The 44,134-nt window shown below is 38.0% G+C and carries 47 protein-coding genes and 1 other annotated feature; of the genes, 46 read left to right on the forward strand and 1 reads right to left on the reverse strand.

The annotated features are described in order from the left end of the window. The first annotated feature begins 125 nt into the window (after positions 1 to 125). The 39 genes from C406_RS0113425 (at position 126) to C406_RS20790 (ending at position 36,780) form a co-directional block, all read left to right on the forward strand. A complete protein-coding gene (locus tag C406_RS0113425) occupies positions 126 to 1,430 on the forward strand; it encodes a bifunctional folylpolyglutamate synthase/dihydrofolate synthase (protein ID WP_017381159.1) in 1,305 nt (434 codons plus the stop codon). Positions 1,431 to 1,496: 66 nt separating this feature from the next. Then, on the forward strand, positions 1,497 to 2,747 hold the full coding sequence (locus C406_RS0113430) for a bifunctional folylpolyglutamate synthase/dihydrofolate synthase (RefSeq protein ID WP_017381160.1): 1,251 nt from the start codon (positions 1,497 to 1,499) through the stop codon (positions 2,745 to 2,747). Positions 2,748 to 2,828: 81 nt separating this feature from the next. Then, positions 2,829 to 4,535, forward strand: a complete 1,707-nt coding sequence (locus tag C406_RS0113435; RefSeq protein ID WP_017381161.1) for a sensor domain-containing diguanylate cyclase — start codon at positions 2,829 to 2,831, stop codon at positions 4,533 to 4,535. Between the two features lie 148 nt (positions 4,536 to 4,683). Then, positions 4,684 to 5,973, forward strand: coding sequence for an O-antigen ligase family protein (locus C406_RS0113440; RefSeq protein ID WP_017381162.1), 1,290 nt, complete (start codon positions 4,684 to 4,686; stop codon positions 5,971 to 5,973). A 123-nt stretch (positions 5,974 to 6,096) separates the two neighbouring features. Beyond that, complete coding sequence (locus C406_RS0113445) at positions 6,097 to 6,627, forward strand: type IV pilus modification PilV family protein (RefSeq protein ID WP_017381163.1); 531 nt, start codon at positions 6,097 to 6,099, stop codon at positions 6,625 to 6,627. Positions 6,628 to 6,641: 14 nt separating this feature from the next. Then, complete coding sequence (locus C406_RS0113450) at positions 6,642 to 7,115, forward strand: type II secretion system protein (RefSeq protein ID WP_017381164.1); 474 nt, start codon at positions 6,642 to 6,644, stop codon at positions 7,113 to 7,115. 10 nt (positions 7,116 to 7,125) lie between these two features. Continuing rightward, positions 7,126 to 8,400 (forward strand): hypothetical protein, encoded by a 1,275-nt coding sequence (locus C406_RS0113455; RefSeq protein WP_017381165.1) that lies wholly within the window; start codon positions 7,126 to 7,128, stop codon positions 8,398 to 8,400. 181 nt (positions 8,401 to 8,581) lie between these two features. Next, positions 8,582 to 10,054, forward strand: a complete 1,473-nt coding sequence (locus C406_RS0113460; RefSeq protein WP_017381166.1) for a hypothetical protein — start codon at positions 8,582 to 8,584, stop codon at positions 10,052 to 10,054. Positions 10,055 to 10,064: 10 nt separating this feature from the next. Beyond that, the gene (locus tag C406_RS0113465) at positions 10,065 to 10,460 is read left to right on the forward strand and encodes a hypothetical protein (RefSeq protein WP_017381167.1); all 396 of its coding nucleotides are present in this window, start codon (positions 10,065 to 10,067) and stop codon (positions 10,458 to 10,460) included. Further along, on the forward strand, positions 10,461 to 11,870 hold the full coding sequence (locus C406_RS0113470; protein WP_017381168.1) for a VanW family protein: 1,410 nt from the start codon (positions 10,461 to 10,463) through the stop codon (positions 11,868 to 11,870). It abuts the gene before it with no gap. 17 nt (positions 11,871 to 11,887) lie between these two features. Further along, a complete protein-coding gene (locus C406_RS0113475; RefSeq protein ID WP_017381169.1) occupies positions 11,888 to 13,537 on the forward strand; it encodes a GspE/PulE family protein in 1,650 nt (549 codons plus the stop codon). An 8-nt stretch (positions 13,538 to 13,545) separates the two neighbouring features. Then, the gene (locus C406_RS0113480; protein ID WP_017381170.1) at positions 13,546 to 14,586 is read left to right on the forward strand and encodes a type IV pilus twitching motility protein PilT; all 1,041 of its coding nucleotides are present in this window, start codon (positions 13,546 to 13,548) and stop codon (positions 14,584 to 14,586) included. Beyond that, the gene (locus tag C406_RS0113485) at positions 14,586 to 15,797 is read left to right on the forward strand and encodes a type II secretion system F family protein (RefSeq protein WP_017381171.1); all 1,212 of its coding nucleotides are present in this window, start codon (positions 14,586 to 14,588) and stop codon (positions 15,795 to 15,797) included. The genes C406_RS0113480 and C406_RS0113485 overlap by 1 nt, the downstream gene beginning before the upstream one ends. A 404-nt stretch (positions 15,798 to 16,201) precedes the next feature. After that, the gene (locus C406_RS0113490) at positions 16,202 to 16,663 is read left to right on the forward strand and encodes a prepilin-type N-terminal cleavage/methylation domain-containing protein (protein ID WP_017381172.1); all 462 of its coding nucleotides are present in this window, start codon (positions 16,202 to 16,204) and stop codon (positions 16,661 to 16,663) included. Positions 16,664 to 16,813: 150 nt separating this feature from the next. Beyond that, complete coding sequence (pilM, locus tag C406_RS0113495; protein WP_017381173.1) at positions 16,814 to 17,761, forward strand: type IV pilus biogenesis protein PilM; 948 nt, start codon at positions 16,814 to 16,816, stop codon at positions 17,759 to 17,761. A 2-nt stretch (positions 17,762 to 17,763) separates the two neighbouring features. Next, complete coding sequence (locus C406_RS0113500; RefSeq protein WP_017381174.1) at positions 17,764 to 18,534, forward strand: hypothetical protein; 771 nt, start codon at positions 17,764 to 17,766, stop codon at positions 18,532 to 18,534. Next, positions 18,527 to 19,543 (forward strand): LysM peptidoglycan-binding domain-containing protein, encoded by a 1,017-nt coding sequence (locus C406_RS0113505; RefSeq protein WP_017381175.1) that lies wholly within the window; start codon positions 18,527 to 18,529, stop codon positions 19,541 to 19,543. The genes C406_RS0113500 and C406_RS0113505 overlap by 8 nt, the downstream gene beginning before the upstream one ends. A gap of 962 nt (positions 19,544 to 20,505) precedes the next feature. Continuing rightward, entirely contained in the window at positions 20,506 to 21,834 is a 1,329-nt protein-coding gene (ltrA, locus tag C406_RS0113515) for a group II intron reverse transcriptase/maturase (RefSeq protein WP_017381177.1), read from the forward strand. A 256-nt stretch (positions 21,835 to 22,090) separates the two neighbouring features. Further along, the gene (locus tag C406_RS0113520) at positions 22,091 to 22,846 is read left to right on the forward strand and encodes a prepilin peptidase (RefSeq protein ID WP_017381178.1); all 756 of its coding nucleotides are present in this window, start codon (positions 22,091 to 22,093) and stop codon (positions 22,844 to 22,846) included. A 55-nt stretch (positions 22,847 to 22,901) separates the two neighbouring features. Continuing rightward, complete coding sequence (locus tag C406_RS0113525) at positions 22,902 to 23,573, forward strand: hypothetical protein (protein WP_237740565.1); 672 nt, start codon at positions 22,902 to 22,904, stop codon at positions 23,571 to 23,573. Between the two features lie 86 nt (positions 23,574 to 23,659). Further along, the gene (locus C406_RS19625) at positions 23,660 to 24,280 is read left to right on the forward strand and encodes a Maf family protein (RefSeq protein ID WP_036654723.1); all 621 of its coding nucleotides are present in this window, start codon (positions 23,660 to 23,662) and stop codon (positions 24,278 to 24,280) included. Then, positions 24,270 to 24,968, forward strand: a complete 699-nt coding sequence (gene radC, locus C406_RS0113535) for a RadC family protein (protein WP_017381181.1) — start codon at positions 24,270 to 24,272, stop codon at positions 24,966 to 24,968. Before C406_RS19625 ends, radC begins: the two co-directional genes overlap by 11 nt. 102 nt (positions 24,969 to 25,070) lie before the next feature. After that, complete coding sequence (locus tag C406_RS0113540) at positions 25,071 to 26,087, forward strand: rod shape-determining protein (RefSeq protein WP_017381182.1); 1,017 nt, start codon at positions 25,071 to 25,073, stop codon at positions 26,085 to 26,087. A gap of 14 nt (positions 26,088 to 26,101) precedes the next feature. Continuing rightward, positions 26,102 to 27,004, forward strand: a complete 903-nt coding sequence (gene mreC / locus C406_RS0113545) for a rod shape-determining protein MreC (protein WP_017381183.1) — start codon at positions 26,102 to 26,104, stop codon at positions 27,002 to 27,004. After that, on the forward strand, positions 27,001 to 27,525 hold the full coding sequence (gene mreD, locus C406_RS0113550; protein ID WP_026045706.1) for a rod shape-determining protein MreD: 525 nt from the start codon (positions 27,001 to 27,003) through the stop codon (positions 27,523 to 27,525). Before mreC ends, mreD begins: the two co-directional genes overlap by 4 nt. 22 nt (positions 27,526 to 27,547) lie before the next feature. Further along, positions 27,548 to 28,219: a septum site-determining protein MinC gene (minC, locus tag C406_RS0113555; protein WP_017381185.1), complete on the forward strand. Its 672-nt coding sequence runs from the start codon at positions 27,548 to 27,550 to the stop codon at positions 28,217 to 28,219. 1 nt (position 28,220) lies between these two features. Continuing rightward, positions 28,221 to 29,018 carry a septum site-determining protein MinD gene (minD, locus tag C406_RS0113560; RefSeq protein ID WP_017381186.1) on the forward strand — a complete coding sequence of 266 codons (798 nt, stop codon included), beginning with the start codon at positions 28,221 to 28,223 and terminating at the stop codon, positions 29,016 to 29,018. Positions 29,019 to 29,148: 130 nt separating this feature from the next. After that, on the forward strand, positions 29,149 to 30,048 hold the full coding sequence (locus C406_RS0113565; RefSeq protein WP_237740566.1) for a nuclease-related domain-containing protein: 900 nt from the start codon (positions 29,149 to 29,151) through the stop codon (positions 30,046 to 30,048). A 365-nt stretch (positions 30,049 to 30,413) separates the two neighbouring features. Then, positions 30,414 to 30,977 (forward strand): hypothetical protein, encoded by a 564-nt coding sequence (locus C406_RS0113570; RefSeq protein ID WP_017381188.1) that lies wholly within the window; start codon positions 30,414 to 30,416, stop codon positions 30,975 to 30,977. After that, entirely contained in the window at positions 30,964 to 31,563 is a 600-nt protein-coding gene (locus C406_RS0113575; protein WP_017381189.1) for a site-2 protease family protein, read from the forward strand. Before C406_RS0113570 ends, C406_RS0113575 begins: the two co-directional genes overlap by 14 nt. Before the next feature lie 39 nt (positions 31,564 to 31,602). Further along, positions 31,603 to 31,680, forward strand: a sequence feature (ribosomal protein L21 leader region). 14 nt (positions 31,681 to 31,694) lie between these two features. Continuing rightward, positions 31,695 to 32,003, forward strand: a complete 309-nt coding sequence (gene rplU, locus C406_RS0113580) for a 50S ribosomal protein L21 (RefSeq protein WP_017381190.1) — start codon at positions 31,695 to 31,697, stop codon at positions 32,001 to 32,003. 12 nt (positions 32,004 to 32,015) lie between these two features. After that, entirely contained in the window at positions 32,016 to 32,354 is a 339-nt protein-coding gene (locus C406_RS0113585; RefSeq protein ID WP_017381191.1) for a ribosomal-processing cysteine protease Prp, read from the forward strand. 15 nt (positions 32,355 to 32,369) lie between these two features. Further along, complete coding sequence (rpmA, locus tag C406_RS0113590; protein WP_026045707.1) at positions 32,370 to 32,660, forward strand: 50S ribosomal protein L27; 291 nt, start codon at positions 32,370 to 32,372, stop codon at positions 32,658 to 32,660. Between the two features lie 223 nt (positions 32,661 to 32,883). Next, positions 32,884 to 33,414, forward strand: coding sequence for a Spo0B domain-containing protein (locus C406_RS0113595; protein ID WP_017381193.1), 531 nt, complete (start codon positions 32,884 to 32,886; stop codon positions 33,412 to 33,414). A 3-nt stretch (positions 33,415 to 33,417) separates the two neighbouring features. After that, a complete protein-coding gene (gene obgE / locus C406_RS0113600; RefSeq protein WP_017381194.1) occupies positions 33,418 to 34,707 on the forward strand; it encodes a GTPase ObgE in 1,290 nt (429 codons plus the stop codon). Positions 34,708 to 34,722: 15 nt separating this feature from the next. Beyond that, on the forward strand, positions 34,723 to 35,178 hold the full coding sequence (locus C406_RS0113605; RefSeq protein ID WP_017381195.1) for an ACT domain-containing protein: 456 nt from the start codon (positions 34,723 to 34,725) through the stop codon (positions 35,176 to 35,178). Positions 35,179 to 35,190: 12 nt separating this feature from the next. Further along, positions 35,191 to 36,063, forward strand: a complete 873-nt coding sequence (pheA, locus tag C406_RS0113610) for a prephenate dehydratase (RefSeq protein ID WP_017381196.1) — start codon at positions 35,191 to 35,193, stop codon at positions 36,061 to 36,063. Positions 36,064 to 36,217: 154 nt separating this feature from the next. Further along, positions 36,218 to 36,478, forward strand: a complete 261-nt coding sequence (locus tag C406_RS20785; protein WP_192812612.1) for a hypothetical protein — start codon at positions 36,218 to 36,220, stop codon at positions 36,476 to 36,478. 80 nt (positions 36,479 to 36,558) lie between these two features. Then, a complete protein-coding gene (locus C406_RS20790) occupies positions 36,559 to 36,780 on the forward strand; it encodes a hypothetical protein (RefSeq protein WP_237740567.1) in 222 nt (73 codons plus the stop codon). Between the two features lie 27 nt (positions 36,781 to 36,807). Here the strand turns inward: C406_RS20790 and C406_RS0113620 are convergent, their stop codons facing one another. Then, positions 36,808 to 37,386: a transcription repressor NadR gene (locus C406_RS0113620; protein WP_017381198.1), complete on the reverse strand. Its 579-nt coding sequence runs from the start codon at positions 37,384 to 37,386 to the stop codon at positions 36,808 to 36,810. 80 nt (positions 37,387 to 37,466) lie between these two features. On the opposite strand from C406_RS0113620, the gene safA reads away from it, so the two are divergent. The 7 genes from safA (at position 37,467) to yajC (ending at position 44,013) form a co-directional block, all read left to right on the forward strand. Then, positions 37,467 to 38,621, forward strand: coding sequence for a LysM peptidoglycan-binding domain-containing protein (gene safA, locus C406_RS0113625; RefSeq protein WP_017381199.1), 1,155 nt, complete (start codon positions 37,467 to 37,469; stop codon positions 38,619 to 38,621). Positions 38,622 to 38,624: 3 nt separating this feature from the next. Next, positions 38,625 to 39,467 (forward strand): phosphotransferase, encoded by an 843-nt coding sequence (locus C406_RS0113630; protein ID WP_017381200.1) that lies wholly within the window; start codon positions 38,625 to 38,627, stop codon positions 39,465 to 39,467. Positions 39,468 to 39,741: 274 nt separating this feature from the next. Then, positions 39,742 to 40,362, forward strand: a complete 621-nt coding sequence (gene ruvA / locus C406_RS0113635) for a Holliday junction branch migration protein RuvA (RefSeq protein ID WP_017381201.1) — start codon at positions 39,742 to 39,744, stop codon at positions 40,360 to 40,362. Positions 40,363 to 40,380: 18 nt separating this feature from the next. Continuing rightward, entirely contained in the window at positions 40,381 to 41,382 is a 1,002-nt protein-coding gene (gene ruvB, locus C406_RS0113640) for a Holliday junction branch migration DNA helicase RuvB (protein WP_017381202.1), read from the forward strand. A gap of 22 nt (positions 41,383 to 41,404) precedes the next feature. Further along, a complete protein-coding gene (gene queA, locus C406_RS0113645; RefSeq protein ID WP_017381203.1) occupies positions 41,405 to 42,463 on the forward strand; it encodes a tRNA preQ1(34) S-adenosylmethionine ribosyltransferase-isomerase QueA in 1,059 nt (352 codons plus the stop codon). Continuing rightward, the gene (gene tgt / locus C406_RS0113650) at positions 42,460 to 43,599 is read left to right on the forward strand and encodes a tRNA guanosine(34) transglycosylase Tgt (protein WP_017381204.1); all 1,140 of its coding nucleotides are present in this window, start codon (positions 42,460 to 42,462) and stop codon (positions 43,597 to 43,599) included. Before queA ends, tgt begins: the two co-directional genes overlap by 4 nt. A gap of 156 nt (positions 43,600 to 43,755) precedes the next feature. After that, on the forward strand, positions 43,756 to 44,013 hold the full coding sequence (gene yajC, locus C406_RS0113655) for a preprotein translocase subunit YajC (RefSeq protein ID WP_017381205.1): 258 nt from the start codon (positions 43,756 to 43,758) through the stop codon (positions 44,011 to 44,013). The last annotated feature ends 121 nt before the right edge of the window (positions 44,014 to 44,134 follow it).

Consider the following 44,134-nt stretch of genomic DNA (forward strand, 5'->3'; position numbering starts at 1 on the left):
GCGTCCGCTCGGAACGGAAATCAGCGTGCTTGTTCTATCGAGAAGGGGATTTTATTTCACCAACGTGATAGAATAAAGTGAATTCTCATAACCTCTGGGAATATTGAGTTTGAGGAGTGACCTATGTGTTTACATCAGTTGATAAAGTAATCGAATACATTTATTCAATGGATCAGAAAACAGAGCGAAATGGTCGCTTAAGTCGCATTACTGCTATCTTGGCAGCCCTAGGGAATCCACATAAAGGCTTCCGTTCTATTCACATTGCAGGGTCAAATGGAAAAGGGTCTACCTTAAACGCACTTAAAGAAATATTAATAGCTGAAGGCCTAGAAGTGGGAAGCTTCACTTCACCTCATCTTGAAAAAGTAAATGAACGCATCATGATGAATGATGTAATGATTACAGATGATCAATTTATCAAATATATGAACGACATCTATCCGCTTTTGCAAGAAGAACAAGTAGGAGATGGTTCAAACTTCTTTGAAATATTAACAGTCATTGCATTTATGTACTACAACGATATGAATGTGGACATTGCTTTGATCGAAACCGGCATTGGCGGGAAGTTTGATTCAACGAATGTTTTAACCCCTTTATTATCAATTTTGACGTCCATTTCACTTGAACATACGCAAATTTTGGGCGATACGATAGACGCAATTGCAGTAGAAAAATCAGGTATTATAAAGCCTTTTGTACCCGTAATTAGTGCTGTGAAAGAAAAACTAGCAGTGGATGTTATTGAGAATAAAGCTACTAGTGAAGAAGCTCCAATCTACCAATTATATAAAGACTTCTTGATTGAAAATGTCTCACAAGAAAGTAACTCACAAAATTTTTCTTATCAATTACAAGACCATAAGTTAACGAATCTGAACTTGAAAATGATGGGCCATCATCAAGTTGAAAATGCATCGCTTGCTATTACAGCAGCGTTGTTATTGAACAAGTACTATGGCTATAAGATTTCTGAAGCGAGTATTCGCCAAGGGTTGAGTATTTCAAGTTGGGCAGCTCGTTTTGAAGAAGTTTTACCGAATGTCATTATTGACGGTGCACATAACCCGGCAGGTATGGAAGTTCTCCTTCAAACGATGGAACAGCGTTACCCGACAAAAAACATTCACGTTGTCTTTACCGCACTTCAAGATAAAGACATTACATCAGTACTGCGCATGTTGGACGAAATTGCGACAACGATTACAGTGACAGAAATTCATATAAAAAATTCAGCTGCCGGCAAAGATGTTTTTGAAAAGACGAGTCATCCTCAAAAGGAATTAATCCTTAACTGGCAAGATGCACTTGAACAAACACTAACAAAAGCAGATGAGTCAAGTGTCATACTTGTAACGGGCTCTTTGTATTTCATGTCGCTCGTTCGTCCATACTTAAAACAAAAAGCACAAACGAAAGTATTTTAATATGTTGCCCTGCCTTACTCGTGAAGGTGGGGTTCTTTTTTCGTTTAATGTAAAGGAGAGCTACTAATGATTCCGAAGTTTAATGAATACAAAGAACGTTTTCAAATGGAAAGTAAAAGTACGATAGAACCGGGACTGGGTGCCATCACTCATGCATTAGAAAAGGTGGGGAACCCTCAGCGTAATCTAAAATTTATTCATGTGGCTGGGAGCAATGGCAAAGGATCTACGATAAGTATGATGAACAGCATGCTCCAAGCACATGGCGTGAAAACCGCTTGTTTTTATTCGCCTTGTTTTATGGATGTGCATGATCAAATTCAATTAAACGGAGAGTATATTTCACGTCAACAACTAGATTTTGTTTTTCTTCAAGCAAAGGAAGCAGGACTTAGCGGGTTGCTCACTGATTTCGAGTTGTTAACAGTCCTTGCATTTATGGCTTTTGACCAATTCCAACCACATATTGTATTGCTAGAAGCAGGAATGGGTGGAAGATTTGATAGTACCAATGTCATTACACCAGTCATTTCTGTTATTCCAAGCATCGCCCTTGAACATGAACAATTTCTAGGGAACACGATTGAACAAGTAGCTTCTCACAAAGCGGGGATTATTAAAGAAGGAATTCCAGTCGTCATTGGTCCGCTAGAGGAATCAGCTGAACAAGTTATCTTTAAGGAAACGTTGAAAAAAAATTCACCACTTTGGAAAATCAACCAAGATTTTTCGTTTGCTAATGGAATGTATAAAAATAATGATGGTCAACAAATCTCTCATCTAACTGTGCCACTTCCAGGACCTCACCAAGTAGACAATGCAGCACTTGCAATACGTACAGTTATCTATGTTGTAGAGAATCTCAATATCAACATAAATGAAGAATTACTTAGAAGAGGGTTAAAAGCAGCTTTTATTCCTGGTCGTTTTGAAAAAATTACAGATACCCTATATTTTGACGGGGCTCATAACCCAGCAAGTGCAAGAGCACTCGTTAATACTGTGAAAGAAGTTTTTCCAAATACACCTATCCATTTTTATGTTGGCATGATAAAAGGTAAAGATGCTAAAACTATTTTGCGGATTTTTGAAGAAATTTCTTCAAATTTTACATTTGTAGATTTCGAAGATGAGCGCTCAATGCCTTCATCCGCTTTGTCGAAAATTAGTGAATCACCCTATTCGGAAGTTACTAAAGAACCACTTAAATCTATAATAAAAATAAATTCAAAAACACATGTGACAATAGTAACGGGCTCCCTTTATCTCTTGTCTGGACTGCGTTTGAGAGCTCTCCAATTGTTTGGAATTGTTTGAATATAATAGATGACAAAACTTTCTAATTTTGATAAAATGATTTTGTGGTAGATAAATAGAACTATAAAGAAGGGGGTGCGTATGGATATATCGAAACGAACTCAAAGACTAATTTGGGCCTTATGGGTAGTGATTGTTCCAGCTGGTATGTATCTTGTCTATCAGTTCGCACCCCCAGGTCAAATCGATTGGCCAATTCTATTCGGGTTTACAGCACTTGCCATATTAACCACTTATTTTCCTTTTAAAGTAGCGGGTACAACGATATTTTTAGTGCAGTGGATCAACCTAGCTATATTCTTGAAATATGGTGTCTTCCTTGAAATGCTAGTTATGCAACTCGCCATAATTCCTTTAGCTTTCCGACTGAAAATATCATATAGTGATTTTTATCGTGCATTATTTAATTCATTAATGTTCTTTATGGTTTCAATAATTAGTGGTTTCTCTGTTATTTTAATGGGGTACCAAGTTGGTTCTATCGAATTAAAAGACATCATACTGTTTGGATTTATCTATCAAATAATCAACATGTTCACTAACCATGTGATTTTATATGTATATCTTGTCGTAACAAAACAAGAAAATGAAGGTTTCTTTGGAACAGATACGATATGGGATTATGCTGGATTAGTGGTGACTTTCCCATTTGGTATTATGCTCTACCTACTAAATGTACATGTTGGCCCAATTGCTTTTCTATTACTTGGAGTTCCATTTTTAATGATTACGTTCCTTGTTCGAATGTATAGTAATTCGACGCGTGTAAATGATGACTTGAATCAAGCAACTGAAATCGGTCATAAATTAGCAGATGTAGTTAATAGTGAAGCAATAATCGATTTATTTTTAACCAAAATTAATAAGATGTTACCTGTGGACTATTCATACATCATTAATATCAAAGAAGGAAATATGATGTTTTTGAAAGCGATGGAAAAAAATATTGATATTGAAATCCATCATTCTCATGAAGAGTTACTAAAAAGTATTGCGGGAGAAGTGTACAAAAAAGAAAAGCCTATTTTATTTAATAAGCATTCCGAATGGCGCAATACGAATTTGGATTTTCTTCCTTACGATGCACAGAGCATAATATCTGTCCCTATAAGTAGAAATCAAAAAATGGAAGGTATTTTAGTTATTGCCTCACGGAAAAAATTCGCATTTGAGACGTACCAACTACAAATTATTAGTCTACTCTGTTCTTACTTTGCCGTATCGCTTGAAAAAGCGAGATATGTTCAAGAGGCAGTATCAAAAAGCGAACGTTGTGCTTTAACGAAACTATACAATTATCGTTATTTAGAACAGCAACTCGAACTAGATATGAATGACCTATTGAATGGAAAACTTCGTCAATTATCATTATTAATGATGGATATAGATCGCTTCAAAGGGATCAATGATACGTATGGTCATCAAAGTGGAAATGATATTCTATATGGATTAGCTAGACTTCTAGAAAAAGAATGTGAAGATTATGGCACTATAGCAAGGTACGGTGGAGAAGAGTTTGTCGTCATTCTACCAAACTTCTCAAAACAACAATCACTAGAATTAGCAGAAAAGTTGCGTGCTAAAATAGAGGCCACACCATTTGAAATCCGAACAGAACTAGGGAATCAACAGCAAGTAACATTAGTAAATATCACCACAAGCATTGGCGTCTCCACCGCACCAGAAGACTGTGACGAAGCCATGGCCCTTATTCGAAACGCTGATCGCGCGCTTTATATTGGAGCGAAGCGCGAAGGTAGGAATCGGGTAGCTGAATATGTGAAATAAAAAATACAGAGGCTAATAGTCTCTGTATTTTTTTGCGCAAATATACCAAAAGAACGATATAATTCTATTATAGAAAAATTATTATACATATGCAGGGGGAATTATCATCAAGAAACAAATTTCAGCACAGGACCTTATTATATGGTTCATGATATTATTTCCATTCGTTATAGATCCATGGAATGAAGACTTTTCATTTTCATTGATTAAATCGACATTTTTAATTGCGTTCATGGGAATTATATGGATTCTCGTATGGAGAGGAAATTTGCTACAGCCAAAATTAGTTGATGAGAAATTGAAGATGGAATACATACTATTTATTTTTATCGCATTACTTACGTTTTCCACGATCTTTTCAGCTGATATTTATACTTCAATAGTTGGGGCGTGGACAAGACACGAAGGTTATTTAACATGGCTTGGATATTTAAGCGTGTTTTACTTCTATTATCGAGTGATTAATTACGATAATTTTTCACCTGAAAAGTTATTGAAAAATCTCTTTGTTGTATCTGCAGTTATTTCAATTTATGGTATCCTTCAACATTTTGATTACGATTTCATATCGTTAATTGTTCCTTGGGAAAGTCCTACTAGCAGTATCGCCTTTTTTGATAACCCTAATTTTTACGGAACTTACTTAGTTCTGACAATGGGGATAGGAATGGGTCTTTACATAATGGCGAGTGAAAAAAAACCGCTGCTTTTCTATGGAATTGTACTGACATTAATGACATCTGTATTACTTTATACCAACACACGAAGTGCGTGGATAGGTTTGACAATTGTTGCCTTGTTTTACACGTTTACAATCGTAAAGCAATATAAGCTATGGAGAAAATGGATGGTTCTTCTTTTAGCAATGGGTATTATGGTAGTAGGCATTAATGCCACTGAAGGGAATAGATATTTAGGTAAAATTTTTATCACTCTAGAAGAGTCAGGAGAATTACTAGAGGAGGGACTAACTGGTCATGAAGGATCTTCTCGATTGATTATTTGGCAAAAAGATGTAACAATTCTCGATGATTATTTCTGGATTGGTTCAGGTATAGACACACATGCAATTGTATTCCCAGCAACCCCGGATGAACTCGAGGAATATTTTAATAATCGAACGATAATGGTTGATAAAGCGCATAATGAATATTTACAAATAGCAGTTACGATAGGAATTCCAGCCCTTCTAGTTTATTTATTGTTGTTGTTCAAAGTTTATCGCAGAGCATTTCAAACATTAAAAGGAGCAAATAAACAACAAAAACATATTATCTTTACCTTATTGGCTGTCATTACAGGATATCTAGTTCAAGCGATATTTAACATTAGTGTGGTCAGTGTAGCACCAATTCTGTGGATGTTCTTAGGTATTGTTTATGGATACTCCACTAAAATCCATCATCAATTTACAACGAAAGAAAATAATAATTATTGAAAGAGTGGAATTATTGGCTCTTTTTACCTTTGAATATGAGATACTCAAAGAGATAGACTACATGAAAAAAATAGTATCTTAGAATGATAATAGAATTAATTAAATTGAAATGGGTCGATTGACATGAAAAAAAATAAAAAGAATCGCAACCAATCAGGGCTTACACTAGTTGAAGTTCTTGCTGCACTCGTTATTTTAGGAATTGTGTTTATTAGCATCATGGCTGTATTTCCGCAAATGTCTTTAGTTAATGAAAAAACAGAAGCTAAACTAGATACTATGAATTTGGCAAGGGAAGAAATATCGGAAATTACAAATATCTCGGGTTGGACCATAGATAAGTTGGCAGATTCAAATGAAGTTATTGAATTATTAGATGTTAATTATGATTTAATTGCAGTGGACGCGCCTTTGACAAACCCCGAGACGGGTCTGGAAGTAAAACCTAATCCAGATCCTAATCCTGAAATACCATCAAAGACTTTTAAGATTTATAAATTAAAGAAAGATCAACACGGTGAGTATACCTTTGATCTCATTATTTATGACAAAGAGGATTTGGCAGGGACGGTGACACTTTACAAAATTGTTTTGAGAGTAATCAAAGATGGAAAAACCAGTAGTGAAACATATGGATATATTGAAGCTAGATAGGTAGGTGAATGCTAATGAAATTATTAAAAAGTGAAAAAGGGATAACATTAATCGAGCTCATTGCAGCACTAGCCCTTGTCTCAATGGTTGCTGTTTTAATAATGACGACATTATCAATAGGGATACAAAGATCTGTCGTAGAGAGCCAAAAAACGAAAATTCAACAAGAAGCCAATCTTATTACATCTAAATTATTGAATATACACAGAAGTGGGAATTGTTATCAAATTGATATAACTGAAAATAATGATTTACAAGTATTAACATATGATGATCCTAATCAAAGTACATGTGAAAATGTTTTTAACAAAACTATTACAATTAATAATGCTGACTATGACATTAGTACCATGAATTCTCCTTTACCTTTAGAAAAAATTAATCCTACCAAAGAAAATAATTCTATTAGCATCGTGTTAACTTTGGAAAGTAGACGTACAATTAATTACGAGATAAGTACAACGCTTTCTAGATATAAAACGAACTGAGGGTATTTATATGAAATACTTAAAGAATAATGAAGGTTATGCTTTATTACTAGTCCTATTTCTGATTGTTTTTTTAATTAGCGTTTCGGCAATAGTTGCAAATGGATCATTAAATCATTCGAAACAAGAAGTAACTACAGATATAAGTAACCAAGCTGTTGTTGCTGCAGAAATGGGAGTAGATTATTTTAAAGTATTGGGGATAGCTGAATATAATAGAATAAAGTTTCATCATTATAATATATTAATAGAAAAAATTAATGCTTATTATACTTCCCCAGAAATTTCCACTCATTCTGATATGCAAAAAGAGCTAAAAGTTAACAATATTAAAAATGATTATTTAATTAATATTGGTGAAGCAATTAATGATTATTATACAAACTTCAGTCAAAGAATCACTGTGAATGACCAAATTTACTATGAGTTAGGGAATATTGGACAAGATATTCCAAGTTATCAAATTAATGAAGCTAAAGTAGTAATAAACGTAAATGTTAAAGGGATTTCGAACAATAAAGTTTCAAATTTGAAATTTGATATGAATATCCCATCTCCAATTCTTGTAATAACTCCTGTAGAACCAATAGAAAGTAAGTGGGTTCCGCCCAGTTTTATTGAAATGGAAAAAAAAATATTAGATCCTTCAGCACATGGCGGTATAAATAAATGTGTTGATCCATTAGTTAATATTACATGTCTTGGTGACAATTTATTAGATTTAAAACTATTAAATAATACAACAGTATTCACCACAAATTATAATTATGGAACTGGTAATTTAAATTATTCTTTAAAAAAATCCACATTTTATAATAACGGTACTTGGGAACTTCATAATGCTATCGGATTGAGTGACGTTACAGTATTTTCAAATAATGATGTGACTGTGAAAAATATTGATGCATCAAGTACATACTTTCAGGTTAAGGGGGATTTTACTGGGGAACAAGTAGAACTTAGTAATTCCACAATTAATTTAATAGGTGATTTTGTTGCAACAAAACATTTCTACGCTGTTAATACAAATCTTTGTGTCGAAGGTTCAATTAATCTACAAAAGAAAACAGAACTATCGAATGTGAACATTTACTATACAGGATCTTTAACACCCTCTAATTTAAGCGGAAGTAATTCGATTGTTAAAAAAGTAAGTGTCGATTCACTTCGTAGCGAGTGCCCGATATCAAATCCTAATCATCCGGATGTAGATGATCCTGGTGTGCTTCAGAATCCTATAATAAGTGCATTTTGGGAAGATCCTTACTTGAAAGTAACCTACTAAACGTTCAATCTCAATTTATTATAATTATAGTAAACAAAAAGAGTCGAAACTTTCGACTCTTTTTTTCAAGTTTTAACAATATATAAATAAAAAAACATGACTTTCTGCTTAATTAGTAAGATAATCATAGGTAGAGGAAGAATATTCTGGACAATAAGACATATGAAGGGGTTAAGAGACCATGAAACAAATTATAAATCAGCGAGGATATGCTCTGTTAATCGTTTTATTTACAATTATAATATTCTTAAGCTTAACTGCTGTCTTTATGAGTAGATCTCTTAATCATGTCACTCAAGAAAGAGCAGTGGACATGAACAATCAAGCTGTTGTAGCTGCAGAGATGGGCGTAAAAAAAATTGGAACAGATATAAATAATCAAATTGAATTTAAGTATAGTGAAATTCGTGACTTAGGAGATACATTTAAATTAGAAAAAGAAAAATGTGATCAAGTGGACAAGGAAAATTGTAACTCTATCATACTTAAGAAAAGTTTAGAGGATTATGAAAATGAAATAGCAAACTTTAATAGTATTTTTGTACCAGCACTAGTAACTAAAGTTTATGGGACTCACTTTGATGATAATACGGATAAGGAAAATATTAACATTATTTCAAATCCTAATAATTATTTAGGCTATAAGATGAGCCAAGTTCCAACAATCAATAGAGAGGGAAATATGTTTTTATTAACATATAATGTTATTGGATTTTATGAGAAAATAGAGTCCTTAAAAAAGTATGAAATGGAAGCTGTAATAAAGTTTGTCGATCCTAAAAACCTTTTAGATGTTGTTGAGAATACTACCATTCTTTTAAATAATGGGATCATTAATGAAAGTGTTACCATATTCCCGACAGATGTAACGACTCATTGTCAATCATATCTTCAAACCTTTAAAGATACTAACGAAAAACCATATTCTTGTAAGATGAATAGTTCTTATTCTCTAGCTTCATTAAAAACAGATATTGAAGGGAAAATTCTACAAATTTCTGATTTTAATATCTTTATTGATGATTGGGCTGATATTAGCGTTACTGGAAATGGTAAAGGAAATAGTAAAGGGAATATCAAAGACCTATTTAACTTTAATTTATACGTAAACGGTTCTATGGATTTAGGTAATATTAATAATCTTAAAAATTTCAAACTCTATGTTTCAGGAAAACTAGATGCAGACAATGCAAACAATATTGGTAAACACAGTGAAGGGCATAATACTATGGTTTTACAAGAACTCGACGCGAGTAAGTTTAATGGCAAAGGAATAATGAATACTACAGTTGTTTTATTAGGATTGGAAGAAGAATTAGAAGCTGATTTGGAAGATGATACTCGCCCACTCTTTAATGTTGATAAGAAATTTAGACTCGACTCTTCTTCAAACCTTTGTATAAAGCTAGATAGCTTTCCCGCTTCAGCGGTATCCCAGCTTCTTACAATAGAAGGTGAAGGTAAAATATATTATTATGGTACAAAAAACGACAAATTAAATGAGCCGAAATATAATCACATTCCTGAATATCAAAGTTTTTTAAGTACTTGTGGAGTTACAAATTACGCAGTAGAAGGTGAATCTCTTAATGCACCAAGTAATTTGATAAATATCCCTTCTGTGACAATAAATGATGTTACTTATAATCCCTAAGAGGTGAAACATGATTAAATATCTTATACTTCTATTGCTTGCACTTATTGTGTTTCCAATAGTCATATTATTCGTAAAAAAGATAGAGTTAAAGACAAAATTGATGTTTTTAGTGGGTGGATTATTGATTGCTTTATTAGGTTTACTTGTGCAATCTACACTTAGTTTTTATTATGCACTTTTAATTATGATTGGTTTGATTTTTGCAGGGGCAGTACTTTTAACAAAACAATTAGAAAAACAAAAGTTGGCAGAAGAAACTCGTAGTTTTGTTTCACAACCGATTCAACAGGTAAAGGAAAAACCAACTACTAAAGCTCAAGTTGAACTGGAGCTTGCACCCACAACTGTAACCGAAGTCAAAAATGATGACTGGTTAAAACCATCCAAGAAGGAGGTCCAATAATTGAATAATAAACTTTTTGGGACTACCATTGCTGCTCTCCTTGGCTCATCTGTTTTGTTCTTCGGTGTCACACAAGCAGGTACATATGTAATTAATGATGTGATTTTTGCTTCAAAAGAATTTGGCGATCAAACATACATAGGTCCTTTTGATGTTTCAAATTTACCAGAGGAAGAAGCTGCCGTGACAGTTCAAACTGGCGTTAAAGGTTGGTATGATAAAGCCCAAGTGAAAATCAAACTTCAGGATGCGATTGTTCCATTTCCTCTAGAAGTGGTTGAATTTAACACGGATAGCACATTAACTTCCGCACAAGACGGAGCAAAAAACGAACTACAATTTGACGTTGCGGAAGAATCAGTTGGCACGTTTTTAAATCAACAGTTTGCACCATTTGTCTTTAGTGATGAGGAAATTGCGAGCGCAACTGAAGCTATTCGTATTCAGTTAGCTTCAGGAAGAAATAATCAAACTATCGATATCTCTAGTGCTTTATTTGCAAGCACGACTATAGAAGCTACGGTTTCAAATGTTACTTTTGATACTATCGAAACATCAGTAGGTATTCAAAATCTACTATTAGCTCTAGATGGATATGCTATTAATTCGTTGACTACATTCTCGTTGTTAGATTTTATTGAAACTGCCGATGTGGGAATTGTGACTGAGCAAGATTTAACGACAGTTGCATCTATCTTATACGCGTCTGTCCTTCAAACGAATTTTGGTGTAGATGAGCGAAGTATTGGGCCAACTGTTCCTGCGTCAGTTCCACTCGGTTTCGAGGCTACGATTAATCGAGAACTTGGAGTTGATTTTGTTTTTACGAATCCGAATTCAACTACTTTTACGTTGAACTTTAATAATGTTGGGACTAGTTTAAATGCTTCAATAACTGGTTTACCTCTAATTTATAGCTACCAAACGACTCTTTCGAATCAAGAAGAATACTCTCCAAAAACAATCAAACAATATAGTTCATTCGTTAATCAAAATACAATTCGTTTAAAAATAGCTGGAGCTAATGGGGTTCAAGTGACAGTCATAAAAACAATTATGTCTGGAGAAGATGTTTTAGAAACGATAAATATTTCGAAAGATTTCTACCCACCTGTACATAAAGTAGAAGTTCATCCTTTGACTGTTATAGAAACAGCTCCTGCAGAAGGAAGCGGAGATGGCACCACAACCGATGGAACTGGCACGACACCTGATGATGGAACGACTGGTTCGACAGACGGCTCAACAAGTCAACCTTCAACTGATAATGGAAATGGAACTTCAGATAACGGCTCATCAACAGGAGGATCTGGCTCAGGGAATGATTCAGGTACTAAAAATGATCCTACAAGCGACGATACAGATCCAGAATACGATAAAGGTGGAAATGTAATACCACCAAGTAAGTAGTAATAGGGGGAAGTAACTTGATTCGAAAAAGACTAGGTGATTTATTAGTTGAAAATGGGCTAATTACAGAAGATCAACTAACGACTGTGTTGCAAAAAAAATCGCGAGATGAAATGCTTGGCGATGCACTTTTGCAACAAGGTATTATTACGGAGCAACAGTTACTCGAAGTGCTCGAAATTCAACTTGGAATCCCTCAAGTTCAATTATTTCATTATCCATTTGACCCGAAAATTTTCAGCGTCATACCAAAGGATTTGGCAAAACGAAATCTGATTGTTCCTTTGAAAATTGATGGAGATAAATTATATGTTGCGATGAAAGATCCAATGGATTTCATTACGATTGATGATCTACGATTAATTAGTGGTTTTCAAATCATTCCTGCAATTGCTTCTAAAGAAGACATTTTAAAAACAATTAATAAATATTACGAAGACGAATCGTTTGATGATTTCTTGGTTGACCAAGCAGTTTCTGCTGAAAAGCAAGAAGAACTATTAGATGTCGATGCTCCAGTCGTGCGGATTGTTAATCAAATTATGTCTGCAGCAGTGACGCAAAAAGCGAGTGATATTCATTTTGACCCTCAAGAAACACGTTTGTTGGTTCGATTTCGAATTGATGGAGTTTTACATGATGAGCGAACGCTTCCTAAGTTAATGCAAGGAATGGTGACAGCTCGTATTAAGATTTTGGCAAAGTTAGATATTACCGAGCATCGTATCCCTCAAGATGGCCGGATTAAAACAAATGTTGATTTTAGAGCAATCGATTTGCGTGTCTCTACATTACCTACTGTGTATGGGGAAAAAATCGTTATGCGTATTTTGGATTTATCAAATAACTTAACTGACATTTCAAAGCTTGGTTTGTCTGAAAAGAATTATGAGCGTTTTATGAAAGAAATAGCTAAACCAAACGGTATCGTTTTGATTTCGGGTCCTACTGGGTCTGGAAAATCTTCTACTTTATATGCTGCTCTAAACTATTTGAATAATGAAGAAGTGAATATTATTACGGTTGAAGATCCTGTAGAATATCAGCTTGAAGGAGTTAATCAAATTCAAGTGAACTCAAATGTTGGATTAACTTTTGCGGCTGGGCTTCGCTCAATACTGCGTCAAGATCCTGACATTGTTATGGTCGGAGAGATTCGTGATAAAGAAACAGTTGAAATTGCGATTCGTGCTTCATTAACGGGTCACTTAGTATTAAGTACAATTCATACCAATGATTCGATTGCCTCTGTTACACGTTTAATGGACATGGGGGTTGAACCATTTTTAGTGACAAGTTCCATTAATGCTGTCGTTGCACAACGTTTAGTGCGACGTGTCTGTCGTGACTGTAGTGAAAAACAGGAACCGACTGTTCGTGAAATAGATATTTTCCAAAAGCGTGGAATGGATATTCAAGCGATAACAAGAGGTAAAGGTTGCCCTTCATGCGGTATGACGGGCTACCGAGGACGTATGGCCATACATGAAGTACTTGTAATAGATGATAAAATTAAAAGTGTGATTAACCGTGGTGGAAATGCAGCTGAAATAAGAGAAATTGCTCAAGCAAATGACACGATCTTTTTAATAGATGACGGACTAGAGAAAGTACGAGAAGGCAAAACGACGACAGAAGAAATTCTGCGTGTTGCCCTCCAAGATTAGGTGGAAATATGAGAGAATCAGTCGATCAATTACTAACAAATGCTTTTCACCAAAAAGCATCAGATATTCATATTACTGTGGGAGTACCTCCAATTTTTCGTGTACAAGGTGACTTAGTTAAGATTGGTTCTACACCTATTACGGATGATATGTCTAGAGAAATGGCACGAGCGATTACACCCGTTAAATTATGGGATACCTTTTTAGAACTAGGCGAGCTAGATTACTCACATGTGGTTGAAAATGTTGCACGTTATCGTGTAAATGCATTTCATCAAAAAGGAAAAATCTCTATTGCGTTCCGTACAATTCCTCAAATTATTCCAACGGTTGAGCAGTTACAAATGCCGAATATATTGAAGAAATTAGCAGAAACAAAACAAGGTTTAATTTTAGTGACAGGTCCTACTGGTTCAGGGAAATCGACTACTTTAGCAGCTATGATTAAACATATGAATACAGACTTAAATTTACATATTATTACATTGGAAGACCCGATTGAATATATGCATGAACATGGGACGAGTATTATCGACCAACGTGAAGTAGGCTTTGATACGAAGTCATTTACAAGTGGACTACGTGCAGCATTACGACAAGATCCAGATGTCATTCTCGTTGGGGAAATGCGGGACTTAGAAACCATCGGTATTGCTATCACAGCAGCAGAAACGGGTCACTTAGTTTTAGGAACATTACATACTTCTAGTGCTGCTTCAACCATTGAACGTATCATTGATGTGTTTTCACCGGAACAACAAGCACAAGTGAGAACGCAACTTGGCGGCGTATTAAAAGCTGTAATCAGTCAGAGATTGATAAAAACAGTTGATGGAAAAGGTCGTCGTGCTGCAACAGAAATATTAATTAGTAATTCAGCAATTGCGAACTTAATTCGTACAGCAAAAGTGCATCAAATACCTAACGTCATCATGACCAATCGTGCTCTGGGAATGCATATGATGGCAACGTCAGTGAAAGAGTTAGTCGAGTCAGGGCAAATTTCACAAGAAATGGCTCAGCCATATCTTGAAGGAGAAGAGCATTAATGGGACGTTTCCAATATGTCGGTCGTGACCGTAAAGCCGTTCGAAAAGGAATTGTACAAGCAGCAAATCAACGAGAAGCCATCATGAAACTCCGCGATGATGGCATTCGCATTACTGAAATTAAGCAATTGGCTGCTACAACACTTCAAAAGGATATTGCCTTTGGAAATCCAGTAAAGCGAGAACAATTTATTATGTTTTTACGCCAATTTGCTACGCTAATGCGAGCTGGCGTAACGATTGTCGATTCATGTGTCATTTTGGCGCAGCAAGTAGAGTCAAAAGCATTGAGAAGAGCACTTGTAGAAATTTCCGATGATTTGAAAAGCGGGAATGCTTTATCAGAATCAGTGAAAAAATTCCCGAGAATCTTTGAACCGCTTGTTGTGAATCTTCTGCAAGCTGGTGAATTAACAGGGTCGATTGATGATTCATTAGACACGTTAGCGCTTCATTTTGAGAAAGCTCATGCCACAAGACAAAAAGTCGTATCGGCGATGACTTATCCAGTAATCGTCGCAATTTTAGCAGTGGGTGTTGTTATTTTCTTATTAACTTCAATCGTACCCATGTTCGTAGAAATGTTTAGTAGTTTTGGTGGGGAGTTGCCCCTACTTACTAGATTCGTAATGGGAGCAAGTGATTTTGTGCAAGGGTACTGGTACATTCTATTAGCAATTGCAGGACTTTTCGCTGGTGGACTGTGGTTAATTAAAAAGGACGCAAAAGGACGATATATTTTAGATACATTTTTACTGAAAATGCCGCTATTTGGAAACATTTTAAAAAAAGCTGCTTTGGCTCGTATGACACGAACACTAAGTTCATTGTTTTCAAGTTCTGTCCCAATTTTAACTGCATTGACAATGGTTGAACGAGTTGTTGGCAATGAAGTAATCGGAAAAGTGATACTCAAATCTCGTGATGGGTTAGAACGAGGAGAATCGATGACTGGACCCATGAAAGGTCATTGGGCGTTTCCACCACTTATACCTCATATGATTGCCATAGGTGAAGAGACAGGTGCACTTGATCATATGTTGGAGCGAGTAGCAGAGTTCTATGAAAAAGAAGTCGATGCGGAGACAGATAAGCTAAAAGCGATGATCGAGCCCCTTATGATTGTTTTCTTAGCAGGACTTGTAGGAACCATCGTTATGGCGATTATGTTACCTATGTTTGGTATGTTTGAGAATATGGATAATATGTAGAAAAATATACTAAATATACACTTAATTGAAAATGACTTCTAATGATTCTGTATTGGAAATATGAACTTTATGTAATGACAAACAGTTTTACTAGATTAAAGGTTAGAATTTATAGCGTTATTCAATGAAAAAGAAGTAAATGCCGATGCAGTTAAGCTAAAAGGCATGATAGAACCCCTAATGATTGTCTTATTAGAAGGACTTGTGGGCACCGTCACCTTGTCGGTCTTATTGCTTATTTTTGGTATATTTTAGAACATGATAACATGTAGAGTAGGTATTATTTACTTAAATAAAAAATGAGCATAAAGTCCAATTATCTATATATTTCGACATAAAAAGATGATATTATGAAATTGTACTTATTAGTACCAATTTATAGAAAATAAAGGGAGGCTTACAGAATGAGAAAATTCATTCAACAAAAGTTAAAAGAACAAAAAGGTTTAACATTAATTGAGCTTTTAGCAGTAATCGTAATCTTAGCGATTATCGCAGCAATTGCTATTCCAGCGATTGGGAATATTATTGAGAATAGTCGTGTAGGGGCGATTAAGTCTGATGGCACTAATACACTAGCGGCTGCAGAGCTTTACTTCACGGAGAACCCGGATGATACAGATGACATTGCAAATACAGCAGAATTAGCACCTTATATCGATGATCTTGGATCATTTGATGGAGAAACCGATGCTGTTTTCACTAGTGTTACTCGAGGTTCGGCGAGCACTCCTGCAACATTAAATGCTACAGGTGTTGTTGGTGGAGTTAAAATTGTATTTGTCTCTGCAACGAAGGAATCTATTAATAAAATTAAAAACAGTGATACTGGTACACCAGCAAGTGGCGTTACTATTACAAGATAAATTTTTTTGCTAGAAATTCACGCTCTTCTTTAAGCACAAACGCTAACCCATCACGATTGTTAGAATTGTTATAAATAAAGCGAGGTCTCCTTTGCATCCAATTCGTGCAGGGATAAGTTTTTATTATTATATTGTCTAGGAGCTGAAAAAATGGCCTTATCGTTTTTATCGAGAAAAGCACGTATCGCAACCATTACAATTGAAGAAGATGCCGTTCGACATGTCGAAATCAAGTCTACTTCGCCTCTTCATGTAAGCTGTGCGGAAGAACAAGTTCTTCCAGAAGGCATTATTAAAGATGGGAAAATTGTAGATGCCGACGCACTTGTCTCTATTCTCGATAAGGCTGTCAATCAGTGGGGTCTTTCCAAAAAGTCAGTCCGCTTCCTCGCCCCTGACGAATATGTCATTATCCGCAAACTAACTTATCCTCCTGATGTTCGACGAGATGAGTTGAAAGGCCACTTCTTCATTGAAATTGGTTCGACACTTTATTTACCGTTCGAAGACCCCGTTTTTGATGTGGTACCTTATACTGCAGCTACAGAAACAAAAGAAGCTATTTTAATCGCTTCGAAAGAAAGCATTTTGAATACATATGAAGACGTCTTTCAAGACGTGAAAATGAAACCGATTGTTGCTGATATTGGACCACTTGCCTTATATAGATTAGCTTTTTCGCAACATGATTTTTCAGGTGAGGAACATATTTTATTACTAGATGTCAAAAACGATAAGTATATCGTTTCAATTTTCCATCAACATTTCCCGTTATTTATGAGACCAGTGGAAGTTGCTGAACCAGATGACTCGAATTACTTTATTGGCTCACAAACAACTAAACTGGATTCGCTCGTTGCTGAAATTGAAAAACTCATTAATTTCTATCGCTACAATATGAATCAAGGAAATGAAGGAATTACCAATGTGTTACTTAACGGTGAGTTAGATGGATGGGAAGATTTATTGCAGACACTTGAATTACGATTTGAAGTCGAAACTTCAACTGTTATTCGTGAAACGATTTATTTAGAAGATGGAAAAGCCATTCCTGTTCGTTTTAATCGAGCGCTCGGACTAGCTCTGAAAGAGGTGTGATGATGTTAGTAGATATAAATTTACTTGGCGATAAGGAACGGGACCGTCCTGCCTTTATCGTTGCAGCCATTTCACTTATTCTTTTAGGGCTAGTCACGGGACTCGTTTTTTATCTCCTTGGAAATACATATAGCAACAAACAGCAAGTACTTGCAGCGCAAAGCGTAGAAGTCGTTAGTCAACAAGCTACGATTCAAGAACAAATGGTAATAACAGCTGCATTAAGTGATACGCAGAAATTGCAAAAGACTGTCGAGTGGGCTGAAACGTATCAATACGACACACTACCTTTGATTCGTGAATTGACTGCGTTATTACCGGAACGTGGATTCTTCTTAAGTTTTTCATTTTCAACGCCGAACCAAGTAACGATCACAACTCAATTTGATACATCTCGTGCTACGGCGTTTTACTTAACACAACTTAAAGCGTCTGAAATGATTACGGACGTTGTGTTATCTTCAGTTTCTTATCAACCTTTAGCTGATGAGGCAGTAGATGAAACGGAAGGAACTGTGACAGAAGTTGAATCAACTGAAGAAATAATGCCACGTTATTTAGCATCTTACGCAGTGACATTTTTAGATACACGTATGCCAGCGGATGGCACAGCTGTTCCTGTAGATCCAGACGTACCACCTGTCGAAGGTGAAACGCCGACTGAGGGCGGAACACCAACGGAAGAAACGACAGAAGAACAGCCAGCTGAAACACCTTCAACAGAACCACAACCTCCTGCAGATGATGCACAAGGAGATGATGCAAATGAGTAATTTAACGAGAAAACAAAAAGAAATTGGACTTATTGTTTTATCAAGCTTATTTTGTTTAATTATGATTGCCTACGCGTATTTCACGTTCTATGTTCCGAAAAAAGAAAGTTTAGAAGTTGCTGAAACAACACTAATAGCGGACAGACAAGTGTTGTTTGCATTAGAGCAGCAGCTTGCTGATCAACCAGAAATACCGATCGTCAGTTCACTCGAGTTGCAAAAGAAAGTTCCGATTGATCCGTTGACGGAATTAATCATATTGCAAATTGAAAAAGCAGAAGTAGTGTCGAAGTCTCTTGTTCAATCGATCGGTTTTTCAGAAGGACCTTTTGTTATTGAAGCACCTCCAGAAGGGGTCGAAACACTTCAACAACTTCTCGTCAATTTATCTATCGAGACATCATCATATGCTACTTTAGAAGCTTTCATTGATGAGATAGAGAAATTAGATCGCATATTAATAGTGGATAATATCTCATTCAGTTCACCTGGAGAAGTTACGACAGAGGTATTAGAACCTGCGAAGTTACAACTGTCATTGTCTTTCACAGCGTTCTATCGACCTGATTTATTAGAACTTCTTGATGAAGGACCTAAAGTCGATACACCTGCACCTGCAGACAAATCGAATCCACTCCCTTCAAATGAAATTATCGAGGATGGAGAAGCGGTTGCTACAGAACCTGACTCAACAAAAACTGAAACAGTTGAAGTAGAAGCGACTGAAAGTGATTCTGCTGATGAGGCATCGAGTGAAGCCAGTTCAGTTACACAAGCTCCTACTACAAAACCAGTGACAAAAGTAGCAACTGCACAATCTACTAAAGTTGTAGCAAAAGTACAACCAAAACAAAAATATCAAACATACACCGTAAAACCTGGAGACACTCTATTTTCCATTTCGATGCAACACTATGGAACTCGACTAGGTGAAGAGAAAATCAAAGTAGCCAATGACTTACCATCAAATAAAGTAATGGTCAATGAAACGTTAATCATTCCATATTAAACACACAAAAACTGGAGAACGCATCATTTCTCCAGTTTTTGTTTCATTACTTCTTCTTGGGCTATGTGTAAAGAACATTAAATATTCAAAATAATTAGTACCAAAATAGTAAATCGAACCTTTAATTAGTGTGACGGAGTCTTTACTCTTTCTGGGGTCGAACAGTTAAAACTCCTCACTCGTTTCTAGCTTTGTAATTAATTTATATTTGATATTAAATAACAGTTGAGAAAGTACATTTGCTCCACGATTCTTCAAAAGCATGAAACTTAGAACGCACAGTAATTAGTTTTACACTCATTCACTAAACCTAAATTTCCGACAAATGCCCCTAATATAAAGTATGTGGAGAAAATAAGAATTTTTCTGTACCTACATTTGAATATGGTAAACACTTATAATTGTCTGTTTTACATATGATGACCTTAAGGTTGATTGAAATGGAAGACGGCGACTCCTGGAGCGACCGAGCCTAGGTTGCAACATATAGTGGGTGGAATTCCCATCGAGAAAGAATTAGCCATTCACTCGTAGCGAGTCTTGGAGGATGCAGGGTAACTTGTATCTTTAAGCGTAGACAGTTAGGTGATGGGCCGAAAGCCAATTGGTTGAAGGGATTGAGCTCCGAAATGCCGGTATAAGGAGGCTGATGTGCTCTGGAGCACAGAAAGCAGTATCTCTGCTATCGCAATGGCAAGAAAGCAGAGACTTCTTCGGAGTCGTTGACCTTGGCACGTCATACATTGATATGTTGTAGCAACTCGGGAGATCCTGTTTGGTCTTTCCTATTTGGAGAGTATGGTATTACAAGCGATACAAAGCAAGTAAACCAAATGCCGAACAGGAAGTCGGATGGTTGTGTAGTACCGATGAAGTCAGGTAATTCTGATGGAGGAAAGACAACCGCCATAGTATCGACCTTATTAAGGAAACATTTACTACACACGGAGGTAGACAATTAAATGGAAACAAAACTGATAAGGATAGCTGAATTAGCTAAAGAGAGACCTGATATGAAGTTTACTTCAGTTGTGTATTTACTCAACGAGGAAAACCTTAAACAATGCCACCATGAACTCCCGGCAGGAAAAGCGACAGGAATTCTGAGAATTACCAAAGAGGAATATGGTAAGAACTTGGATGAAAACATCGCCAAGCTTGTAGAAAGAATGAAAAAGAAAAGCTACAAGCCAATTCCAGTGAGAAGAACGTATATTGCAAAGGCGGGTTCAGATAAGAAAAGGCCGCTAGGCATTCCCGAGTATGAAGATAAGATAGTTCAAAGAGGGATAGCGAAGATATTAAATGCCATGTATGAACCTATCTTCCTAGATAGTTCTTTTGGGTTTCGACCTAAACGAAACTGTCATGATGCGCTCAAAATACTTAATGTATATATTGAGAAGCGATATACGAACTTTATCGTTGACGTGGATATCAAGGGATTCTTTGATAATGTCAATCACGAATGGCTGATGAAATTCCTTAAGCATAGATTAGCCGACCCAGCTTTCTTAGGAATTATTTCAAGATTTCTAAAGGGTGGATACATGGAAGAAGGAAATCTCTACAAAACAGATTCTGGAACTCCTCAAGGTGGCATCATATCTCCAATTCTCGCTAATATTTATCTTCACTATGTTCTTGACTTATGGTTTGAGAAAACCATTCGCAAATCCTGTACAGGACATGCTTATATGGTGAGATATGCTGATGATTTCGTATGTTGTTTTCAAAGTGAATCAGAAGCGAATAATTTTTATCGCGACCTAATCTTGAGGTTGAAGAAATTTAATCTTGAGATTGCGGAGGATAAAACCAAGATTATTCCCTTCGGAAAATACGCTGAAAAGAACAGCAAACGAAAAGGAACAGGGAAACCTGAAACATTTGAATTTCTTGGATTCACGCATTTCTGTAGCCAAAGCAAGTATGGTAATTTCCGAGTCAAACGGAAAACAAGTGGGAAGAAGATTCGAGCTAAGATGAAAGAATGCAAAGAATGGCTTAAGGCTAACCGCACAATGAATATACACAATGTTATCAAAAGACTTCAACGGTCATTGAACGGATATTATAATTATTACTGCATAACTGACAATAGCCGAAGTGTTAGAAACTTTGTAGATAAAATGAAAACATTACTCTTCAAATGGATGAATAGAAGAAGTCAAAGAAAATCATTTAACTTTGAAAAATTCACCTTGTTTCTAATAAAGTTTCCACTTCCAACGCCGAAGACAAAGGTCAACATCTATGAACTACGTGAAGAAATTAGTTATATTCTGTGAATGATAATATGGAAGAGCCGTGTGCGTGAATAGCGCAAGCACGGTTCTGTGAGGGGTGTGAAATACAATCTCCCGAAAGGGAGAGAGGTTTCCACCTACTTGACCGGGAATAGCATGAGCTGAAGACCCCACAGGCGAGCTTGCTCGTCGAGGAGGCTGAGGCCATGCCCCGCGGAAAGCGTCCGTCTGAAATGGAAATCAACTGTGTTCTTTAACGTTCAAAATGAAATAGCAATCCTATGAAAGAGGGAAACTTATGGAAATTATTTATACAACCCTATTTTTTATCTACGGTCTTATATTCGGTTCTTTCTTTAATGTCGTTGGTTTACGTGTTCCTAAAAATGAATCAATCGTTTCGCCACCTTCACATTGCACGGTATGTGATCGTCGCTTAACATTTAAAGATTTAGTTCCCGTCTTTTCGTTCATTTTCTTAAAAGGCAAATGTCGAGTTTGCGGTACAAAGATTAACTGGATATATCCGGTAATGGAACTGACGACTGGTGTGCTATTCGCATTCGCCTACTGGAAGATTGGGTTTTCACTGGAACTAATTGTGGCTATCTTATTTATTTCTATGTTGGTGATTATTACGGTGTCAGATTTAGCATATATGCTGATTCCCGACAAAGTTCTTTTATTCTTCGGCATTTTACTTGTTGTTGCGCGCGTTTTCTCGCCTCTTGATCCTTGGTGGGATAGTGTACTAGGTGCTGCTGGTGGATTTGGCCTGTTGTTATTAATTGCAATATTGTCGAAAGGGGGCATGGGTGGGGGAGACATTAAATTGTTTGCCGTTATCGGGCTCGTGCTCGGAATTATTCCCACTCTGCTCACGCTTTTTTTAGCGGCATTCATTGGAGCCATTGTAGGTGTCATTCATTTAAAACGTTCAAAACAAGGACGTAAAACACCAGTGCCTTTTGGTCCGTCAATCGCACTTGCTGCAATCATTGTTTATTTTTATGGAACATTTATCCTCGACTGGTATATGAATTTGTTATTTTAACTCGAAAACTTTTTTTGACAAGCCGACACAGGTCTTGTCTTTTTTTATGCTCAAAATGGTAGCGTTAAAAGAAAAACGGGGTGATGGAATGCGTTTTTCGAAAAAATTCTCAAAGTTTTCTTATACACTTGCAATTTTACATGGTTTTTTAATTGGTGCCGTTTCAATTGGATTATTTGCAATTATGATTCAGTGGCAAGATCTTGCTGTTGAGGCCCCCGCACCAACCGCAACTGACACAGAGAAACCTGAAAAAATGGAGTCTGTAGATGCTCCAGCAAATACCGCAGCAGACAATCAATTCTATGCGAAGCAATATGGGGTATTTACGGGTGCTGAAGGTGCTTCTGCTCTACTACAATCAACTCCAGCTATGAAAACAGCTGCACTCATTATGGCGGAAGGTCAATATTATGTATGGTCAGAGGCGAGTGTTGTGGAAAGTGACGTGAAAATTGTGGGAAGCACTGATTCTTTTAGTAAACCATTTAAAATTAATGCGTCTGCATGTAAAGAACAGGCACTGCAAAAACTGCCCATTTATCTTACACATCCAGACCCATCAAAATTTAATTTTGAGAGTACGAAAAATACAGGGGCGATTCCAAAGGATTGGGAGACCAATATTACCGCTATATCAACACTTTCGAAAGAAGTCAATGTCATCCGTGTACAGCTTTTATCGCATTATTTGTCTCAAAATAACTGCCTCAAAATTGAATTTTAGCAGGTGCATAATGGTCATAATGAAATTATTGCCCTTTAGACACATTTTTCAACTTTGACATCTTTCTGTATGATGTCAAAAAGGAGATGATTTCATTGAGATTAAAGACGACAAAACCATTAATATTAGCATCTGCCTCACCTAGAAGAAAAGAATTACTTTCACTACTACAAGTGCCATTTGAAGTGAAGACCATAGAGGTGGATGAGCAAGCGGTCTTTGGCAGTTCACCTTCTGAGTTAGTAAGTAACATCGCCATAGAAAAAGGGTTTCGTGTGGCCGACCGCAATCAACATGCTATTGTCATCAGTGCCGATACGATGGTATTTATAGATGGTAAGCCACTAGGGAAACCAGAGAATGCCACGGAAGCGAAAAAACATTTGCGTAAATTATCAGGTCGCACGCATACGGTCATAACAGCTGTAGCGTTGTTTTTCGATGATATATGTGGTGTGTTCTGTGAGAAAACGAAAGTGACATTTTACGCGCTTTCAGAGGAATGGATTCATGATTATGTGGCAAGTGGGGATTGTTATGATAAAGCAGGCGGCTACGGCATCCAAACGGCAGGCTCATTAATGGTTGAACATATTAGTGGCGATTACAACAATGTCGTTGGTTTACCAGTTGCAGAACTGTATCGTGAAATGAAACGTTTGCAGCTAATTGAGTTCGCGACAACGGGAGCACGCAATGATAACTGAAGTAAAACCAACACTCATGATACGAGAAATTCCTCCTGCAGACCGGCCGCGCGAACGTTTAATGAACCAAGGTGCTGCCGCCCTGTCAAATCAGGAGTTGATTGCCATTTTGCTGCGGACGGGTACAAAACAAGAATCCGTCCTACATTTAGCGAATCGCGTATTAACGTTTTTTGAACAACTTCATGAGTTGAAAAACGCGACGATCGAAGAAATTATGTCGGTAAAAGGGATTGGGGAGGCGAAGGCTATTCAATTGCTTGCTGCAGTTGAACTAGGACGACGCTTAGCTCAGCAACAAACGGATGTTAAATTCACCGTGCGTTCACCAAAAGATGCAGCTGCATATTTAATGGCAGATATGACATCTTTAAAACAAGAAAATTTCGTTGTGTTATTCATGAATGTCAAAAATCAAATTTTACACAAACATACCATTTTTATTGGCAGTTTAAATGCCAGCATTGTGCACCCTCGCGAAGTGTTTAGAGAAGCTGTCAAGCGTTCTGCCGCCTCGATAATTTGTGCTCATAATCATCCTTCGGGAAACCCAGCACCTTCCCCTGAAGACATCGAAGTAACAAAGAGATTACAAGAGGCAGGACAAATAATGGGAATCGAATTACTCGATCACGTGATTATCGGAGATCACCAGTTTATTAGTTTGAAAGAAAAGGGTTACATGTGACACAGTGACACTGTGATTTTCTCCTTATATCCGTTATAATCAAAGTTATGGTTTAAACTAAGCTAAGATTAACTGGCGTAGGATAGAAAGGAAGAAAATAACGTGTTTGGATTTGGAGCAAAAGATGTCGGGATTGACCTTGGCACAGCGAATACATTGGTATTCATTAAAGGAAAAGGGATCGTATTACGCGAACCTTCAGTAGTAGCTAAAAATACGCATACTGGTGACATCGTTGCTGTAGGAAACGATGCTAAAAATATGATTGGTCGAACACCTGGTTCAATCGTAGCTATTCGCCCAATGAAAGACGGGGTAATAGCAGATTTCGATATTACAACGGCGATGATTGAATATTATTTAAAAGAAGCAATGAAAGCGGCTGGCTCAAGATGGAAAAAACCAAACGTTATGATTTGTGTACCTTATGGCATTACTTCTGTTGAGCGACGCGCGGTTATTGATGCAGCCCGTCAAGCAGGCGCAAGAGACGCTGTCACAATTGAAGAACCATTTGCAGCAGCAATCGGTTCGAACTTACCGGTTTGGGAACCTACTGGAAGCATGGTCGTCGATATTGGTGGCGGTACAACTGAAGTAGCCGTGATCTCACTTGGAGGCATTGTGACAAGCGAATCTGTGCGTGTAGCAGGTGACGCGATGGATCATGCTATTACAAGTTATATTCGTAAAATGTACAACCTAACAATTGGGGAACGAACTTCTGAAGCAATCAAAATGGAAATCGGTTCTGCGAAAGTTATTGATAATATTGAAAAAATGGAAATCCGTGGTCGCGACTTAGTGACAGGTCTTCCTAAAACACTTGAAATCTCTTCTGAAGAAATCTCAGAAGCACTTCGCGAGTCTGTTGCAGCGATTATCGATGGCGTCAAAAAAACGTTAGAACAAACGCCTCCAGAATTATCTGCAGATGTTATGGAACGCGGAATCGTCTTAACTGGTGGTGGCGCATTACTAAAAAACTTAGACAAAGTAATTAGTGACGAAACAAACATGCCGGTCTTCATTGCAGAAAACCCACTTGATTGCGTAGCAATTGGTACGGGAATGGCTCTTGATCATATGAACATGATTCGCCAAAATTCTAAACACTAAGGAGTCCGTTTTTAATGCCACAATTTTTTTCGAATAAGCGATTAATTTTGCTGCTTGTCGGGGTTATTTTTCTTGTGGCATTGATCAGCTTCTCTCTCAAAGATCGTGACAATGCGTCTCTTCCTGAACAAATCGTTAAAGATGTCGTTGGTTTTGGACAATCACTTTTCTCCAAACCAACACAGTACATAACAGGTGTTTTTGATAATGTCGATTCTTTGTTAAATACGTACGAAGAAAATGAACGATTAAAAGGTCGTTTAGAAGAATTCGCGAAATTGCAAGCGGACGTCAATGATTTGGCATCCGAGAATACGAGATTACGAGAAATCGTGGACAAGCAAGACGATCTTCGAGATTACGAACCGATTCAGGCAACTGTAATCGCGAGAAATCCTGATCAGTGGGAAAAAAAAGTAATACTCGATAAAGGCGAAGTCCATGGGGTTAAAAAAAACATGGCAATCATTACGGCACAGGGCTTAATCGGAAAAGTGATTCTCACGACACCGTTTACATCATCTGTTGAACTTTTATCGACACAAAATCCAATCTATCGTGTATCTGCGAAGGTTATGGGTAAAAAACAAGCATTCGGCTTAATTGAAGGATACGATGATGAGCGAAAAGAACTCATTTTAAAACGAATCGATTCTAATATTGAAATAGAAGTAGGGCAGCAAGTCATGTCTTCAGGACTTGGTGGGATTTTCCCGCAAGGTCTTTTGATTGGTGAAATTACTGAAGTCTCGACTGACGATTATGGCTTAACAAAAATGGCGTATATCAAACCAGCAGCTGATTTTCAATTACTTGACCATGTGATAATTGCCAAACGGTTAATGACCACGGCTGATGGTGCTGACGGGGATAATACTTCGACAGATGATGTCGCTGAAGATGAGGATGCATCCTGATGCGCTTTATTGTTCCTGCCATTGCAGTCGTATTATTCTATCTTGAACCCGTTTTCGGTCTGTTTTCTCCCCTCGATATTGGTGGGGAGTATCGTTATTTAATCCCTCGATTCCTCATCATGTATTTAATATTCATATCCATCTACTATAGTCGTAATCGCGCTATGGCGTATGCATTATTCTTTGGGCTCTTGTATGATGTGTTTTTCCTTGATATTATTGGACTATATTCTTTTCTATATCCATTAATTTGTTTAATAGCTAGTTTTATAATGAGATACATTCGCCAGCATTTAATTGTGACGACTTTAATGTCACTTGTGTTAGTTGGTGGTCTTGAATTCGCGTTATACCAATTCTTTTCATTAATTGGATTGACTGATATTTCTCTACAAGAATTTGTACGCGAACGCTTAGTTCCAACAATGATAGCAAACTCAATTTTCTTAGTGGTGCTCGGCTGGGCATTTAAATACGTAATCAATGCACGTTTGTTGCAAAGATTAAATCAGCCAAATTGATTTATCGCGTGAGGTGACGCATTTGACGAATAAGCATCTAGTCTCTATAAAAGGAACAAAAGACGGTCTAGTGCTTCGGCTGGATGATCAATGCGCGTATGCCGATCTGGTGGAAGAAATAAAGCGTAAAGTTTCTGAAGAAGGCATCGAAGGACAAGCAGAGGTATTATTACAACTCGGCAATCGGTACTGTTCAGAAGATCAAAAAAGAGAACTGATTGCCTGTGTTCACACGTCTCCGCATTTACGTGTCTCAAGAGTGCAAAGCGATGTGATATCTGTTGAAGAAAGCAATCAACGCGTTTTGGAACGTCAATCGGAAACGTTTGTCGGCATTGTGCGTTCTGGACAAGTTGTCCGTGCAGAAGGCGACTTAGTGGTCGTTGGAGATGTGAACCCAAATGGTAAGCTTATTGCAGGTGGTAATATTTTTGTTCTTGGGCGTTTAAAGGGCATCGCTCACGCCGGAGCAAAAGGCAATAAAGAAGCGGTCATCGCCGCATCATGGCTAGAAGCTACACATCTTATGATTGCTGAAGCAATAGAATTGATGACAGATGAACTGACCATATTATCGGAACAACCGGAAATGGAATGCGCGTATTTGCATGCGAATGGCTTCATTGCTATCGATCGCTTACAAGAACTGCGTTTATTAAGACCGCAATTATCTACATTCAGAGGAGGAAGCTAATGTGGGAGAAGCAATCGTAATTACTTCAGGTAAGGGAGGCGTTGGCAAAACAACGACAACGGCTAACCTTGGGACTGCATTGGCACTTCAAGGAAAAAGAGTTTGTTTAATCGATACCGATATCGGCTTACGTAACCTAGACGTTGTGCTTGGTTTAGAAAACCGCATCATTTATGATTTGGTTGACGTAATCGAAGGTCGTTGTAAAGTGCATCAAGCTTTAGTTAAAGATAAGCGTTTTGATGATAAATTATTCCTACTTCCAGCAGCTCAAACGACAGATAAAAACGCTATTAATCCTGAACAAATGAAAGAACTCGTATCAGAATTAAAACGTGATTATGATTATGTCCTCATTGACTGTCCTGCAGGTATTGAACAAGGTTACAAAAATGCAGTGGCAGGAGCAGATCGTGCAATCGTCGTCACGACACCTGAAATTTCAGCAGTGCGTGATGCGGATCGTATCATTGGTTTGCTTGAGCAAGAAGATATTGCACCTCCAAAATTAATCATTAACCGTATTCGTCAACATTTAATGAAAGCTGGCGATGCGTTAGATGTCAATGAGATTACGACGCACTTATCAATTGATTTACTTGGCATCGTAATGGATGATGAAAGTGTTATTACATCTTCAAATAAAGGCGAACCGATTGTTATGGACCCAACTAAACGAGCAGCTCAAGGCTACCGCAACATTGCCCGTCGTATTTTAGGCGAATCTGTTCCATTAATGTCGATGGACATAAAACGCAAAAACGTATTTTCTAGATTACTAGAAGTTCTTACTAAATAAATTAGCTGAATCCCTCACTTTTTAAACTAGTGAGGGATTTTTTTAGGGGGATATTAGACTGAATAATTTGAAAACATATGAATTAAGTGTTTTACGGATTAGTATATTAAATTCACGCACAGAATGTAACTTGATAGCTAAGCAGAGTTATCGAAATGTGAAAGCGGGATTTTCGGGTGAAGAGAAAGTAATGAAGTATCTGGAAGAAGCCCGACTAACATCTAAAGTTGAAATTTATCGAGATGTCGTGTTAGATCATGTGCAAATTGATGTCATTGTTGTGACGCCAAAGTTAATATGCATTTTGGAAGTGAAAAATATGAAAGGTGAATTTTATTTTGATCCCATTACGAAACAATTTTATCGGATAATTGATGGCAATAAAGAAGGCATGAGAAATCCAGAACTTCAATTGCAACGTGCAGTGAAACTTTTACAGGCAAGACTTCATCGCAAAGAATTGGAAATGCCTGTTAAAGGCCTGATCGTGTTTGCGAGTCGAGCTGGGATTGTTATTGAACCACCAACACTTTTTCCAGCAATTCCAATCGATGCCGTGTGCGATTCACTTGAACGGATGGAAGAGATGAGTAAAAAATTGATGACAACTGAAGAAATGAAAAAAGTAAAACACAGTTTGAAACGAAACTCTATTGCTGTCCATGATGATGAGTTATTGGAGAGACTCGGAATTGAGCGCGCCATGATTCTCACAGGTGTTAGATGCATGTCATGTTTTTGCGTCGGAATGCAGCGCGTTTATTCGACATGGCTGTGTGGTCGTTGTGGTTGTCGAGATAAGAATGCACATATGGCAACTTTGCAAGAATATCAACTGCTTTTTGGGCGACAAATTACAAGTAAAGATGTGATGTGGTGGTTGGGGATTGAGGACAAACATTTGGTAAAACGCGTCCTCAAACAAATGTCTGAAGATAGTATTGGGACCAATCGTAGTAGACACTATAAATTGAAATTTGAACCATGGTTACTGTCACATTTTTTAGCAAGAGAAATGAAGAAATTTTAGGAGACAATTGGTTAGTTGCCCCAGTTGGACAGAAAGTTACCCCAGTGAGCATCAGAGTTGCCTCAGTTGGAGAGGAAGTGCCTCAGTCAGACAAGAAGTTGCTCCATTGACAACAAAAGTTGCAACAATAATAGTGAAAGTTGCTTTACAACCACAAAAAAACAAATGGTTATTTTCGCTTTGCCTCTGTTTTTGAGCAGTGTCGCTCTATTATGAGTGGGAGAGTCATAACAATAAGAATAGGTGTTGCCACATTTATATCAAAAGTTGCACTAGTCGCCCAATATCCATTGAATAATTCATCTTTTCAGCCTGTAATCTCTCGTTACCAAACCGCATATACTACCCGAAAAGGGGGCTGCGGCATGAAATCTGCACAAAAATGGATCATGGCATGCATTTTCACCGTTGGCATCATCGCAATTATTCAAATACAAGAACAAGATGGTCAAACTTCAAAACTTCGCACAGTGTTCACTCAAGGGAGAGACCTTCAAATAGCTCGCGAATTCGTACTCGCTCAATTTCCGTCAACTTGGCAATCTGAGCTAATTCCTGTCGTAGCAATGCAGGAACAAGACCCTATGACTCCCACTATGGCGACGTACGAATCGATGCAACCGTATGAAAATGGAGTGATTGTTTCTTACAATACACAGATAAAAGTATTTGCTCGGGAAGATGGCATCATTCTGTTTACTGGACACACGCGTCACACGGGAAAAACGATGACGGTTCTTTATAATAGCGGGGATATCGTAACGTATGGATTTGTAGAAAACTTTTCGAATTTACCGTATACAGCAGTGTCAGCAAAAGATTTAATTGCAGAAGTGAAACCGGGATCGATGTATGTGAAAGTAGAACGAGGAGGTAAAAGCCTCGATTCGTCTGCAGTCACAGAATGGATGAAGGATGTACTTTACTAATATTCGACTACATCCAATCATGCTGCCTATTATTATTTACCTCATTGCTACTGCGCAACTCGCACATTATAGTATTATTTTTGGTTCGTTACTCATTCACGAACTAGGACATATTACAGCGGCTAAATGGACGGGTCTCAAAATGACGAGTTGCACAATTCTTCCGTATGGAGGAGAAATTAAGATAAAGAATCTCTATCTTGCTCCTCCTCATCAACAATGGCTAATTGCCATTGCTGGTCCACTAGCTACATCTATCCTCTATTTAGGTGCGCAATTTTTTGATTTTCCTGGACAAGCTTTTTTTAATCAAGTCCAGTTGACCATACTTGCGTTAAACTTACTTCCCATATTGCCCTTAGACGGGGGACAAGCCTTAAGATCTATAATTCCAAAACGCCACCATCATACACATTTAGCGATTTCAATTTGTGCATCGACATTGCTGATTTTAGTCACATATAACCAACCTCATCTAACTTTCATTTTTGCATTTATCGCATTTCAAAATATTCGTTCGTGGCAGTATCGAAAATACGAAGAAGCTTATTATAAAATTGTTACGAAGCAGTTGACGCTCCCATAGAGTTATGGTAAAATATTAATGTTATTGTTTGTAGCACCCGTGCTACTACAACCGCTCTGAAGAGGTTAAAGTATCTGCAAAGATCACCTCATTTTTAAGGCGAGTCTTAGTCTAATAGGAGGTGCAGTAAAATGTACGCAATTATCGAAACTGGTGGTAAACAAGTCAAAGTAGAAAAAGGTCAAGAAATTTACATCGAATTATTAGATGTGAATGCTGAGGACGTTTTTACATTTGATAAAGTATTATTCGTAGGTGGAGACAACGTGAAAGTTGGCGTTCCTTTCGTGGAAGGTGCAACAGTTAAAGCAACAGTCGTGAAAAACGGCCGCGCTAAAAAAATCACAGTTTTCAAATATAAAGCTAAAAAGAACTACCGTCGTAAACAAGGTCATCGTCAGCCTTACACAAAACTTGTGATTGATTCGATCAATCTGTAAGATGTGTAAAATATGATACAAGTAACGATTGAAAAAGATCAATCTGATCACATTTGTTCTTTTGAAATGAAAGGCCATGCAGATTTTGCTGAACATGGAAAAGATTTAGTATGTGCAGCTGCAACTGCTGTTTCTTTTGGAGCAGTAAATGCAATCGTTGAACTTACAAAAGTCATTCCAGACGTTAAGCAAGGGCAAGACGGAGGATTTCTCAAAGTCTCGTTTTCTCAGAACCTAGTTCCAAAAACAAATGAACAGGTACAATTAATTGTACAAGCGATGATTGTTTCTTTACAAACGATTGAACAAGATTATGGACAACATATAAAAATAACCCTTCAAAAAAAGTAGGAGGTGGAACAGATGATGTTAAGATTAGATCTTCAGTTTTTCGCATCGAAAAAAGGAGTAGGTTCGACCCGTAACGGTCGTGACTCACAATCAAAACGCCTTGGCGCTAAACGCGCTGATGGTCAATTCGTATCGGGTGGCTCAATTTTATACCGTCAACGCGGTACTAAAATTCACCCGGGTGAAAACGTAGGCCGTGGTGGAGATGACACACTTTTTTCAAAAGTTGACGGAATTGTACGCTTTGAGCGTTATGGCCGTGACAAGAAAAAAGTTAGTGTATATCCTGTAGCTCAAGAAGCTTAATTCAAACAGCCAAAGGACTGCATAACTGCAGTCCTTTTTCTTTTTTTAAAAAACTAATATGTGCAAAGTGTGTCTAGATCAATTACGGTTCGTTTAGCTATTAAGACTTGGAACCCAAACTGTATAACTAGAGTTGAGCTTTGTACTTTTAATATTTGCAATAAAATCGCATCATTTCTTTGTATACAAAGGAAATGACATTAGCATAATGGAGAGTGTGCACATGACCGACAAACCGTTTTCAGTAAATGAGGCATTGCGATTTGCACGACATGATTTTTTAAATCAGTTGCAGCTTATCAAGATGAATATTGATCTTGCGCGACTGGAAGAGGCGAAAGCGGCCATTGATCATTACACCTCAGAAGTTAAAGCGATTTATGAATTAACTAAGTTAAACATGCCGTTCACTTCAGAGTGGTTACAAACCGCAAATTGGCGTTTTTTAGGATTTCAATTCAATATAACTAGTCATATTGAAATCCCCTGTAACGAATCTTTAGATGAACAAATTTATAATGTGCTTGACCAAGCAACGAATTTGTTGCATAACCAGTTAGATCCATTTGTGGAACAACAATTGCATATTCATATTATAAGTATCCCGTCTGAATTTAGAATCACCTTTGAAGCAACTGGACAATGGGAATCAATAGCACAAGAAATTTCATGCGAACCACAAGTTACACTGACCCATGAATGTAAAACGACCAAGAAATGGCGTTTTCATATAGAAGAAAGCAAGGAGGGATAGTCTATGTTTGTCGATCACGTAAAGATAGCCATAAAAGGCGGAGATGGCGGCGATGGTATGGTCGCGTTTCGTCGAGAAAAGTATGTACCAAATGGTGGACCTGCAGGCGGAGATGGTGGACGCGGAGGTAGCGTAATTTTTGAAGTTGAAGAAGGATTACGTACATTAATGGATTTCCGTTACAAACGATTCTTTAAAGCAAATCGTGGAGATCACGGGCAAAGTAAAAATATGCACGGACGTGGTGCAGAAGATTTAATTATTAAAGTTCCACCTGGTACAGTTGTAATGACTGGAGAGAGTGGACCGGTTTTAGCTGATTTAGTAGAACATGGTCAACAGGCTGTAATTGCTAAAGGTGGACGTGGAGGACGTGGAAACTCACGCTTTACAACGCCACAAAACCCAGCACCAGAGATTGCTGAAAAAGGCGAACCTGGCCAAGAAATCGAAATCTTTTTAGAGTTAAAAGTATTAGCTGACGTTGGTTTAGTTGGATTCCCAAGTGTTGGTAAATCAACCATATTATCTGTTGTATCTGCAGCGAAACCTAAAATTGCTGCTTATCACTTCACTACAATTGTTCCTAATTTAGGAATGGTTGAAACGACAGATGGCCGTGGTTTTGCTATGGCAGATTTGCCAGGTCTTATTGAAGGGGCTAGCCAAGGTATAGGTCTTGGTCATCAGTTCTTACGTCATATTGAACGTACACGAGTTATTGTACATGTAATCGATATGTCTGGAATTGAAGGACGCGATGCTTATGATGATTATGTAACAATTAACGAAGAACTTCGTCAATATAACTTGCGTCTAACTGAGCGTCCACAATTAGTGGTTGCAAATAAGATGGATATGCCTGATTCTGAAGAAAACTTAGCAGAATTCCGTAAGAAATTACCGGAAGACGTGAAGATTTTCCCGATTTCTGCACTTTCACGTAAAGGCTTAAACGAACTTTTATTCGCGATTGCCGATTTACTAGAAGTGACGGAAGACTTCGTTATTAACGAAATGACTGCAGAAGAATCAGACAAAACGGTTCTTTACAAACATCAATCAGCGGGTGAGGGTTTCAAAGTTACGCGTGATGACGATGGGGCATTTGTATTGAGCGGTTCATCAATCGAGCGCTTATTCAAAATGACTGATTTCTCTCGTGAAGACACAATTCGTCGTTTTGCACGTCAACTTCGCGGAATGGGTGTTGATGAAGCACTTCGTGAAAATGGCGCTGAAAATGGAGATATTGTTAGACTTCTTGAGTTCGAGTTTGAATTCATCGAATAGAAAGGGAGGATGGATATGAAAGACGTATCTGAACAACGATATTTTTTAGTACGTGAAGATGTGTTGACGGAAGCGATGCAAAAAACGCTTGATGCCAAGCATTTGTTGCAAAGTGGAGAAGTCGCGTCAATTTGGGACGCTGTGAAAAAAGTGGACTTATCACGTAGCGCTTTTTATAAATATCGAGATGCCGTCTTTCCCTTCCATTCCATTGTTCGTGAACGAATTTTGACTGTGTTTCTACAACTAGAGGATCGCAATGGAACACTGGCCACATTGCTACATACAGTAGCACAGGTGCAGTGTAACGTTTTGACCATCCATCAAACAATTCCTATTCAAGGTCGTGCTAATGTGACACTTTCACTAGATGTAACTGCTATGAATGTGCAATTAGATGATTTTCTTCAACAATTAAAACGTTTAGATTTTGTGGAGTCAGCGGAAGTTATTAGTTCTGGCGCATCTTAAGGAGTGACTAACATGGGAAAACAAACCTTCGAATCACGTGTTGCTTATTTAGGACCAGAGGCATCCTTTACACATTTAGCGGCAGGTGAAGCATTCGCAGGTGAGTGGTTAATGCCTTATACGACGATTCCAGAATGCATTGAAGCAGTGTCCAATGGTGAAGTTGAATTTGCTGTTGTTCCGCTTGAAAATGCATTGGAAGGATCTGTGCCCTTAACCCTTGACTATTTGTTTCACGATGTAGAATTACATGTTTGTGCAGAAATTTTATCGCCGATTGAGCAACATTTTATGGTTCATCCTGAGCAAGTAGTAAACAAGGAAAATATCGAAATGGTATTATCGCATCCTCACGCACTCGCACAGTGTCATAAATATTTGTATTACCGCTTTCGTGGAGTACCTCTTGAGCAGACCACTTCGACTGCAGCTGCAGCGAAATATGTGTCTGAACATCCAGAACTTACGATAGCTGCTATCGGCAATGATTTTTCCGCCAAAAAATATGGGCTAACAATTGTTGAGGCGAATATTCACGATTTTCATTTCAATCATACTCGATTTTTTGTCCTTCAAAAGGCGAATCTCAAGCTTGATAAAAAAGGTCATGACGAAACGCCAAAAACTACACTTATGATTACGTTGCCAGTAGACGATCGATCCGGTGCACTGCACCAAGTGTTGTCCGTATTTGCATGGCGCCAGTTGAATTTAAGTAAAATAGAATCACGGCCGTTAAAAACAGGACTTGGCCACTATTTCTTTATCATGGATGTACAAGAAGATGAACAAACACCGATGATGCTAGGAGCGATAGAAGAATTACGTGCTTTAGGGTGCGCAGTGAAATCTCTCGGGACATATTTTACATACAAAAAGGAATGAATGCATACTTTGCATCCATTCCTTTTTTGTTTTGTTAATAATGTAGTGATTTTCTGTCCGACTGAGGCAACTTTGACGCTAACTGGGGCAACTTTCTGTCCGAATGGGGCAACTAACCAATCATCTCCTAAATTTAAAAAACATCCCAATCACTATGAAAGTCAATTTACTCAAAAAAGAGACACATCTGCACGAAAACAGAGCGGAGCGAAAAGAACCAACAGGCTTTTGTTTTTTTTGTGTTGTTGTTGCAACTTTTACTTTAAATGGGGCAACTTTCCGTCCGATTGACTCAACTTTGGCACTCACTGGGGCAACTTTATGTCCGACTGAGTCAACTTTCCGTCCAACTGGGGCAACTAACCAATTACCTCCTAAATTTAAAAAACACCCCAATCACTATGAAAGTCAATAAGCTAAAAAAGACCTATTTCTGCACGAAAACAGAGCGCAGCGAAAAAAACCACCAGGCTTTTGTGTTTTTTTTGTGATGTTGTGGAAACTTTTACTGTAAATGTGGCAAATTTTTTTCCGACTGAGGCAACTTTGGCTCTAACTAGGGCAACTTTTTGTCCGATTGAGTCAACTTTGACGCTAATTGAGTCAACATTCCCTCCGATTGAGTCAACTTTTGCTCTAACTGGGACAACTTTCTATCCGAATGGGGCAACTAACCAATCATCTCCTAAAACTCAAAAAAGACCCGAATCACTTTGAAAGCGATTTGGGTCTTTTTTTGCGTCTTCAGTTTTCATCTGCTAAAAATCCTTTTCTGCGCATTCCTGCAATTGCAGTTTCTATGTAATCACTTGAAGTGGCTGTAATTAAATGTAAATGAATACCGTCTGTCAATTCGGATAAATAGCTAGCTCCCGTTTCTTCTACCCGTGCTATGAATAAATCAACTTCATGTCTATTGGCCACCATTATGGATGCCGTTAATTCGCCGTATACAGGGTGTTCAACGGTGACGTTTTTCACCACCACACCTGAATCGACTAAGGTATACAATTCCTCTCTCGCATCGTCTGGTGCGTGCACACAAGCAATTTGACGTTCAAACACGTGAGTTGTAGTCGATTTCTTAATATACACATAACCTTGACTTGTAGCTAATATTGGCTCATTACGAGCTTTTAATAATGTCATGTCTCCCACGATTACTTGTCGGCTAACCCCGGACTTTTTCGCTAAATCGGTTCCTTTTATTGGATCGGTTGCCGTCTTTAACATGGCAAGTAATTGTTGGCGTCGTTCTTCACCTAATAATTTCTTCAACACAATCCCGCCCTTTACATGCATAAGTCCTGCACTTGTTCTCATAGTTTATCATGTACACCAATTAAGTGACAAAATCAAATCGTTATTCATAGGATACATAGATGATGAGAGGGGGAAGTATTTTGCACGTACATGTTGTGCAAAAAGGAGATACACTATGGAAAATTTCAAGACAGTATGGTGTATCTTTTGATGAAGTGAAACGTTTAAACGCGCATTTGGCAAATCCCGATTATATTGTGCCGGGGATGAAAATCTTTGTTCCTGAGAAGTCGACAAAAAAGCAAGAGATAAAAGAACACCCTTACGCTAACAATCGTCCTGTTAAAAATAACAAGGAGGAATACGTTCCTAAGGCATTACCAAAATCATTACCAAAATCAATGCCACAACCAATGCCACAAAAGCCATATCCACCGATGCAACCTATCCATATACACATGCCAGAACCAAAACAGCCACAACCTATACCTCAGCCGACCATTCAAATGCCACCACAAGTTTTTCAGCAACCTATTAATCAACATTTGACAATGACACAAATGGTACCTCCATATATGGGAGTTCCGTACGGCTGGGTTCCTGTGCCAGATATGGATGTTCATCACCCACAAGTGCTTCCATCAACTCAAGTTCCAGCAAAACCGACTCCACAACCGGAACATATACCTGCACCAAAACTTCCACAAGGTTGGCAATTAGATGACTCGAGTTCATTAGGAGATGTAGAATCATCGCTCCAAGTACCGCAGTTGTCACCACAATATCAACAACCGCCCTCACCATGTGGGCCACCACCACCAGAGTACTATCAACAACAACAACAACTGCAACCAGAGTACTACCAAAACCAACAAGCGCCATCACCATGCGGTCCACCACCACCAGCGTATTATCAACACCAGCAACCGCCTTGCGGATGTGGACAGCCAAGTTATGCGCAACCAGCTAGTGGATATATGCCACACCAAGGGCAATCACCTGATGTCATGCAAGAAAGTGATGAAATGATGCATCACCCGAATATGATGCCACAACAAATGATGCATGACCCGAATATGATGCCACAGCAAATGATGCATGACCAGAATATGATGCCACAGCAAATGATGCATGACCCGAATATGATGCCACAACAAATGATGCGTGATCAGAATATGATGCCGCAAAAAATGATGCCACACCATATGATGCCGTATATGAGATGCACTCCTTGTCATACGTTGCCCGCTCCACAAGGGCAATGGGGATATCCTACACCAGTTCGTTACTATTAAAAAGTGGAACGAGGGCATTACGTCCAATTAAAGCCAAATGTGTGGAAATGGCAAATTGGATCTGATACGTATTCAATAAAAAAGTACGACATTCAAGAGGACGCAGATAAAATTCGGTTTATACATGAACAATTAACAATAGTGGGTGCGGATCTTATGGTGCCGATTGAGCCATATCCTGATCCACTCATTATTCAACAACCGTGGATTGATAGTGGACGAAAAGTGCAATTTAGTAGCAAGGAAGATCGTTTCAAATCACTTTCTTTACTTCATCAACTTCATAACTCGGGAAGAACTATTAAATGGCAAAAATCGAGCCATTTCCAAGAAATTGATTTAATAAGGAAATGGAAATATCGATTAGAAAAATGGCAACAGCTTGAAGAATTTCTTCATCAAAAACTGGGTTCTACAAAAACAAAAGAAATTACACAGTTAGCAAAAAATTCAATAGATCAACTCGTACCAATTTCGCGTAAGCGATTAACACTCTTGCACGGTGATGTCGTCCATCATAATTTCGTTCGCGATAAAAATAACAAGCTGTATTTAATTGATTTTGATTTAGCCTGTTTAGGTCCAGCTGAAGTGGAACTGATTTTATGGTCGCACAGAGTGTTACCGCATTACGATTATAATTTAAAAGCACTTATTCAAGATCATCCATCTCTTCGCAGAATCGATTGGAATTATTTGTTATTTCCAAATGAACTGATGCGTGAGTGGTTGTATGCGACGACTCTATCAGATCTTCAACTTCGGATGTTTTTACCGAAATTAAAGATTTTCACCGATAAAGCGTTACAACGTATGCCTCAATTATGGGATGAAGTGAATCCTTAAAGATGAAATTCGAACAGCCGTTATTAGTTAATTGAAATATTTTAGCATAATAAATGGCTATGTAATTTGATAAGTTCGAAAAAAAGATGAAAGTTGATTGACCGTTCTAGCCAGCTGCTGTGAAGTCTTGCTTACGATAACTAATTAAATAAAACAACACCCGTGATTATATTATCACGGGTGTTGTTTTATTTGATCATGCATGAATGGGTACTTTCTACGAACATTCGTTTTGTGCTATAATCAGTACGTTGAATGTGAGGAGAGACTTTAAATGTACGATTACATAAAAGGATTAGTAACACGTGTAACTCCTGAATATATGACTGTTGAACAACAAGGCATTGGATGGCAAATATTTACGCCAAACCCATACGCTTTTCGTGTGTCGGCAGAGCCACAACAAATCTTTACACATTTAAATGTGCGCGAAGATGCACATCTACTTTTTGGCTTCGTTTCACTCGAGCAACGAGAGCTTTTCAGGAAACTGATTCAAGTCTCTGGAATTGGCCCAAAGGGTGCTTTAGCCATACTTGCAAGTGGACAACCGTCTCAAGTGGTTCAAGCTATCGAACGAGAAGACGAGACCTTTTTAGTGAAATTCCCGGGTGTTGGGAAAAAAACAGCACGTCAAATGATTCTTGATTTAAAAGGAAAACTTGGAGACTTATCAATTGATTCCGACATGGTAAATGGCGAAGACGAACTTCAGTTGTTCCCAGAAACGTCAGGTAGGCTTGAATTAGAAGAAGCATTTTTAGCCCTTGCTGCTCTTGGCTACTCAGAACGTGAATTGACGAAAGTACGCCCAAAATTAGATGTTCTACCAGAAGCTCTTGATACAGAGGGCTATATGAAAAAAGCATTACAGTTGCTATTAAAACAGGGCTGATGAAGGGAGGTCATGTGCATGGAAGAACGTATAATTTCGACCGAAATTTCGGAGTTTGATGAACGTTTTGAACAATCACTGCGTCCACAGTATTTATCTCAATACATTGGACAAGAAAAAGTGAAAAATAATTTAGATATTTTTGTGAAAGCAGCTAAAATGCGTAAAGAAAGCTTGGATCATGTACTCCTGTATGGACCTCCTGGACTTGGGAAAACTACGTTAGCAGCAGTGATTGCAAACGAGATGGAAGTTAATATTCGTATGACGAGTGGCCCAGCCATTGAACGTCCTGGCGATTTAGCTGCGATTGTCAGTTCACTTGAACCAGGTGACGTCTTGTTTATAGATGAAATCCACCGTTTAAACCGTTCTATTGAAGAAGTATTATATCCAGCAATGGAAGATTTTTGTCTTGATATTGTCGTTGGGAAAGGTCCGTCTGCTCGATCGGTACGTCTAGATTTACCACCGTTCACATTAATCGGTGCCACCACGAGAGCGGGGGCATTATCGGCACCTCTGCGTGACCGCTTCGGGGTATTACTAAGACTGGACTACTACGACAATCAAGCCCTAACCGAAATAGTGTCTCGCAGTGCTACATTATTTGAGGCGGAAATTGACCATCCTTCAGCGGGGGAAATTGCCAGCCGTTCTCGTGGGACACCACGTATTGCGAACCGTTTATTAAAAAGAGTTCGAGATTTTGCACAAGTTCGAGGAAACGGTATAATATCAATTGATACTGCTCAAGAAGCTCTTGAATTGATGCAAGTGGATGCTCTAGGATTAGATCATATCGATCATAAATTACTTTTAGGTATGATTGAACGTTTTAAAGGAAAACCAGTTGGACTTGATACAATTGCTGCAATTATTGGAGAAGAATCAACGACGATTGAAGAAGTGTATGAGCCGTACTTACTGCAAATTGGGTTCTTACAACGCACACCAAGAGGGCGTGTTGTAACGAAACTCGCATATGACCATTTTAACTACCCTTATTTTGAGGAATAATGATTAAAGGAAGTATATAACCATGCAAGTAAAAGATTTTGATTTTCAACTACCAGAAGAATTAATTGCACAAACGCCGCTTGCCGACCGAACTTCGAGCAAGCTTTTAGTATTGGATAAAGACAGTGGTGAAATTTCACATCACACGTTTAAAGATATCGTTAATGAATTTCAAGCAGGAGATTGCCTGGTGTTAAACGATACACGCGTTCTCCCAGCACGTCTTTTAGGTGTAAAGGAAGAAACTGGCGCAAATATTGAAATTCTTCTATTAAAACAAACGGAAGAAGATGTATGGGAAACACTTGTAAAACCAGCTAAGCGCGTCAAAATTGGTACGATGGTATCATTTGGTGAAGGTTTACTTCGTGCTCAATGTGTTGGAGAAGCGGATCATGGCGGTCGACTGTTCAAGTTCACCTATGAAGGGATTTTTTATGAAATCCTTGATCAATTAGGAGAGATGCCGTTACCTCCGTACATCCGTGAGAAATTAGATGATCAAGATCGTTATCAAACCGTCTTTGCAAAAGAACGTGGTTCAGCAGCTGCTCCTACAGCAGGCCTTCATTTTACGGACGTATTATTAGATGAAATTCGTTCGAATGGTGTTGAAGTCGTTTTTCTTACACTTCACGTAGGTCTCGGGACATTCAGACCTATGAGCGTGGAATCGATAGACGATCATGAAATGCACTCTGAGTTTTATCGACTATCAAAAGAAACGGCTGAGACGATTAACCGGGTGAAAGAATCAGGTGGTCGTATCATTTCTGTTGGTACTACTTCTACACGCACGCTTGAAACCGTTGCGAACAAATTTAATGGTCAATTACAAGAAGATAGCGGATGGACTTCCATTTTTATATTCCCAGGTTATGAATTTCTGTGCATTGATGGCTTGATTACCAATTTCCATTTACCTAAATCTACCCTTGTCATGTTAGTCAGTGCGCTGACATCACGAGATAAAATACTACATGCTTATGAGCAAGCTGTAGAACATCAATACCGATTTTTTAGTTTTGGCGACGCGATGTTTATTCGCCCGTCCGCAAATCAGAAGGGAGTTCGTGCATGACAGCTATTCGATATGAACTAATTAAAACATGTAAACAAACAGGAGCACGTTTAGGCATTGTGCATACACCACATGGTTCTTTTGAGACACCTACCTTTATGCCTGTCGGAACGCAAGCAACGGTTAAAACGATGGCTCCAGAAGATTTAAAAGCAATGGACTCTGGCATTATTTTAAGTAACACCTACCATTTATGGTTACGTCCAGGAAATGATATTATTAAAGAAGCGGGTGGCTTGCATAAATTCATGAATTGGGATCGTGCAATTTTAACGGATTCTGGTGGCTTCCAAGTCTTCAGTTTAAGCGAATTTAGAAAAATTGAAGAAGAAGGCGTTCATTTCCGTAACCATATGAATGGTGACAAAATGTTTTTAAGCCCGGAAAAAGCAATGGAAATTCAAAATGATTTAGGTTCTGACATAATGATGGCGTTTGATGAATGTCCACCATTCCCTGCGACTCGTGAATATATGCAATCAAGTGTGGATCGTACTTCACGCTGGGCAGAACGTTGTTTAAACGCGCATGCTCGTCCAGCTGATCAAGGGTTATTTGGTATCATACAAGGTGGGGAATTTGAAGATCTTCGCCGCCAAAGTGCAGCGGATCTTGTATCACTCGGTTTTCCAGGCTACGCAATTGGTGGACTTTCAGTAGGAGAACCAAAAGACGTAATGAATCGCGTTCTAGAATTCACTACACCTTTCATGCCTGCAGATAAGCCTCGTTATTTAATGGGTGTGGGATCACCAGATTCACTTATAGATGGATCAATACGAGGCGTTGATATGTTTGACTGTGTATTACCTACACGTATCGCGCGTAATGGAACACTCATGACGAGTAATGGTCGATTAGTTATTAAAGGAGCACAAAATGCTCGTGATTTCGGTCCAATCGACGAAAACTGTGACTGTTATGTATGTAAGAACTATTCACGTGCATATATTCGTCACTTAATCAAAGCAGAAGAAACATTCGGAATACGCCTAACTTCATACCATAACTTGTATTTCTTAATGAATTTGATGAAGCAAGTACGTCAAGCGATACGTGAAGATCGCCTTGGAGATTTCCGAGAAGAGTTTTTTGAACAGTACGGATATAACAAACCTAATGCAAAAAATTTCTGATTCTTGTATACTAGCTGAAGACGATGTTCAAAAAGTCCGCAAAATTAAGCTGTGACCTGCACGACAGGTGTATTTTAAACCTGGATTTCACAAACAGCTCTGTTTATGCTCTTTATGAAAACATGTTTTTTAGAAAAAAAGGGGGAAATTTAGAGAATGGAAACATTAATCGGTTTATCGCCAATTATATTGATGTTTGTTGTGATGTGGTTTTTCATTATTCGACCAGCACAAAAACGTCAAAAAACAACGGCATCTATGCAATCAAGTTTAAAACGTGGTGATCGTATTGTAACGTTAGGTGGCCTTCACGCTTTAGTGGACGCTGTAGACGACACAACTGTTTTTGTAACTATAGCAGATGGTACACGCCTTCAATTTGAACGTGCGGCTATCACTCGTGTTGTCGAGTGACTATAAGTACGTGTTCAATTAAAGATAAGATAAACTATTAGCTTTATTTGAACAATAACTATATACATAAAAAACCTGTCTTCCCTTTAGGGAGGACAGGTTTTTTAGTGTGCCCAGCATG

This window comes from Paenisporosarcina sp. TG-14, assembly GCF_000297555.1.
Lineage (GTDB): Bacteria > Bacillota > Bacilli > Bacillales_A > Planococcaceae > Paenisporosarcina > Paenisporosarcina antarctica.

Coding starts and splice junctions, on each gene's coding strand:
- rpmA (WP_026045707.1), top strand. CDS start 32,370: ATGTTAAGATTAGATCTTCAGTTTTTCGCATCGAAAAAAGGAGTAGGT.
- C406_RS0113500 (WP_017381174.1), top strand. CDS start 17,764: ATGTTAGTAGATATAAATTTACTTGGCGATAAGGAACGGGACCGTCCT.
- radC (WP_017381181.1), top strand. CDS start 24,270: ATGATAACTGAAGTAAAACCAACACTCATGATACGAGAAATTCCTCCT.
- pheA (WP_017381196.1), top strand. CDS start 35,191: ATGGGAAAACAAACCTTCGAATCACGTGTTGCTTATTTAGGACCAGAG.
- ruvA (WP_017381201.1), top strand. CDS start 39,742: ATGTACGATTACATAAAAGGATTAGTAACACGTGTAACTCCTGAATAT.
- ruvB (WP_017381202.1), top strand. CDS start 40,381: ATGGAAGAACGTATAATTTCGACCGAAATTTCGGAGTTTGATGAACGT.
- C406_RS0113430 (WP_017381160.1), top strand. CDS start 1,497: ATGATTCCGAAGTTTAATGAATACAAAGAACGTTTTCAAATGGAAAGT.
- C406_RS0113575 (WP_017381189.1), top strand. CDS start 30,964: ATGTACTTTACTAATATTCGACTACATCCAATCATGCTGCCTATTATT.
- obgE (WP_017381194.1), top strand. CDS start 33,418: ATGTTTGTCGATCACGTAAAGATAGCCATAAAAGGCGGAGATGGCGGC.
- C406_RS0113455 (WP_017381165.1), top strand. CDS start 7,126: ATGAAATACTTAAAGAATAATGAAGGTTATGCTTTATTACTAGTCCTA.
- C406_RS0113570 (WP_017381188.1), top strand. CDS start 30,414: ATGAAATCTGCACAAAAATGGATCATGGCATGCATTTTCACCGTTGGC.
- C406_RS0113605 (WP_017381195.1), top strand. CDS start 34,723: ATGAAAGACGTATCTGAACAACGATATTTTTTAGTACGTGAAGATGTG.
- tgt (WP_017381204.1), top strand. CDS start 42,460: ATGACAGCTATTCGATATGAACTAATTAAAACATGTAAACAAACAGGA.
- yajC (WP_017381205.1), top strand. CDS start 43,756: ATGGAAACATTAATCGGTTTATCGCCAATTATATTGATGTTTGTTGTG.
- mreC (WP_017381183.1), top strand. CDS start 26,102: ATGCCACAATTTTTTTCGAATAAGCGATTAATTTTGCTGCTTGTCGGG.
- C406_RS0113450 (WP_017381164.1), top strand. CDS start 6,642: ATGAAATTATTAAAAAGTGAAAAAGGGATAACATTAATCGAGCTCATT.
- C406_RS0113465 (WP_017381167.1), top strand. CDS start 10,065: ATGATTAAATATCTTATACTTCTATTGCTTGCACTTATTGTGTTTCCA.
- C406_RS20785 (WP_192812612.1), top strand. CDS start 36,218: ATGAAAGTCAATTTACTCAAAAAAGAGACACATCTGCACGAAAACAGA.
- C406_RS0113440 (WP_017381162.1), top strand. CDS start 4,684: ATGATATTATTTCCATTCGTTATAGATCCATGGAATGAAGACTTTTCA.
- pilM (WP_017381173.1), top strand. CDS start 16,814: ATGGCCTTATCGTTTTTATCGAGAAAAGCACGTATCGCAACCATTACA.
- C406_RS0113445 (WP_017381163.1), top strand. CDS start 6,097: ATGAAAAAAAATAAAAAGAATCGCAACCAATCAGGGCTTACACTAGTT.
- C406_RS0113490 (WP_017381172.1), top strand. CDS start 16,202: ATGAGAAAATTCATTCAACAAAAGTTAAAAGAACAAAAAGGTTTAACA.
- C406_RS0113435 (WP_017381161.1), top strand. CDS start 2,829: ATGGATATATCGAAACGAACTCAAAGACTAATTTGGGCCTTATGGGTA.
- rplU (WP_017381190.1), top strand. CDS start 31,695: ATGTACGCAATTATCGAAACTGGTGGTAAACAAGTCAAAGTAGAAAAA.
- ltrA (WP_017381177.1), top strand. CDS start 20,506: ATGGAAACAAAACTGATAAGGATAGCTGAATTAGCTAAAGAGAGACCT.
- C406_RS0113505 (WP_017381175.1), top strand. CDS start 18,527: ATGAGTAATTTAACGAGAAAACAAAAAGAAATTGGACTTATTGTTTTA.
- C406_RS0113460 (WP_017381166.1), top strand. CDS start 8,582: ATGAAACAAATTATAAATCAGCGAGGATATGCTCTGTTAATCGTTTTA.
- C406_RS0113595 (WP_017381193.1), top strand. CDS start 32,884: ATGACCGACAAACCGTTTTCAGTAAATGAGGCATTGCGATTTGCACGA.
- C406_RS19625 (WP_036654723.1), top strand. CDS start 23,660: ATGATTTCATTGAGATTAAAGACGACAAAACCATTAATATTAGCATCT.
- C406_RS0113480 (WP_017381170.1), top strand. CDS start 13,546: ATGAGAGAATCAGTCGATCAATTACTAACAAATGCTTTTCACCAAAAA.
- C406_RS0113620 (WP_017381198.1), bottom strand. CDS start 37,386: ATGAGAACAAGTGCAGGACTTATGCATGTAAAGGGCGGGATTGTGTTG.
- C406_RS0113525 (WP_237740565.1), top strand. CDS start 22,902: ATGGTAGCGTTAAAAGAAAAACGGGGTGATGGAATGCGTTTTTCGAAA.
- queA (WP_017381203.1), top strand. CDS start 41,405: ATGCAAGTAAAAGATTTTGATTTTCAACTACCAGAAGAATTAATTGCA.
- C406_RS0113520 (WP_017381178.1), top strand. CDS start 22,091: ATGGAAATTATTTATACAACCCTATTTTTTATCTACGGTCTTATATTC.
- C406_RS0113485 (WP_017381171.1), top strand. CDS start 14,586: ATGGGACGTTTCCAATATGTCGGTCGTGACCGTAAAGCCGTTCGAAAA.
- C406_RS0113585 (WP_017381191.1), top strand. CDS start 32,016: ATGATACAAGTAACGATTGAAAAAGATCAATCTGATCACATTTGTTCT.